Source organism: Novosphingobium barchaimii LL02, from assembly GCF_001046635.1.
In the GTDB taxonomy this organism is placed as follows: domain Bacteria; phylum Pseudomonadota; class Alphaproteobacteria; order Sphingomonadales; family Sphingomonadaceae; genus Novosphingobium; species Novosphingobium barchaimii.
The window spans coordinates 393,888-447,500 of sequence record NZ_KQ130456.1 but is presented as its reverse complement, the minus strand read 5'-3'; the positions used below and the strand labels follow the sequence as shown (position 1 = coordinate 447,500).

55 protein-coding genes, 1 tRNA gene and 1 riboswitch (1 of these 57 cut by a window edge) are annotated in these 53,613 nt (G+C 67.3%); of the genes, 34 read left to right on the top strand and 22 right to left on the bottom strand.

Translation table 11 applies throughout. The annotated features are described in order from the left end of the window. The 4 genes from V474_RS18925 to mdoH all read left to right on the top strand — a co-directional run. A protein-coding gene (locus tag V474_RS18925) for a TolC family protein (RefSeq protein WP_236711329.1) crosses the window boundary here: on the top strand, positions 1–1,040 show its 3' portion. The gene continues 25 nt to the left of window position 1, outside the view; 1,040 of the gene's 1,065 nt are visible here — the last part of the coding sequence; its start codon lies off the left edge, out of view; it ends in the stop codon at positions 1,038–1,040. Beyond that, positions 1,033–2,238 carry an efflux RND transporter periplasmic adaptor subunit gene (locus tag V474_RS18920; protein ID WP_059152926.1) on the top strand — a complete coding sequence of 402 codons (1,206 nt, stop codon included), beginning with the start codon at positions 1,033–1,035 and terminating at the stop codon, positions 2,236–2,238. The genes V474_RS18925 and V474_RS18920 overlap by 8 nt, the downstream gene beginning before the upstream one ends. Before the next feature lie 138 nt (positions 2,239–2,376). Continuing rightward, on the top strand, positions 2,377–3,891 hold the full coding sequence (locus V474_RS18915) for a glucan biosynthesis protein (protein ID WP_236711328.1): 1,515 nt from the start codon (positions 2,377–2,379) through the stop codon (positions 3,889–3,891). A gap of 26 nt (positions 3,892–3,917) precedes the next feature. Further along, positions 3,918–5,714 (top strand): glucans biosynthesis glucosyltransferase MdoH, encoded by a 1,797-nt coding sequence (gene mdoH, locus V474_RS18910; RefSeq protein WP_059152985.1) that lies wholly within the window; start codon positions 3,918–3,920, stop codon positions 5,712–5,714. Here mdoH and V474_RS18905 read toward each other — a convergent pair. Beyond that, positions 5,711–7,009: a cobyrinate a,c-diamide synthase gene (locus V474_RS18905; RefSeq protein ID WP_059152924.1), complete on the bottom strand. Its 1,299-nt coding sequence runs from the start codon at positions 7,007–7,009 to the stop codon at positions 5,711–5,713. The genes mdoH and V474_RS18905 overlap by 4 nt on opposite strands. A gap of 82 nt (positions 7,010–7,091) precedes the next feature. After that, positions 7,092–7,284: riboswitch (cobalamin riboswitch) on the top strand. Between the two features lie 109 nt (positions 7,285–7,393). Here V474_RS18905 and V474_RS18900 point away from each other — a divergent pair. Genes V474_RS18900 through cobU form a run of 9 tightly spaced genes read left to right on the top strand, consistent with a single transcriptional unit; the run spans position 7,394 to position 15,954 of the window. Continuing rightward, positions 7,394–9,334, top strand: a complete 1,941-nt coding sequence (locus tag V474_RS18900) for a TonB-dependent receptor plug domain-containing protein (protein WP_059152923.1) — start codon at positions 7,394–7,396, stop codon at positions 9,332–9,334. Positions 9,335–9,348: 14 nt separating this feature from the next. Continuing rightward, the gene (locus V474_RS18895) at positions 9,349–9,756 is read left to right on the top strand and encodes a DUF1636 domain-containing protein (protein ID WP_059152984.1); all 408 of its coding nucleotides are present in this window, start codon (positions 9,349–9,351) and stop codon (positions 9,754–9,756) included. Beyond that, the gene (gene cobT / locus V474_RS18890) at positions 9,753–10,769 is read left to right on the top strand and encodes a nicotinate-nucleotide--dimethylbenzimidazole phosphoribosyltransferase (RefSeq protein ID WP_059152922.1); all 1,017 of its coding nucleotides are present in this window, start codon (positions 9,753–9,755) and stop codon (positions 10,767–10,769) included. The genes V474_RS18895 and cobT overlap by 4 nt, the downstream gene beginning before the upstream one ends. A gap of 22 nt (positions 10,770–10,791) precedes the next feature. After that, positions 10,792–11,361, top strand: a complete 570-nt coding sequence (locus V474_RS18885) for a histidine phosphatase family protein (protein WP_059152921.1) — start codon at positions 10,792–10,794, stop codon at positions 11,359–11,361. Continuing rightward, complete coding sequence (locus V474_RS18880) at positions 11,358–12,068, top strand: adenosylcobinamide-GDP ribazoletransferase (RefSeq protein ID WP_059152920.1); 711 nt, start codon at positions 11,358–11,360, stop codon at positions 12,066–12,068. Before V474_RS18885 ends, V474_RS18880 begins: the two co-directional genes overlap by 4 nt. After that, entirely contained in the window at positions 12,065–13,048 is a 984-nt protein-coding gene (locus V474_RS18875) for a threonine-phosphate decarboxylase (protein ID WP_059152919.1), read from the top strand. The genes V474_RS18880 and V474_RS18875 overlap by 4 nt, the downstream gene beginning before the upstream one ends. Further along, positions 13,041–13,991 (top strand): adenosylcobinamide-phosphate synthase CbiB, encoded by a 951-nt coding sequence (gene cbiB / locus V474_RS18870; protein ID WP_059152983.1) that lies wholly within the window; start codon positions 13,041–13,043, stop codon positions 13,989–13,991. The genes V474_RS18875 and cbiB overlap by 8 nt, the downstream gene beginning before the upstream one ends. Further along, entirely contained in the window at positions 13,979–15,448 is a 1,470-nt protein-coding gene (locus tag V474_RS18865) for a cobyric acid synthase (protein WP_059152918.1), read from the top strand. The genes cbiB and V474_RS18865 overlap by 13 nt, the downstream gene beginning before the upstream one ends. Beyond that, positions 15,445–15,954 (top strand): bifunctional adenosylcobinamide kinase/adenosylcobinamide-phosphate guanylyltransferase, encoded by a 510-nt coding sequence (gene cobU / locus V474_RS18860; RefSeq protein WP_201786066.1) that lies wholly within the window; start codon positions 15,445–15,447, stop codon positions 15,952–15,954. Before V474_RS18865 ends, cobU begins: the two co-directional genes overlap by 4 nt. A 20-nt stretch (positions 15,955–15,974) precedes the next feature. On the opposite strand, the gene V474_RS18855 is transcribed toward cobU, so the two are convergent. Then, positions 15,975–16,051: transfer RNA gene (locus V474_RS18855), tRNA-Arg, on the bottom strand. 113 nt (positions 16,052–16,164) lie between these two features. Between V474_RS18855 and V474_RS18850 the strand changes: the two genes are divergently transcribed. The 12 genes from V474_RS18850 (at position 16,165) to V474_RS18795 (ending at position 28,685) form a co-directional block, all read left to right on the top strand. Further along, positions 16,165–16,662 (top strand): MmcB family DNA repair protein, encoded by a 498-nt coding sequence (locus V474_RS18850; RefSeq protein WP_059152917.1) that lies wholly within the window; start codon positions 16,165–16,167, stop codon positions 16,660–16,662. A 301-nt stretch (positions 16,663–16,963) separates the two neighbouring features. Continuing rightward, positions 16,964–18,367, top strand: a complete 1,404-nt coding sequence (locus V474_RS18845) for a DEAD/DEAH box helicase (RefSeq protein WP_059152916.1) — start codon at positions 16,964–16,966, stop codon at positions 18,365–18,367. A gap of 188 nt (positions 18,368–18,555) precedes the next feature. Beyond that, positions 18,556–19,284, top strand: a complete 729-nt coding sequence (locus V474_RS18840; RefSeq protein WP_059152915.1) for a sterol desaturase family protein — start codon at positions 18,556–18,558, stop codon at positions 19,282–19,284. Between the two features lie 8 nt (positions 19,285–19,292). Continuing rightward, on the top strand, positions 19,293–19,691 hold the full coding sequence (locus V474_RS18835) for a DUF2141 domain-containing protein (protein ID WP_059152981.1): 399 nt from the start codon (positions 19,293–19,295) through the stop codon (positions 19,689–19,691). A gap of 42 nt (positions 19,692–19,733) precedes the next feature. Then, the gene (locus V474_RS18830) at positions 19,734–21,050 is read left to right on the top strand and encodes an MFS transporter (protein WP_082699876.1); all 1,317 of its coding nucleotides are present in this window, start codon (positions 19,734–19,736) and stop codon (positions 21,048–21,050) included. A 92-nt stretch (positions 21,051–21,142) separates the two neighbouring features. Continuing rightward, positions 21,143–22,501 carry a PAS domain-containing protein gene (locus V474_RS18825; RefSeq protein WP_059152914.1) on the top strand — a complete coding sequence of 453 codons (1,359 nt, stop codon included), beginning with the start codon at positions 21,143–21,145 and terminating at the stop codon, positions 22,499–22,501. 122 nt (positions 22,502–22,623) lie between these two features. After that, complete coding sequence (locus V474_RS18820; RefSeq protein WP_059152913.1) at positions 22,624–23,985, top strand: M48 family metalloprotease; 1,362 nt, start codon at positions 22,624–22,626, stop codon at positions 23,983–23,985. A 70-nt stretch (positions 23,986–24,055) separates the two neighbouring features. After that, entirely contained in the window at positions 24,056–24,754 is a 699-nt protein-coding gene (locus V474_RS18815; protein WP_059152912.1) for a DsbA family protein, read from the top strand. A gap of 63 nt (positions 24,755–24,817) precedes the next feature. After that, positions 24,818–25,978 (top strand): sensor histidine kinase, encoded by a 1,161-nt coding sequence (locus tag V474_RS18810; RefSeq protein WP_059152911.1) that lies wholly within the window; start codon positions 24,818–24,820, stop codon positions 25,976–25,978. 63 nt (positions 25,979–26,041) lie between these two features. Further along, on the top strand, positions 26,042–26,839 hold the full coding sequence (locus V474_RS18805) for a LytR/AlgR family response regulator transcription factor (RefSeq protein WP_043974406.1): 798 nt from the start codon (positions 26,042–26,044) through the stop codon (positions 26,837–26,839). 284 nt (positions 26,840–27,123) lie between these two features. Next, the gene (gene nadC, locus V474_RS18800; RefSeq protein ID WP_059152910.1) at positions 27,124–27,984 is read left to right on the top strand and encodes a carboxylating nicotinate-nucleotide diphosphorylase; all 861 of its coding nucleotides are present in this window, start codon (positions 27,124–27,126) and stop codon (positions 27,982–27,984) included. A 38-nt stretch (positions 27,985–28,022) separates the two neighbouring features. Further along, complete coding sequence (locus tag V474_RS18795) at positions 28,023–28,685, top strand: ribonuclease T2 family protein (protein ID WP_059152979.1); 663 nt, start codon at positions 28,023–28,025, stop codon at positions 28,683–28,685. Here the strand turns inward: V474_RS18795 and V474_RS18790 are convergent. Continuing rightward, positions 28,682–29,137 carry a nucleoside deaminase gene (locus V474_RS18790; RefSeq protein ID WP_059152909.1) on the bottom strand — a complete coding sequence of 152 codons (456 nt, stop codon included), beginning with the start codon at positions 29,135–29,137 and terminating at the stop codon, positions 28,682–28,684. The two genes, V474_RS18795 and V474_RS18790, sit on opposite strands and share 4 nt — an antisense overlap. Positions 29,138–29,253: 116 nt before the next feature. On the opposite strand from V474_RS18790, the gene rpmB reads away from it, so the two are divergent. After that, positions 29,254–29,538, top strand: a complete 285-nt coding sequence (gene rpmB, locus V474_RS18785) for a 50S ribosomal protein L28 (protein WP_059152908.1) — start codon at positions 29,254–29,256, stop codon at positions 29,536–29,538. Between the two features lie 118 nt (positions 29,539–29,656). Here rpmB and V474_RS18780 read toward each other — a convergent pair whose 3' ends face one another. The 4 genes from V474_RS18780 to xseA are packed head-to-tail and all read right to left on the bottom strand — an operon-like array spanning position 29,657 to position 33,366. Continuing rightward, positions 29,657–30,670, bottom strand: a complete 1,014-nt coding sequence (locus V474_RS18780; protein ID WP_059152978.1) for an esterase-like activity of phytase family protein — start codon at positions 30,668–30,670, stop codon at positions 29,657–29,659. 47 nt (positions 30,671–30,717) lie between these two features. Further along, positions 30,718–31,614, bottom strand: a complete 897-nt coding sequence (locus V474_RS18775) for a M23 family metallopeptidase (protein ID WP_082699867.1) — start codon at positions 31,612–31,614, stop codon at positions 30,718–30,720. 7 nt (positions 31,615–31,621) lie between these two features. Further along, positions 31,622–31,825, bottom strand: a complete 204-nt coding sequence (locus V474_RS18770) for a DUF2093 domain-containing protein (protein ID WP_059152907.1) — start codon at positions 31,823–31,825, stop codon at positions 31,622–31,624. A 20-nt stretch (positions 31,826–31,845) separates the two neighbouring features. Further along, positions 31,846–33,366 (bottom strand): exodeoxyribonuclease VII large subunit, encoded by a 1,521-nt coding sequence (gene xseA / locus V474_RS18765; RefSeq protein WP_082699866.1) that lies wholly within the window; start codon positions 33,364–33,366, stop codon positions 31,846–31,848. A gap of 5 nt (positions 33,367–33,371) precedes the next feature. Between xseA and purD the strand changes: the two genes are divergently transcribed. Then, a complete protein-coding gene (purD, locus tag V474_RS18760) occupies positions 33,372–34,655 on the top strand; it encodes a phosphoribosylamine--glycine ligase (RefSeq protein ID WP_059152906.1) in 1,284 nt (427 codons plus the stop codon). Further along, positions 34,648–35,139 carry a hypothetical protein gene (locus V474_RS18755; protein ID WP_059152905.1) on the top strand — a complete coding sequence of 164 codons (492 nt, stop codon included), beginning with the start codon at positions 34,648–34,650 and terminating at the stop codon, positions 35,137–35,139. Before purD ends, V474_RS18755 begins: the two co-directional genes overlap by 8 nt. Positions 35,140–35,381: 242 nt before the next feature. On the opposite strand, the gene V474_RS18750 is transcribed toward V474_RS18755, so the two are convergent. Together V474_RS18750 and V474_RS18745 are read right to left on the bottom strand one after the other, a co-directional pair. Beyond that, a complete protein-coding gene (locus tag V474_RS18750; RefSeq protein WP_059152904.1) occupies positions 35,382–35,888 on the bottom strand; it encodes a 3'-5' exonuclease in 507 nt (168 codons plus the stop codon). Positions 35,889–35,909: 21 nt separating this feature from the next. Further along, positions 35,910–36,905, bottom strand: coding sequence for an adenosine kinase (locus tag V474_RS18745; protein WP_059152903.1), 996 nt, complete (start codon positions 36,903–36,905; stop codon positions 35,910–35,912). 138 nt (positions 36,906–37,043) lie between these two features. Here V474_RS18745 and V474_RS18740 point away from each other — a divergent pair, with 138 nt between their 5' ends. Next, positions 37,044–37,520, top strand: coding sequence for a hypothetical protein (locus V474_RS18740; protein WP_236711326.1), 477 nt, complete (start codon positions 37,044–37,046; stop codon positions 37,518–37,520). A gap of 247 nt (positions 37,521–37,767) precedes the next feature. Here the strand turns inward: V474_RS18740 and V474_RS18735 are convergent, their stop codons facing one another. Both V474_RS18735 and pdxH read right to left on the bottom strand, forming a co-directional pair. Further along, entirely contained in the window at positions 37,768–38,694 is a 927-nt protein-coding gene (locus V474_RS18735; RefSeq protein WP_059152902.1) for a cation diffusion facilitator family transporter, read from the bottom strand. Positions 38,695–38,701: 7 nt separating this feature from the next. Next, entirely contained in the window at positions 38,702–39,310 is a 609-nt protein-coding gene (gene pdxH / locus V474_RS18730) for a pyridoxamine 5'-phosphate oxidase (RefSeq protein WP_059152974.1), read from the bottom strand. Between the two features lie 242 nt (positions 39,311–39,552). Here pdxH and V474_RS18725 point away from each other — a divergent pair, with 242 nt between their 5' ends. From V474_RS18725 to fabI, 3 genes are read left to right on the top strand one after another with little or no spacing between them, the layout of a single operon-like run. Continuing rightward, positions 39,553–40,500, top strand: a complete 948-nt coding sequence (locus V474_RS18725; protein WP_059152901.1) for a DnaJ C-terminal domain-containing protein — start codon at positions 39,553–39,555, stop codon at positions 40,498–40,500. Beyond that, on the top strand, positions 40,490–41,533 hold the full coding sequence (locus V474_RS18720; protein WP_082699865.1) for a YihY/virulence factor BrkB family protein: 1,044 nt from the start codon (positions 40,490–40,492) through the stop codon (positions 41,531–41,533). Before V474_RS18725 ends, V474_RS18720 begins: the two co-directional genes overlap by 11 nt. Further along, positions 41,530–42,333, top strand: a complete 804-nt coding sequence (gene fabI / locus V474_RS18715) for an enoyl-ACP reductase FabI (RefSeq protein ID WP_059152900.1) — start codon at positions 41,530–41,532, stop codon at positions 42,331–42,333. Before V474_RS18720 ends, fabI begins: the two co-directional genes overlap by 4 nt. 83 nt (positions 42,334–42,416) lie before the next feature. Here the strand turns inward: fabI and V474_RS18710 are convergent, their stop codons facing one another. The 11 genes from V474_RS18710 to V474_RS18660 form a co-directional block, all read right to left on the bottom strand. After that, complete coding sequence (locus tag V474_RS18710; RefSeq protein WP_059152899.1) at positions 42,417–43,274, bottom strand: sulfite exporter TauE/SafE family protein; 858 nt, start codon at positions 43,272–43,274, stop codon at positions 42,417–42,419. 175 nt (positions 43,275–43,449) lie between these two features. Beyond that, positions 43,450–44,037 carry a hypothetical protein gene (locus V474_RS18705; protein WP_059152898.1) on the bottom strand — a complete coding sequence of 196 codons (588 nt, stop codon included), beginning with the start codon at positions 44,035–44,037 and terminating at the stop codon, positions 43,450–43,452. A 117-nt stretch (positions 44,038–44,154) separates the two neighbouring features. Continuing rightward, positions 44,155–44,676, bottom strand: a complete 522-nt coding sequence (locus V474_RS18700) for a demethoxyubiquinone hydroxylase family protein (RefSeq protein ID WP_059152897.1) — start codon at positions 44,674–44,676, stop codon at positions 44,155–44,157. After that, positions 44,673–45,173, bottom strand: a complete 501-nt coding sequence (locus V474_RS18695; RefSeq protein ID WP_059152896.1) for a disulfide bond formation protein B — start codon at positions 45,171–45,173, stop codon at positions 44,673–44,675. The genes V474_RS18700 and V474_RS18695 overlap by 4 nt, the downstream gene beginning before the upstream one ends. A 22-nt stretch (positions 45,174–45,195) precedes the next feature. Further along, complete coding sequence (locus tag V474_RS18690; protein WP_059152895.1) at positions 45,196–46,551, bottom strand: S41 family peptidase; 1,356 nt, start codon at positions 46,549–46,551, stop codon at positions 45,196–45,198. Positions 46,552–46,741: 190 nt separating this feature from the next. Beyond that, positions 46,742–47,971: a murein hydrolase activator EnvC family protein gene (locus tag V474_RS18685; protein WP_059152894.1), complete on the bottom strand. Its 1,230-nt coding sequence runs from the start codon at positions 47,969–47,971 to the stop codon at positions 46,742–46,744. Positions 47,972–48,048: 77 nt separating this feature from the next. Next, positions 48,049–48,333: a hypothetical protein gene (locus V474_RS18680; protein ID WP_148649456.1), complete on the bottom strand. Its 285-nt coding sequence runs from the start codon at positions 48,331–48,333 to the stop codon at positions 48,049–48,051. Positions 48,334–48,455: 122 nt separating this feature from the next. Then, positions 48,456–48,881, bottom strand: a complete 426-nt coding sequence (locus V474_RS18675; protein WP_043974597.1) for a 23S rRNA (pseudouridine(1915)-N(3))-methyltransferase RlmH — start codon at positions 48,879–48,881, stop codon at positions 48,456–48,458. A 141-nt stretch (positions 48,882–49,022) separates the two neighbouring features. Then, positions 49,023–49,427 (bottom strand): ribosome silencing factor, encoded by a 405-nt coding sequence (rsfS, locus tag V474_RS18670; protein WP_082699864.1) that lies wholly within the window; start codon positions 49,425–49,427, stop codon positions 49,023–49,025. A 114-nt stretch (positions 49,428–49,541) separates the two neighbouring features. After that, entirely contained in the window at positions 49,542–50,216 is a 675-nt protein-coding gene (locus V474_RS18665; protein ID WP_059152972.1) for a nicotinate-nucleotide adenylyltransferase, read from the bottom strand. Between the two features lie 23 nt (positions 50,217–50,239). Further along, the gene (locus V474_RS18660) at positions 50,240–51,529 is read right to left on the bottom strand and encodes a glutamate-5-semialdehyde dehydrogenase (RefSeq protein WP_059152892.1); all 1,290 of its coding nucleotides are present in this window, start codon (positions 51,527–51,529) and stop codon (positions 50,240–50,242) included. A gap of 425 nt (positions 51,530–51,954) precedes the next feature. On the opposite strand from V474_RS18660, the gene V474_RS18655 reads away from it, so the two are divergent. Beyond that, complete coding sequence (locus V474_RS18655; RefSeq protein WP_082699862.1) at positions 51,955–53,046, top strand: M23 family metallopeptidase; 1,092 nt, start codon at positions 51,955–51,957, stop codon at positions 53,044–53,046. 1 nt (position 53,047) lies between these two features. Next, a complete protein-coding gene (locus V474_RS18650) occupies positions 53,048–53,470 on the top strand; it encodes a bactofilin family protein (RefSeq protein ID WP_059152890.1) in 423 nt (140 codons plus the stop codon). Positions 53,471–53,613 lie beyond the last annotated feature (143 nt).

Genomic DNA, 53,613 nt, shown 5'->3' with positions numbered 1-53,613 from the left:
CCCGCACGGGCAGGGCAGCTATGCTGGCCCTTACTCTCGCAAGTGCGGGATGCACGGTCGCGGGTGGCAACGTCGCGAGTACGCCCTCGCCCGCAACGGCTTTGGCGGCGGACGAAGCATCTGCGCCCGCCGCGCCGGCATGGTGGAAAGAGGCTGGCGACCCGGTTCTCGTGGCATTGGTGCAGCAAGCGCTGGATTCCAGCCAGGAAGTGATCTGCACAATCTCGGCCCTGCGCCAGTACGATCAGCAGACCGCCGAAGATGCCAGGCGCCTTGGCGCCAGGCTGGGCCGATTGCTGGGCGACAGGAACGTCCGGCCCGATCCCCAGCTTCGGGATGACAGGGTGGAGCGGGTCGTCACCCGGCGCGTACGTCTCGCCCGGCAGGTCGCCGCGGCCTATGTAGAGGTACGCCGCCTGCAGCAGGACATTGCCCTGCGCGGCGCCTTGCGCGCCCAGTACAAGGATAACGCCGAAGTCGCCCAGTTCCGCCGCGAGGCCGGGCTGGCATCGGCCATCGACGGCGCCCTGGCCCGTTCTCAGGACGAGACCGCGCAGGGAGAACTGGGCTTTTCGCAGGGCAGGCTGGATAGCGCCATGGCTGAACTGGCCCGCCTGGTCGGCGACAAGCCTGATGTACTGGCCGAAAAGCTGGGTTCGCCCGGTGCCATCCCCGATCCGCCGGTGGACCCACTAGCCATCGCTCCGCCCGAGGACCCGCGCCGTGCCTCGCTGGCCGATGGCGTGCTGCGCGAGGCCCGTCTTACGCAGGCCCTGCAGGAGGCGCGCCGCACCGTCAGGGACGCACGCGGTGCCTATCGGCAGGGAGCCGGGCCGTTCTCTACGCTTTACGTCGCGGAAGCCGCTTCCACTGCGGTCGAACTTGCGCTTGTCGATGCGCGGGCCGGCCGGGTGACGGCCACGCTGGACTTGTGGTCAGGGCAGGACGATGCATGGGCACGCGGCGGGCTGACGCCCATAGTGGCGCCCTTCCCCGCGCCCACGGCCGAAACGATAACGGTGACTGCCGCCTGTGACTGACGCCGAGACCGAACACGAAACCCACTCCCCGCTCGACGCCTTGCTGGGCGCCGCGCCGCGCAGGGTCACGCGCCACTGGCTCAGCTTGCTGGTGCTGGCCCTGGCGGGCCTTGGCGCGCTGACGTTCTTCGTCCGCTTCGTCATGGGCGAGGATTCCCCTTATTACTCTGCGCCGGTGGAACGGGGGAACCTGATCCCGCTGGTGTCCGAGCGCGGGCAGGTTCGCGGATCGGGCGAAGTGACCGTCACTGCGGTTCTGCCGGGCCGCATCATCTGGGTTTCGGGCAAGAGCGACGGCGAAGTCGAAAAGGGTGAAGTGCTGGCAAAGCTCGACGCCGGAGCGATGGCCAGCGCCGTGGAGATCGACCGTTCGCGCGTGACCGCGGCGCAGGCCATGCTCGATGCCGCGCAGGTTTCCGCGCAGGATACCGGATCGCGCCTTGCCCGCTTCGAAAGCGTGTGGAAGCGTTCGGGCGGCCGCGCGCCTGCACTGAACGAGATCGAGCGCGCCCGCGCCGATGCACACCGGGCCGATCTGAGCGTCGCCGCAGCCCGTGCGGAGGCCCAGGCCGCAAAGCTCCAACTCAAGGAACATCAGCAGCTTGCAGCCGGGGCTGAAGTGCGCGCGCCGATTTCGGGGATTCTGGCCACACGTCATGTCCAGCCGGGCCAGACGGTGGGCGAACACCAGCCGCTGTTCACGATCGCTGCCGGCCTTGCCCCGCTGACCACCGAAGTGCCGCTCTCCAACCAGCAGGCCAACCCGATCAAGGCCGGTACACTGGCCCAGGTCCGCCTCGATGCGATGCCAGACACGCCGCAGTCGGCCACTCTCACCCTTCTGCGGGTCAGCCCGCCGCCGCAGACAGCGCCGCCGCACGCGGTCTTCACGATCGAGCGGCCCGACCCCAAGGTTCGCCCCGGCATGGCCGCAACGGTGGAAATCCAGCTGCCCGAGCGCCGCAATGTCCTGCTCGTGCCCGACGCCGCGCTCGTTTTCGAGCCGATAGTGGGCCAGAAGCGCAGGCGCGCGCGGATCTACGTTCTTGAACGCGGCGATCCCCGGCGGGTCTATGTCACGGTCGGCGGTAGCGACGGCAAGCGCACTGAAGTCTTCGCGAACGACCTCGAGCCGGGCGACCGCGCGATCATCGGTTGGCGGGACGCGGCGAACGGTGCGGAGCGGACAGGCCGCTGAAAGGTCGCTCGTGCCATAACCGGCGCGGTACGATGGCGAGCCGTGCAACAATCGGGCCGCTCGTGCGTATCGGCATCAAGGCAGTTAGCGGCAACAAAGGTATCCATTCTGATAAACGACGCGCAGATGTCGCGCCGCATGGCTGTCAGGCTTTTCGCGGCGCTTGCAGCAACAGGCGCCGCCGCCGGCGCTCTGCCCGCCGGCGTGAACGCCGCGGTGGGCGGTGCAGCGGCGGGCGGGCGCATGGGTCCGCCTGCTGCGTTTTCGTGGGACAGCCTTGTCGCACAGGCCCGCGCCCTTGCCCGCAAGCCTTACGCCGAAACCCCGGATTCGCCCCGCGCCGCCGCCGATTACGATGCAGCGGTAAAGCTGACCTACGGTGACGCCAAGACCGTTGCAGGCAATGTTCGCCTGTTTCCGGCCGTGCGCGGCACCGCGCCCAAGCCGGTACGCATCGGCTTGCTCGAAAACGGCCAGGCGCGCGAGATCATCGATACCGCCGGGCTGTTCGTCACCAGCGAGAACACCGACCCGGTAGGCTTCCGGGTGATGGACGCCACCGGCCGCAGCGACTGGCTGGCCTGGCAGGGCGCCAGCTACTTCCGGTCCTCGGGATCGCGCGACCAGTACGGACTTTCCGCCCGCGCCATCGCCATCGACACCGGGCTGCCCACCGGCGAGGAATTCCCCGCCTTCACCCATTTCTGGATCGAGCAGACCGGCCCGGACAGCGTGCGCGTCTATGCCCTGCTCGATGGTCCCAGCCTTGCGGGCGCCTATTCGTTCGACTGCCGCAACGGCAAGGACAGCGCTGTGCAGGATGTCACCGCCGCGCTGTTCCTGCGCAAGGCGGTCAAGCAACTGGGCCTTGCCGCCGCGTCCAGCATGTTCTGGTACGACCAGTCGAACCGCACCGCCCGCCCGGACTGGCGCCCCGAAATCCACGATTCGGACGGCCTTGCGATCTGGGACGGCAATGGCGAGCGTGTGTGGCGTCCGCTGGACAACCCCTCGGTCGCCAACCTGCATTCGATGCAGGCAAAATCGCCCAAGGGCTTTGGCCTGCTCCAGCGCGATCAGGCTTTCGACCATTACCAGGACGACGGCGTCTTCTACGACCGCCGGCCCTCGCTCTGGGTGGAACCCAAGGGCGATTGGGGCGCGGGCGCGGTGTGCCTTTACGAAATGCCCACCAGCAGCGAGACGATGGACAACATCGCCATGTTCTGGCGCAGCGACAAGCCAGCAAGGGCGGGTGAACGGCGCGACTTCGCCTATCGCCTGACGTGGTCTTCCAACGACCCGACCGCTGACCGCGCCTCGCGCTGCGTCGACATGTTCGAAGGACCGGGCGGCATTCCCGGCGCTCCGCCAATGGCCGGCGTGCGCAAGTTCGTCTTCGATTTCGCAGGCCCTTCGCTTGCCGGGCTGACGCGCGAAAGCGGCGTTACAGCCGAAACCGACCTGCCCAAGGGAGCAATCGTCTCCGCCGTCGCTTATCCCGTGGCCCGCTCCGACGCGCTTTGGCGCGTCATGATCGACGTGAGGACCAAAGACGTGACCCAGCCCACTTTCCGCCTTTACCTCAAACGCGGCGATACCGCGCTTAGCGAAACCGTGATAAAGTCGCTGGAAACCGGAGCCGTATCGTGAGCGTAACCGTTCTGCCCGCGCCGCCCATGCTGCCTGCCGAAGCGCCGCTGGTGATGCCGGTGCAGAATCTTTACGGCAATCCTCCCGGCGCGATCGAAGTGCTGACCAGTCCCCATGGAATGCTGGTCAAGCGCATGTTGCTGATCGCGCTGACCGCCGTGATCGGGCTGGCCGCGTCAAGCACGGTGCGCATGGAACTGTCGCGCGATGGGCTCGACTGGGTCGAAATGCTGCTGCTGGTGTTCTTCGTGCCGCTGTTCTGCTGGATCGCCTTCGGCTTCGTCACGTCGACCATCGGCTTTCTCAAGCTCATCACCGGCGAGCATCCGGGCTTCACCGCATTGCCCAGCCCGGCATCCAGCCTGCGCCACCGCACCGCCGTGCTGATGCCGGTCTATAACGAGAGCGTCGAGGAAGTCTTCGCCCGCGCCCGCGCCATGGCCAATTCCATCGCCGCCTCGGGCGGCGCACCCTGGATCGACTTCTTCATCCTCAGCGATTCCAACCCTTTCCACGGCAAGCGCGAGGAGGCCGCCTGGCGCGAACTCGCCGCCGAAGCGCCGATCAAGGTCTATTACCGCCGACGCGAGCAGAACACCGCGCGCAAGCCCGGCAATATCGCGGAGTGGGTCCGCCGCTTCGGCGCGTCCTATGAATGCATGCTGATCCTCGACGCGGATTCGATGATGAGCGGCGACACCATCGTCGGCATGGCCTCGATCATGGAGGAACGCCCCTCGATCGGCCTGCTGCAGACGGTGCCGATGATCACCAATGCGCGCACCCTGTTCCAGCGCTGGATGCAGTTCGCCAGCGAGGCCTACGGGCCGATCGCCAGCGCCGGACTGCTGTGGTGGTCGGGCGCCGAATCCAACTTCTGGGGCCACAACGCGATCGTGCGCACCCGCGCCTTCGCCGATTCCTGCGGTCTGCCGGAACTGCCGGGCAAGGCCCCGTTCGGCGGCCACATCCTGAGCCACGACATGCTGGAATCGGCGCTGCTGCGCCGGCGCGGATGGGCCGTGCACATGGTGATGATCGGCGGCAGCTACGAGGAATTCCCGCCCACCATCGTCGACATGGCGATCCGTGACCGGCGCTGGATGCAGGGCAACCTGCAGCACCTGCAATTGCTGGGCGCCTCCGGCCTGCACTGGACCAGCCGCCTGCACCTGCTGATCGGTGCTTCGGCTTATCTCACTTCGCCGGGGTGGTTGCTGCTGATCCTGGCGATGATCGGCCAAGTCGCCAGCCGCGACACCGGCGGTTTCGTCACCCTTGCTCCGCCCAGCGTGCTGGCGCTGACGGTGGTGCTGCTGTTCGGCCCCAAGCTGATGGGCACGATCTGGATGCTGGCCAACAAGGAGCGTCGCCGCAGCTTCGGCGGTGCAGGCGCGGTCCTGCGCACCGTACCGCTGGAGATCGTGTTGGGCATGCTGCTCGCCCCGATCACCATGGTCACCCAGACCAAGGCGCTGCTGGGCCTGCTGCTGGGCATCTCGGCAGGCTGGAACACCCAGGCCCGCGACGCCCGCCGCATCACCGTGCGCGAAATCCTGCCCGATCTTCGCGAACACCTGCTGCTGGGTGCGGCGCTGGCCGCCACGGCATGGCTTGATCCGGTGACCGCGCTGTGGCTCTCGCCGATCATCGTGGGCCTCATCGCCTCGCCCTGGCTGATCAGCGTGACATCGAGCGAAGCACTCGGCAGCCGCGCGAACGCTGCCAGGTTCTTCCGCGTTCCCGAACCCGGCATCGCCGAAATCCCCAGCGCGCCGAAGTCCGACGTATCCCTCACCGCCGGTCAGGTGGTGGAGGCCTAAGCTGCGAACAGCCTCTGCGCCGCATCGGGCGCGGAGGGGAAGTACATGTGCATGTAGCTCGCGGTGAGCGGGCCTGCCCGGTACAGCGCCTCCCCCTGCCGTCCATCGGGAGTACGGGCGCGGGCGACCGGGTTCAGCGCCGTTTCCAGCCGCGAATAATGGAAGGTGTGGCCGCGCAGGGTGCCGCCTTCAAGGTCCACCTCCTGCATCCCCAACGCGGTGAAGCGCGGCTGCATCGCCGCCTCGCCCGGCAGCAGGCCCAGCAGTCCACCGCGCCGCCCCTGCCCGTCGACCAGCGCCGTGCAGGTATAAAGCATCCCCCCGCACTCAGCCAGAATGGGCTTGCCCGCGCCGTGATGCGCCCGGACCGCCGCCAGCATCGCATGATTTGCAGCCAGCGTTTCCAGATGCAGCTCGGGATAGCCCCCCGGCAGCCACAGCGCATCACACGCGGGCAACGCGCCGTCCCGCAAGGGTGAGAAGAAAGAAAGCAGCGCGCCGGACCGCTCCAGCCACTGCAGATTGGCCCGGTAGATGAAGGCAAACGCCTCGTCCCGCGCGATGGCGATACGCTTTCCCGCAAGCCCCGCCCCAGGCGGCGGCGCGCCGGAGGGAGCGGCGAATTCGACCGGCGGCGGCAAGTGCAGCGCGGCTTCGGGCAGCAGCGCGGCGGCGCGGTCCAGCCGGGCGTCCAGGTCCGCCACCTCACCTGCCTGCACCAGCCCGAGATGGCGTTCCGGCAGCGACACCGTGCCCTCTCGCGGCAGTGCGCCCAGCCATTTCACTGCTTCCGGCACACTGGCTTCCAGCAACTGCGCATGGCGCGCGCTGCCGACCCGGTTGGCGATCACCGCGTGCAGATCCAGCCCGGGACGATACGTGGCCAGCCCATGGACCAGCGCCCCGAACGTCTGCGCCATCGACGATCCGTCCACCACCGCAAGCACCGGCAGGCCAAAGCGCTGGGCCAGATCGGCGGCGCTGGGATCGCCGTCAAACAGCCCCATCACGCCCTCCACCAGGATCAGGTCCGCCTCCTGCGCCGCGTCATGCAGCAGCGCGCGGCACTGCGCCTCGCCGCACATGAACAGGTCAAGCTGGTGGACCGGCGCTCCGCTGGCGACTTCGTGGACCATCGGATCTAGAAAATCCGGCCCGCACTTGAACACCCGCACCCGCCGCCCGGCCGCGCGGTGGCGGCGGGCCAGCGCCGCCGTCACCAGCGTCTTGCCCTGCCCGGAAGCGGGCGCGGCGATCAGTAGTGCCGGGCACCGTGCGGGGCTGTCGTGTGTCATGCCTTCGCACCTATGGCGCCGGGCCAGCCCGCGCAAGCATGGGCCACCTCCGGGCCCACTTGCGCGCCGGACCGGGCCGGGATAATCCGGCCCCGCGTCAGGTTCCCCGCAAGGGGATCAAAAGGGAACCCGGGTGAAACCCCCGGGGCTGCCCCTGCAACTGTAAGCGGCGAGCCATCCGGCCATTACGCCATTGGGACCGCAAGGTCCTGAGAAGGCGGCCGGATCGGCGCCGACCCGCGAGCCAGGAGACCTGCCTGTCGCCGTCGTTCTTCGACCGGACAGGGTGTGCCGGCCGAACGAGGGGGCAATTCCTCGCGAAACGACAGCTTGAGACCTCGCAGCCTTCGGGCCGCCGGGGTCGATGTCGTCTGCGTGAAGGAAATGCGTTTGAATTCAAGTTTCGCCGCCACTGCAACGGGCCTCGTGCTGGCACTGGCCGCCTCTCCCGCCCTTGCCGACTCCGCCGAAGACGCCGGGACGGACGAGGGCATCGTCGTCACCGCCCTGCGCACTCCTGTTGCCGCGAGCCGCGTTTCGGCAACCGTCACCGTGCTGGACGAGCCGGCCATCATCGCCCAGCAGCCCGTCGCCCTGACCGACGCGCTGGTGCGCACGCCGGGCATCAGCCTGTCGCGCAACGGCGGCTACGGCACCACCACATCCTTGCGCATCCGCGGCGCCGATGCGGGGCAGAGCGTCATGGTGATCGACGGGATGCGCTTGTCCGACCCATCGTCCACCGCGGGCGGCTACGGCTTTTCCAACCTCCTGCTCGACGACATCGACCGTATCGAGATTCTGCGCGGGCCGCAGTCCATCCTGTGGGGCAGCGATGCCATCGGCGGCGTGGTCAACGTGCGCACCCGCCGCCCCGCCGCGCCGCTGGAAGGAAGCGCCGCGGTGGAGGCCGGCACCCATGACACCGTCTCCGCCCGCGCCGGCATCGGCGGCACATCGCAGGCGGTGGACTGGCGCCTGTCCGCCTCGCGCTTCACCACGGACGGCATCTCGGCCCGCTCCAGCGGCAGCGAGGATGACGGCTATACCCGCACCGGCGCCAGCGGCACGGTGACGGTGCGCCTGACGCCGGGCGTCAGCCTCGACCTGCGCGGCTACTGGTCGAAATCGAACAACGACTTCGACGGCACCTCGGGCGATACCCTCGCCTACGGCCTGACCGAGGAATGGTCGGGCTATGCCGGGCTGAACTTCGCGCTGCTCGGCGGCAGGCTGGTGAACCGGATCGCCGTGCTCCAGTCCGAAACAGACCGCGAGAACTACGATCCCGCGCGTTCCATCCGCCCGCTCACCTTCGACGCGCACGGCCGCGTGCGCCGTTTCGAGTATCAGGGCACCTACACAGTCTCGGACGCGCTCCAGGCCGTCTTCGGCGCCGAGCGCGAGGAGCAGCGGATGACCACCGCTTCGCCCGCGAACAGCGCCGCCCCCTATGTTTTGACGCCCACCAGCGCGGGCACCAACAGCCTCTACGGCGAATTGCGCCTCAGCCCCGTCACCGGCCTCACCCTGAACGGCGGCGCGCGCTATTCCGACCAGTCGCGCTTCGGCGGCAACACGGTGCTGAGCGCGGGCGCGGTCTATACCCCCAACGAAGGCGCCACCGTGCTGCGTGCCAGCTACTCCGAAGGCTACAAGGCGCCCTCGCTCTACCAGATGTTCAGTATCTACGGCGCCGCCGACCTTGCGCCTGAAAAGGCGAAAGGCTGGGAAGTGGGCGCCGAGCAGAATTTCGGAGAAGCCCTGCGCCTCTCCGCCACCTGGTTCCAGCGCGACACCGACAACCTGATCGACTTCGCCTATTGCCCGGTCGGCGCCGCCCAGCCCGCCATCTGCTATATCCCCGGCACGACGACGACACGCTTCGGCTATTACGCCAACGTCAAGGCTGCCAGGGCGCGCGGCCTCGAACTGTCGGCGCAGGGCAGGCTCGGCGTGCTGTTCGCCAGTGGCAACTATAGCTGGATCGAGGCGGAGGACCGTACCGACGGCAGCAGCACCTACGGCCGCCAGCTCCAGCGCGTGCCCCGCCACCTCGCCAATGCCGAGGCCGGTATCGACCTGGCGCAGGGCCTGCGTGCCAGCGTGGCCGCGCGCTATTCGGGCGAGAGCTTCAACGCCGCCACCGGCACCGCAAGGCTGGACGACTACTGGCTGATCGACCTGCGCGCCCAATGGGAAATCCGGCAGGGCCTGATCGTGCAGGGCCGCGTGGAAAATCTGACCGACAAGGATTACGAGACGGTCGCCGGCTACGCCGCGCTGGGGCGCACCGTCACCTTCGGCATAAGGAGCCGCTTCTGATGCCCGACCCCGTCATGCTCAAACCCGTAGCCCCCGGCCCTTCGGTCGTCGTGTGCAATACCTGCCGTCTCGGCTCCGACGAGCGCGAGGACGGCGAAGGACGGCGCGGCGGCGCGCTGCTGGAACAGGCGCTGCGCGATGTGCAGGCGGCAGACCCGAAACTGCAGGGCGTGGCGGTGCAAGGGATGCCCTGCCTGTTCGCCTGCACCCGCCACTGCACCGTCCACATCCGCGCGCCCGGCAAGGTGGGCTACGTGCTGGGCGATTTCGCCCCGGATGAAGACGCCGCCCGCGCCATTCTGGAATATGCGGCCGCACACGCCGCCAGCGAGGAAGGCCGCGTGCCGTTCCGCGAATGGCCGCAGGGTGTGAAAGGCCATTTCATCACCCGCACCCCGCCCGAAGGGTTCGTCTGCACATGATCCGCTTCGCTGATCCCGCCGCCTTCGCCGCCGCGCTGGCCGCTTTGCCCAAGGCCGACGGCGCCAGCCGCGATGCAGCGCTCGATCGGCAGGCCCTCCTCACCAAACCGGCGGGTGCGCTGGGGCGGCTTGAGGATATCGCCGTGTTCATGGCCGGCTGGCAGCGGTGCGAACGCCCCCGCGTGGACGCAGTGCAAGCGGTCGTCTTCGCCGGCAACCACGGCGTCGCGGCGCAGGGCGTCAGCGCCTATCCGCCCGAAGTGACGGTGCAGATGGTCGCCAACTTCAAGGCCGGCGGCGCCGCGATCAACGCCCTGACGAAAGCCTGCGGCGCCGACCTTTCGGTCGTCGCGCTTGATCTGGACCGCCCCACCGGCGACATCACGCGCGCGCCCGCCATGAGCGCGGAGGAATGCCTGGACGCTTTGAATCAGGGCGCAGCCTCGTTGCGCGAAGGCACCCAGCTGCTGCTGGTGGGCGAGATGGGCATCGGCAACACCACCCCCGCTGCGGCCCTGTGCGCGCAGGCACTGGGCGGCGAGGCGCGGGACTGGATCGGGCGCGGCACCGGGCTGGACGATGCCGGCCTCGCCCGCAAGGCCGCCGCCGTGGAGGCCGCGCTGGCGCTCCACGGACCGGACTGCACCACGGCCTTCGAAACCCTGCGCCGCCTTGGCGGGCGCGAGATCGCGGCGATGGCAGGGGCCATCCTTGCCGCGCGGCTGCGGCGGGTTCCGGTGCTGCTGGACGGCTTCATCGCCTCCGCCGCGATCGCCCCGCTGGCGCGCGATAACGCCGATCTGACGCAGCACTGCCTTGCCGCGCATTGCTCCGCCGAAGCGGGGCACACCCGGCTACTGGCAGCGCTGAAGCTCGAACCCCTGCTGAACCTCGGCCTGCGGCTGGGCGAAGGCACCGGCGCCGCGCTGGCCGTACCGATCGTGCGCGCGGCTCTGGCGGCACATGGCGAGATGGCGACGTTCCAGGAAGCCGCCGTGGCGGGCGGGCAGTGAGCGCGCGCACCGTCGTCCCATCATGACCGAAATTCTCGTCCACCTCATGCGCCACGGCATTCCGGTCCAGCCGAACCTGCTGCTCGGCCAGCGCGACGATCCCCCGCTCCCCAGCGGAACCGCCAAGTGCGTGGCGGCGGCAGAGGGGCTGGCGTTCGAGCGGGTGATCTCCTCCGACCTTTCGCGCGCCCACATCCCGGCCGCCCGGATCGCCGCTGCGCGCGGCGCTTCCCATACCGTGGATGCCCGCTGGCGCGAACTCGACTTCGGCGCATGGACCGGCCTCGCCCCCGCGCAGGTGGACCCCGCCGCACACGCCCGCTTCTGGGACGACCCTGAGGCGAACGCCCCGCCCCAAGGCGAGCGCTGGTCCCAGCTTAGCGCCCGCGTCGGCGCGGCGCTGGCCGAGATCCATGCCTCCACCCTCGTCCTCACCCATGGCGGGGCGATGCGCGCGGCGCTGGCGGCATTGTTCCACATGGAACATCGCCACGTCTGGTCCTTCGACCTGCCCTATTCCTGCGTCCTTACTTTGCGCGTGTGGCCGGGCGAGGCTGTTCCCACCGCGCAGATCGTGGGCCTGACCACATGAAGGGCCTGATCCTCGCCCTGCAGTTCCTGACCCGGCTGCCGCTGCCGCAAGTGCAGGCGGACAAACAGGACTTCGCCCGCGCCATGCGCTGGTTCCCGGTCGCCGGACTGGCCGTGGGCGCCGCCGTGGCCGGTCCGTGGTGGCTGCTCCAGACGCGTGACCCGTGGCTGGCCGCACTGGCCGGCCTCACCGGCTGGATCGCGATCACCGGCGCCCTGCACCTCGACGGGCTGGGCGACGTGGCCGACGGCGCCGGCGCTGCGCACGGCGGGCGGACGCGGCTGTCCGCCGTCATGGCCGATCCGCATGTCGGCAGCTTCGCCGTGGTGGTGATCGTATTGCAACTGATGGCCAAGCTGGTCTTGCTACGCGCCTTGCCCGCATCGCAGGTCTCGGCGCTGATCGCCGTCCCGGTACTGGCGCGCATCGCCCCCATTGCCTGGACCTTGTTCCTGCCGCCCCTTCACGAAGGCCTGGGCACTGCCTTTCGCAGCGGCGTGGGGCGCCTGCACCTGCTGTTCTGGAGCCTTGCCGCACTTGCCGCCGCCCTGCTGCTCGCCCCGGCGCTGCTGGTCCTGTTCGCCGCCGCCGCGCTGTGGGGCTGGTGGCTGCGCGCGCGCCTTGGCGGCATTTCGGGCGACGGTCACGGCGCCGGGATCGAATTGCTGGAAACCGCGATGCTTGCCGCACTGGTGCTGATGCCATGACCCAGCCATTCCTCCACCACGGCGGCCGCCTCAGCGAAGCCGCGCGCACATTCGGCGGTGCGCCTGCCAACTGGCTGGACCTCTCGACCGGTCTCAACCCCTCTCCCTGGCCCGCAGACAAAGCCCCCGCCTGCGACTGGAATGCCCTACCGGACCCCGAAGCCCTCGCCGCCCTGGAACACGAGGCCGCCCGCCATTTCGGGGCCGATCCGGCGCGGGTCTGCGCTGTACCGGGAAGCGAGACGGCGCTGCGCCTGCTGGCCCTGCTGCTGGACCTGCCCGGACGCGCCCTGACTCCCGCTTACCGCACTCATGCCGAAGCGTTCACGCCTTCGCGCCCCATCGCCTTCGCCGAAGCGCCGCTGCGCCCCGAAGTCGTCGTCCTCGCCAATCCCAACAATCCCGACGGCCTGCTGCGCGGACCCGCCGCGATCCGCAGCTGGCACGAATCCATCGCCGCCACCGGAGGCTGGCTGATCGTCGACGAGGCCTTTGCCGATTGCCAGCCCGAAATCAGCGTGGCGCCGGACGTCCAGCCGGGGACAAGGCTCATCGTCCTGCGCTCTTTCGGCAAGTTCTTCGGGCTTGCCGCGCTGCGCCTCGGCTTCGTGATCGCCCCGCCCTCGCTCGCCGCGCGGCTGCGTAGCGTGCTGGGCAGCTGGCCGCTCCACGCCGCCGCGCTGACCATCGGCCGCGCCGCCTACGCCGACCGCGAATGGACCGCGCGCACCCGCGCCGAACTGCCCCGCCGCGCCGCCGCGCTCGATGCAGTACTGCAACGCCACGGCTTCAGCCCGCAAGGCGCCTGCCCTCTGTTCCGCTACCTGACCGGGTGCGACGGCCAATCCCTTTTCAGCCGTCTTGCGCAGGCGCAAATCCTGACCCGTCCCTTTGCGACCCGCCCCGATACGCTGCGCCTTGGCGTGCCCGCCGATGTGCGCGCGCTGGCCCGGCTGGACCGGGCGCTGGCCCATGGCTGAACCCATCGCCGCCGCCGCGCTGGCGATCGAGGCGGGGCTGGGCTGGCCGAACCGGCTCCACGCCCTGACCGGCCACCCGGTGGGCCTGTTCGCAAAGATCATCCAAAGCTGCGACCGGGCCTTCAACCGCCCGCACTGGACGGACCCGCGCCGCCGCATCGCCGGACTTGCCGCCACACTGCTTCTAATCGCGCTGACCTTCGCAGCAGCCGCCCTTGCCGAAGCGGCGGTGCGCAGCATCACCGGCGCATGGGCCTGGCCGATCCTCGCCCTGCTCGCCTGGCCGGCGGTGGCCGCGCGCAGTCTCGACGATCACGTTCGGCCCATCCTTACCGCCCTCCAAGCGGGTGACCTGCCAGCCGCCCGCCGCGCCGTGGGCATGATCGTCGGGCGCGATACCACGCAGCTGGACGAACCCGGCGTCACCCGCGCCGCCATCGAGAGCCTTGCTGAAAGTTTCTGCGACGGTGTCGTATCTCCCCTGTTCTGGCTCCTCGTTCTGGGCCTGCCTGGTGCATGGGCGCTCAAAGCGATCAACACCGCCGACAGCATGATCGGCCACCGCGAAGAACCGTACCGCGCCTATGGCTGGGCCGCCGCACGGATCGACGACGCGGCGATGCTGATCCCCGCGCGCCTTTCCGGCCTGCTGCTGTGCCTGGCCGGAGGCGGCTGGCGGACGATGGCCAGCGACCATGCCCGCCACGCCTCGCCCAATGCCGGCTGGCCGGAAAGCGCGATGGCCGGTGCGCTGTGTGTCCGGCTGGCCGGGCCGATCGCCTACGACGGCGTGCTTGCCGACAAGCCGTGGATCGGGAAGGACGGGCGCGAGGCCGTCCCGCAGGACCTGGCCCGCGCTCTTGCCATCTACCGGCGCGCCTGCGTCATACTGGGAGCATTCGCCTTGATCGTGACGGCAGGAGCATCGCTATGGCAGGCCTGATGTTGCAGGGGACCGGCTCGGACGTCGGCAAGTCGGTGCTGGTCGCGGGGCTGTGCCGCGCGGCCGCCAACCGGGGCCTCAAGGTGCTGCCGTTCAAGCCGCAGAACATGTCGAACAACGCCGCCGTCACCCCCGATGGCGGCGAGATCGGCCGCGCGCAGGCGCTGCAGGCGCTCGCCGCCCGCGCCCCGCTGCATGTCGACATGAACCCGGTGCTGCTGAAACCGCAGGCGGACCGCACTTCGCAGCTTATCGTGCTGGGGCAGGTGCGCGGCACGCTGGGCGCGGCCAATTTCCGCGAGGCGCGCCGTCCGCTGCTGCCCGAAGTGCTGGCCAGCTACCGCCGGCTGGAGGCCCGCTGCGACCTCGTGCTCGTCGAAGGCGCAGGCTCGCCCGCGGAGATCAACCTGCGCGCCGGCGACATCGCCAACATGGGCTTCGCGCGCGAAGCGAATGTGCCGGTGGTTCTTGCGGGCGATATCGACCGGGGCGGGGTGATCGCCGCCATAGTGGGCACCCGCGCCGTGATCGACGCCGGGGACGCCGCGATGATCCGCGGCTTCCTCATCAACAAGTTCCGGGGCGATCCGGCCCTGTTCGCAGACGGCTACACCGCGATCGAGCGTATGTCCGGCTGGCGCGGCTTCGGAGTGCTGCCCTGGGTGCCCGCCGTCGCCCAGTTGCCCAGTGAGGACGCGGTGGTGCTGGAACGCGGCCTTGGCGCGAAGGACGGAAAGCTGCTCGTCGCTTGCCCGATCCTGCCGCGCATCGCCAATTTCGACGATCTGGACCCGCTGCGGCAGGAAAGCGGCGTGGAGGTGGCGATGATCCCGCCCGGCAGCCCGATCCCGCAAAGCGCCGCGCTGATCGTGCTTCCCGGCTCCAAGGCGACCATCGCCGACCTTGCCTTCCTGCGTGCGCAGGGCTGGGACATCGACGTGCTGGCTCACCATCGGCGCGGCGGCGCGGTGCTGGGGATCTGCGGCGGCTACCAGATGCTGGGCCGATCCGTGGCCGACCCGCAGGGCATCGAGGGACCGCCGGGCGAAGTCGCGGGCCTTGGCCTGCTGGATGTCGCCACCGTGCTGGGAAACCGCAAGGCACTGGCGCAGGTCGAAGGCACCGCGCTGGGCGCGCGCTTCAAGGGCTATGAAATGCACATGGGCGTGACCGACGGCCCTGACGCGCTGCGCGCTTTCGCCAGCCTCGATGGCGGCGGGTCGAGCGCCCGCAGCGACGGCGCGATCAGCCGAGACGGGCGGGTTTTGGGCACCTACTGCCACGGCCTGCTGGCCCGCCCGGACCTGCGCGCCGCCCTGCTCGGGCGGATCGGCGCGCAGTCGGACGGCTTCGACAACGACGCCCGCGTCGATGCCGCGCTCGATGCGCTGGCAGCGGCCATGGAGGAACATCTGGATATCGACGACCTTCTCGCACTGGCGGGCGTGCGGACATGAGCGGCGCCCTGTTCGTGCTGGGCGGCGCGCGCTCCGGCAAGAGCCGCTATGCGCAAGCCCGCGTCGAATCGCATCCGGGCACCCTCGCCTATATCGCCACCGCGCAGGCCTTCGACGCCGAGATGGAACACCGCATCGCCCGCCACCAGGACGACCGCGACGCCCGCTGGACCACGCTGGAAGAACCGCTGGCCCTTGCCGGCGCCATCGACCGCGCCGCCGAAACGGCCGGTGCCGTGCTGGTGGATTGTCTGACCTTGTGGCTTTCCAACCTGATGCTGGCGGATATGCCGCTGGACGAACCCGTCGCCGCGCTGGGCGATGCACTGCGCCGCTGCCAATGCCCGCTGGTGCTGGTATCGAACGAGGTGGGCCTCAGCATCGTGCCCGAAAACGCCCTCGCCCGCCGGTTCCGCGACGAAGCGGGACGTCTGAACCAGACGATCGCTGCCCTGGCGCACGAGGTTCAGTTCATCGCCGCTGGTCTGCCGTTAAGGCTGAAATGACGGCGGATTTTTGGGAGAAATGGTGCACCCGACTGGATTCGAACCAGTGGCCTACGCCTTCGGAGGGCGTCACTCTATCCAGCTGAGCTACGGGTGCAACGAAAGGCCGGTTAGCAGAGGGTAACGGGCGTTTCCAGCGACAAATTCGCAATGTCGCCCGGTGGTCGCGCAGAGCGCTTGAAAGTTCCCGGTATGTTCCTATGATGCGGCATGGCCGAAGCCGATTCTCTCTCACTGCCCCATGCGGCCTCTCCCATCGCGGCCGAAGTCGCGCGCGGGATTTCCCGCCTGTTTGCCCGCAACGACATCTGGTGCCTGCCCGAAATGCCGCTGCGCTGCGGGCGCCGCGCCGATCTCATGGGGATCGATGCGAAGGGCCACGTCATCATCGTCGAGATCAAGGTGTCGCGCGCTGATCTGCTGGGCGACGGCAAGTGGACCGACTATCTCGATTATTGCGACCGTTTCTACTGGGGGCTGTCCCCGGCGCTGGACCGGGCTCCGCTGGAAACCGGGGTGTTCCTGCCCGAACGATGCGGGGTGATCGTTGCTGATGGTTACGATGCGGAAATCCTGCGCCCGGCTCCGCTGCATCAGCTTGCCGCCGCCCGCCGCAAGGTGGAGACGGAGCGCCTTGCCCGCGCCGCCCTGCGCCGGATGGTGACGCTGGCCGACCCGCACACGCTGAAGTGGGGATCCGAGGAGTAGGCCTGCGGCGGACCAAGCGTAATTTTCTTGCGCTTCGCTGCAACGCACACTATGTAGCGCCTCAGCAATCGGCGCGCGGGAGATTCCCGCCGCAATCCGTGAGCAGCGTGAGGTCCTAGCGCAAGGCGCAACGACCGGCCCGGACGAACGATTGCCACCAATTAGCTTCCTTCCTCACGCAGGGTCGCACGTAACGACACCTTGCCGTGCGCGCGCCCTCTTCCGTAAGCCCAGGCCTTTTCAAGGCACATCGGTCTTTCGTGAAAACAGCGCGCCCCCGTGCTGTTTTGAAAGTGACTTGATGTCCTATTTCTCCGAACTTGGTCTTGCCGAGCCGATCCTCCGCGCGCTCGCAGTCAAGGGCTATACCGATCCCTCGCCGATCCAGCGCAAGGCCATTCCTTCGCTTCTCGAAGGCCGCGACCTGCTGGGCATCGCGCAGACCGGAACCGGCAAGACCGCCGCGTTCTCGCTGCCTTCGCTGCACCGCCTGGCAAATAACCCCAAGCCGCGCCAGAACGCCGGCTGCCGCATGCTGGTGCTGTCTCCGACGCGCGAACTGGCAGCGCAGATCGCCGACAACATGAAGGGCTACGCCAAGTTCCTGGATCTTTCGATCCAGTGCATCTTCGGCGGCGTTCCCGTGGGCAAGCAGGCCCGCGCTCTTGAGCGTGGCTGCGACATCCTCGTCGCCACCCCGGGCCGCCTGCTCGACCTCATCGACCAGCGCGCGCTGACGCTCAAGCACGTCGAAATCTTCGTCCTCGACGAAGCCGACCAGATGATGGACCTTGGTTTCATCGTCCCGCTCAAGCGCGTCGCCAACATGCTGCCCGCCGGCCGCCAGAGCCTGTTCTTCTCGGCCACCATGCCGCAGGCGATCGCGGACCTGGGCCGCCAGTTCATCAACAACCCGGTCAAGGTCGAAGTCGCTCCGCAGTCGACCACGGCAGAGCGCGTCGAACAGTACGCGGTCATGATCAACCAGGCCGAAAAGCAGGCGCTGCTGACCCTGTCGCTGCGTGCCGGCCTTGCCGATGACGCCGCCGAGAACGCCACCCACGGCGCCATCGACCGCGCCCTGGTCTTCAGCCGCACCAAGCACGGCGCCGACCGCATCGTGCGCCACCTCGTCGCCGCCGGCATCCCCGCCGCCGCGATCCATGGCAACAAGAGCCAGGCCCAGCGCACCGCCGCGCTCGGCGGCTTCCGCCAGGGCGCCATCCGCGTTCTGGTCGCCACCGACATCGCCGCACGCGGCATCGACGTCTCGGGCGTCAGCCACGTCTACAACTACGAAATCCCGAACGTGGCCGAACAGTACGTCCACCGCATCGGCCGTACCGCGCGTGCCGGCGCCACGGGCGTTGCGATCAGCTACGTCGCCGCCGACGAGAAGCCCTACATCCGCGACATCGAGCGCCTGACCCGCGTCAAGCTGGACCTGCTGCCGCTGCCGGAAGACTTCCAGAACCAGGCCGCACGCCTGCCTGCTCCGGCCCGCGTGGCTCCGGCCGCACCTCAGGGCGGCGGACGCGGTCAGGGCGGCGGACGCGGCGGCCAGGGCGGCAAGGGCGGTGGCAACCGCGATCGCCAGCCGCGCCGCGAAGGCGAAGAGGCTGGTGAGCGCAAGCGCACCTTCCGTCCGCGCGGTCCCAAGGGTCTGGGCGCACACAAGGGTGCCGTTCGCCGCACTGCCGGCTGACGCTTGAAGGTATAAGGGGAACAATCTGGGGCCAGCGGCCCCAGACCCCGATACCGTCAGACTTTCACGCCGATTGGCGCGGTGACGCCGCTGCAAGCACGGCGTCCACAGTCGAGGGTCCGGGGGCAATGCCCCCGGATTTTCCCTTTTCACTTCCCCTCCCCTCCCTAACAGCCTAGTCCGCGCCCATGGCGCCAGACGCTTCCCTCACAGCGGTGCTGATTTCCGCCCTTGCCATGACGGCGATCGTGGGACTGCGCTATATCCTGACCTCGGGCCTTTTCGCGTGGATCACCGCGCGCGTGCGCCCTGGCCACTATAGCGGGCTGGGCCTCCAGATCCGCAGCGAGATCAAGTGGTCCCTCCTTTCCGCCGCCATCTATGGCATCCCTTCAGGCGTCGTCGCCTGGGGCTGGCAGCAGCATGGCTGGACGCGGATCTACACCGACGTTCATGCCTTTTCGCTGTGGTGGCTGCCCGGTTCGGTGCTGGCCTTCCTGCTGCTGCATGACACCTGGTTCTACTGGACCCACCGCTGGATGCACCGCCCCCGTGTGTTTCGGCTTGCCCATGCCGTCCACCACGCCAGCCGCCCGCCAACCGCATGGGCAGCGATGAGCTTCCATCCGCTGGAGGCCCTGACCGGCGCCGTCGTCGTGCCCGCTCTGGTGTTTTTCGTGCCGATCCATGTCGGCGCGCTGGGCGCGGTCCTCACGATCATGACGGTGATGGGCATCACCAATCACATGGGCTGGGAGATGTTTCCCAGGGCCCTGGTGCAATCGCGCCTCGGCGGCTGGCTGATAACCGCCAGCCATCACCACCGGCACCACGAAAGCTATCAATGCAATTACGGCCTTTATTTCCGTCACTGGGATCATCTGTGCGGCACCGACAGGGGGCTTTCCTCGCCCTGATCGCGGGCATGATGCTGACAGCGGCCGCGCCCGGACAGGCGACGGTTTCCGTGACGGTTACCGGCCTGCGCTCCGCCAAGGGCAAGGTGCTGGCCTGCCTCACCACGCGGGAAGATGCCTTTCCCGACTGCGAGAAGGACCCCCTCGCCCGCAAGCTGACGGTGCCCGCCGCCACCGAGGTCCACCTCGATTTCGGACCGGTTCCGGCCGGGCGCTACGCCGTTTCGCTGATCCATGACGAGAACGCCAACGGCAAGCTGGACACCCGTCTGATGATCCCGCGCGAGGGGTACGGCTTCTCCAACGATGCGCCCGTCCGCATGGGTCCGCCCAGGTTCGAGCGCGCCGCCTTCACGGTGGAGGGCGAGCCTGTTCACCTGGCGATACGGATGCGATATCTTCTCTAGCCGGTCTTGCCGCATGCCTTTTCGCGCCTTACCCACGGCGATGTGGCACGGGAAGAAGATGCGATAGAGCACGCCGTCGAAAAGACGGTAGAAGCAGCAACGGCCGGACTGGTTCCGCCGCCGCGCGCCGGTACGTTTTCCCCGTTTCGCTACCCCGTGTTCCGCGCGATCTGGATCGCCAACCTGTTTTCCAACCTTGGCGGAACGCTGCAGGGCGTGGGCGCGGCGTGGCTGATGACCGAGTTGACCCCCTCGCACCAGCTGGTCGCGCTGGTGCAGGCATCGGCGACCGTGCCGATCATGCTGTTCGGTGTCTTCGCGGGCGCGATTGCCGACAATTACGACCGCCGACTGGTGATGCTGACCGCGCAGGTGGGCATGCTGGTGGTGTCCGCCGCGCTGGCCGGCCTCGCCTATGCCCACATGCTGACGCCCGCCCTGCTGCTCGCCTTCACGCTGAGCGTGGGCATCGGCACCGCGCTGAATTCTCCGGCATGGCAGGCTTCGGTACGCCAGCAGGTGGAACCGCACGAGATTCCGCAGGCGATCGCGCTCAATTCGATCTCGTTCAACATCGCCCGCTCGATCGGCCCGGCGCTGGGCGGGGTGCTGATTTCGATCTGGGACGTATCGTTCGCCTTTGCCATCAACGCCGTCAGCTATGTCGGTCTGATCGGCGTGCTGTTGTGGTGGAAGCCCGCGCCGCGCCCGGCCGAGCCGGGACAGGCCCCGAAACGCGCCATCCTCCCCGCCGTCGCGGTGGGCATCCGCTTTTGCGCGGGCAACGGCCCCCTGCGCCGCCTGCTGATTCGCGGATTTGCGCTGGGTTTCAGCCTGGCCGCCTACCAGTCGCTGCTGCCGGCCGTCATCAGCGGAACCATCCGCGGGACCGAACTGGACTTCGGGTTGATGCTGGGCCTGTTCGGCATCGGCTCTATCATGGCAGCGCCATTCACGGGGTCTTTGCGCAAGAAGCTGGGCCTCGAAGGCATTCTGGCGCTGGGCACGGGCATGTCCGTCTTCGCGCTCTCTCTGGTCGCAGAGGCGCACGACATCCTTTATGCCCTGCCCGCCGCCTTCGTGGCCGGAATGGCCTGGGTGCTGATCCTGACCACGCTCAACGTCGCCGTGCAGATGCGCTCTCCCGATGCGATCCTGGGCCGGTGCCTGTCGATCTACCAGGCGGCGACTTTCGGCGGCATGGCGATCGGAGCGTGGGTATGGGGCGCGGTGGCGGACTGGCAAAGCCTGTCGTTCGCCCTGCATGCCGCCTCGGTGTTCCTTGCTGTATCGTTCTTCGGCCTGCGCCTTGTCGCCCCCCTGCCCCGGCCCGGTGAAGGCGTGGTCAAGCAGACCTGAAAATCACGGCATTCCCGGCGGCGCAACTTAAAGGTTAATTCACCATGTTGCGCCAGAACGAGGCTCCAGAAGAGACGAGTCGGGATTGCGACATGGATACAGTGCACGGCCAGTTTCCCGGCCAGGACGAACCGGATGCCGGCTCCGCCATCGCGGAAAACACCGATTCGGGCGCGCGGGCGCCGATTGTCGCCAATGACGAGCGGCGCATGCAGGTGCGCGCCTACAATTTCTGGGCCGGCCTGCTGGGCACCCGGACCTTCCCCGACATCGCCGACCTGAAGCCGGAAAGCCTGCCCGATTTCGGCCCGCGCAGCGTCCTGCTCGATTTCACCGCCAGCAGCGACTTCGAAAATCCGGCAATCGCCTATCTGGGAGCGCTGCTGGCAGACGAATGCGGCGCAGACGGCCCGATCCGCACTCTGGCGCAGGTTCCCAGCCGCTCGCTGCTATCGCGCATCACCGACCACTACATGCAGATCATCGCCAACGAGGCCCCGATCGGCTTCGAGGCGGAATTCGTGAACCACGCGGATGTCACGATCCTTTATCGCGGCATCCTGCTGCCCTTTTCGCAAGGCGGCAGCAAGATCGACTTCATCTACGGCGTCATCAACTGGAAAGAACGCGCCGCGCAGCTCGACGTCGATCCCCCGGTGCGCGCCCAGCCGCGCGATCCGCGCCCGGCCATGCTGCGCGGGTTCGAGCCGCTGCCCGAATGGGCGGACGGTCCCGCCGAACTTGACCCTATCGAAATCCGCTATCCGGCGATCGAAGACTATTCGCCGATGGAACTGCCCCGTCCCGGCTTCGCCATGGAGGACGAGCCTTCCGCATTTGCCGAGCAGGACATGGGGCTTGCCGACTGGCTGGCGTCCGCTCGCGAACTGGCGCTCCTTGCCCGGGGCAGCGAGGAACGCTCGCACCGGGCACTCTACGACGCGATCGGGCGCGCTTACGATTTCGCACTGGCGGCCATCGACGCACCGGAAGAATTCGCCGGACTGGTCGGTGATGCAGGGCTCAAGGCGCAAGAGCGCGCGCCGCTGATCCCGCTGGTCAAGCTGGTCTTCGGCGCCGACTACGACAAGACCCGCCTCACCGAATTCGCCGCCGTCATCGCTCATGGCCGCCGCATCGGGCTGGGCCGCGGCACCTTTGCCGATCACCTCGGCGCCGTGCCCGGCGGCCTCAAGGCACTGGTGCGCGAAGAACGCCGCCTGCGCCGCGAGGAAGACGGCGACAGCAAGCCCCCCGCCAATGCCCGCGAACGCCTGGTAAAAGGCCTGCGCGCGCTGAAGGCGCAGCCATTGGACGCCATAGCCCGCCAGGGAGAGGAATTTACCGTGCTCGTCGCGCGCCGGCTTGAAAGCGGCGAAGTGGTGCTGGTGGGCGAAGTCAGCGGCGATGAAGCCCTGCTCCAGCGCGCGGCGCGGCACCTGCTGGGCTGATCGCGGTCAGGGGCGAAGGGGGCCTTGCAACGCTTCCCTCGCGCCCCCACCCTCTTTAGACAAGGACGATCCCGCCGGCGTCTTCATCGCCGGTTAAGCCCGTCCGGTCCCCAAGAGGAACGATGCCGAAGCTGCGAATTCCCGCATTGATCCTCGCGATTCCCGCGCTTCTGGGGCTGTCCGCCATCCCCGCAAGCGCGCAGTCGATCCTGCGCGACGCCGAGACCGAGGCCCTGCTGCACGACATGGCCGCGCCGCTGGTGAAGGCATCGGGGCTGGGCGTGAACAATGTCGACATCGTGCTGGTCAACGACGGGTCGGTGAACGCCTTCGTCGCGGGCGGGCAGGCGGTCTACGTCAATTCCGGCCTCATCGACGAGGCCGACACCGCCGCCGAAGTGCAGGGCGTGATCGCGCACGAACTGGGCCACGTCACCGGCGGCCATGCCGTGCTGAACATGGGCGGCAAAAGCGCGACCAACATCTCGCTGCTGTCTCTGCTGCTGGGCGCGGCGGCTGCCGCCGCGGGCGGCGGCGAGGCGGCGATGGGCGTCATCATGGCGGGGCAGTCGGCGGCCATGGGCAAGTATCTGGCCTATAACCGATCGCAGGAAGCATCCGCCGATGCCGCCGGCGCGCAGTACCTGTCCACGGCGGGGATCAGCGGGCGCGGCTCGGTGGAATTCTTCAAGAAGCTGCAGAACATGGAGTTCCGCTACGGCTACCGGCCCAAGGACGGCGACGAATTCTATTCCAGCCACCCCCTTACCGGCGACCGCATCGCCACGCTTCAGGACACTTACGAGAAGGACCCGGCCTGGAACAAGCCGGACGACGCGGCGATCCAGAAACGCTTCGTGCGCGTGAAGGCCAAGCTGCTGGGCTATCTCGCCACCCCGCGCGAGGTCATGCGCAAGTTCCCGATGACCGACAATTCGGTGCCCGCCCGCTATGCCCGCGCTTATGCGTTTCACCGCGAATCGCAGTTTGCCGAGGCCCGCGCCGAAACCGAAGCCCTGATCGCCGCCGATCCGAATGACCCCTATTTCCTCGAACTGGACGGCCAGATCCTGCTGGAAGCGGGCAAACCCGCCGAGGCGATGGTGCCGCTGCGCAAGGCGACCGAGCTTTCGGGCAACGCCCCGCTGATCGCCACCCTGTTCGGCCACGCCCTGATCGCCACCGAAGACCCCGCCAACTTCAAGGAAGCGCAGGAAGTCCTCAAGACCGCCGTCGCCCGCGACCGCGAGAACCCCTTCGCCTGGTATCAGCTGGGCGTCATCTATGCCGCCAACGGCGACATGCCCCGCGCCTACCTCGCCAGCGCCGAACAGCAGGTGATGTCGGGCAACATGGAAGAAGCGCTGCGCAGCGCGCAGGCGGCGGAAGGCGGGCTGAAATCCGGCACCCCCGACTGGCTGCGCGCGCAGGATATCGAAATGCAGGCCCGCGCCGAACTGGAACGCGGCAAGAAGCGCCGCTAGGAGCCTGCTTTGAAAGCAGCCTTCAAGCCCGCCTCAGGCGCACACAGCACATGAAATCGACAGGACAATAATGGGCAACACCGCCAAGTTCGCAATGATCGCCGCAGCCCTCGTAGTGGTAGGCGCGGGAGGCTGGTACGGCGGGCGCATCGCGGTCGAACACGTCGTCCACGATTACATCCTCGATCACCCCGAAATCCTGCCGCAGGCGATGGACAACCTGCAAAAGCGCCAGGCCTCGCAGGCGCTTGCCGGTGTGCGCCAGAACGTGGAAACGCCCTTCCCCGGCGCCGTGATGGGCAATCCGAACGGCAAGGTCACGCTCGTCGAATTCACCGACTTTGCCTGCGGGTACTGCCGCCAGAGCCTGGGCGACGTCACCCAGCTGATCGCAAAGAACCCGGACCTGCGCATCGTCGTGCGCGAACTGCCGATCATCAGCCCGCACAGCCCGGCCGCCGCCAAGATGGCGCTGGCCGCGGCCGAGCAGGGCAAGTACCCCCAGTTCCACGATGCCATGTTCGCCGCCGGCCAGGTCGACGAACCCACCATCGCCGCCGTCGCCCAGAAAATCGGCCTCGACATGGACCGCGCCCGCCACATCGCCGCCAGCCCCACGGTGGAGGCCGAACTGGCCCGCAACCTCGAAGTCGCCCAGCGTCTGGGCTTTTCCGGCACCCCCAGCTGGATCGCGGGCGACAAGCTGATCGCCGGCGCCGTGGGCATCGACCAGCTCTCCGACGCGGTGACGGCCGCGCGCGGAAGTTGATAACGCATGGTGACGGTCCCTCGCCGATTTCAGCTTTCGCGTAAGTTCGGCTAGGCTGGCCCCATGAGCGTCCTGCCCATCCAGCCGATCCCCTTTTTCGCCAACAAGGACAGGGCCTTCTGGCGCCTCCAGTTCGTGGGATGGGGCGGCGCCTTCGTATTGCGCACGATGTCGGCGGTCGCCAACGACCTGCCGCTTGCCTCGCTGGTGCTGGTCCTGATCGCGACGATCACCGGCTTCTCGATCTCGCTCGTGCTTTCGGTGATATTCCGCAGCCTCATCACCCGGCGCGCGCTGGTCACATGGGGGCTGACCGCGCTGGTCCTGCCCTTCGCGGTGGGCCTGCACGCCTTCATCGACGCCTGGGTGGTGTCGCTCTGGCGGGTGGAGGGCGACGCCAGCTTCACCCTGCTGTTCCTGGGCGTGTTCTACCTCGACGCCACGCTGCTGGGCGCCTGGACCGCGCTTTATTACATGGTCAACTTCTACCTTCAGGTGGAAGAACAGAACGACCAGCTGATCCGGCTGGAAAATCAGGCCACCAGCGCCCAGCTCGCCATGCTGCGCTACCAGCTCAACCCGCACTTCCTGTTCAACACCCTGAACTCGATTTCCACGCTGGTGCTGCTCAAACAGACCGAGCCGGCCAACGCGATGCTCAGCCGGCTGTCCTCGTTCCTGCGCTACACCTTGGTCAACAAGCCTTCCGCGCGCGTCACCGTGGCGCAGGAAGTGGAAACGCTGCAACTCTACCTCGATATCGAGCGGATGCGATTCGAGGAACGCCTGCGCACCACCTTTGACATCGACGCCTCCACCGAAACCGCGCTGCTGCCCTCGCTGCTGCTCCAGCCGCTGGTGGAAAATGCCATCAAATACGCGGTCAGCCAGCAGGAGATGGGGGCCGAGATCACCATCGCCACGCAACTCGTCGGTCCGATGCTTCGCATCACCGTCTCCGACACCGGACCGGGCTTGCAAAGCCCCACGACGGACAACAGGTTGTCGGGCATGACCTACGATGGAGGGGAGCCGGTTTCGACTGGCGTCGGCTTGGCGAATATTCGTGACCGCCTGTCGCAGGCCTATGGCGAAAACCACCGCTTCGAGACGATCGAACCGCTGGAAGGCGGCTTCGCGGTCGTCATCGAGCTGCCGGTAGACCGCCGCGAACCCACGCAGGACATCAGCGAACCCGGCCGCCTTTATCAGGCGGCCCGATGATTAATTTCTGGCGATGAAACAATTTTGGCCCGCGCGCGTTTGCCGGTCCGGAGAAAACAACTGATGACCATTCGCACGATCCTTGTCGACGACGAGAAACTCGCCATCCAGGGGCTGCAATTGCGCCTCGAAAAATACCCCGATGTGGAAATCATCGACACATGCGCCAACGGGCGCGAGGCGATCCGCAAGATCAAGACGGAAAAACCCGACCTCGTCTTCCTCGACATCCAGATGCCAGGCTTCGACGGCTTCTCGGTGGTTAAGGGCGTGATGGAAATCGAACCGCCGCTGTTCGTCTTCGTCACCGCCTATCAGGAACACGCCGTCCGCGCCTTCGAGGCCAACGCGGTGAACTACCTGATGAAGCCTGTCGACGAGAGCAAGCTGGACGACACCCTGGCCCGCGTGCGCCAGCGCCTGTCGGAAAAGCGCTCGTCCGAAGAAGCCGAAAAGCTCAAGACCGTCCTCGCCGAAGTGGCCCCCGATGCGGTCGACCATATGCCCGAGGAAACCGATCCGGGCGCGGATCGCTACGAAAAGCTCATCAACATCAAGGATCGCGGCCAGATCTTCCGCATCGATGTCGATTCGATCGAACACATCGAAGCCGCCGGCGATTACATGTGCATCCGCACCGCCGACAACTCGCTGATCCTGCGCGAGACGATGAAAGACCTCGAACGCCGCCTCGACCCGCGCGTGTTCCAGCGCGTGCACCGCTCGACGATCGTTAACCTCAACCAGGTGCGTCAGGTGAAGCCGCATACGAACGGGGAATGCTTCCTGGTGCTGGATTCGGGCGCTCAGGTGAAGGTCTCGCGTTCGTACCGGGATGTGATCGCGCGGTTCGTTCATTGAGGTTTTGAGGGAAAGACGCAGGGGCCATCGCCCCTGCACCCCATTACCGTCGTCGCTGCGCGGGCAGAGGCGCAGTGCAAAGCCCGCCCCTCCGCGCCGCAGGCCATGTATAGATGTAGCGCTAAACGCGGCTCCGATATGGGAAGGCGGCTCCGCCGCCCCTCTCAAAGACCACAGATGCCGCGCCGCGCACGACGTCGACATTCCCGGGGTCTGGGGCGATGGCCCCAGAACTACCCCTTCTTCACTCGACAACGCCTGACGAACGCGCAAAAGACGCGAGCATGACTTCGTTCTCGATCTACGGTCTCGACCTAGCCGCCTTCGTCGACGCAACTCTTGCCGAGGACCTCGGCGTCGGCCTTCCCGGCGGCGGCGTGGATGTCACCTCGCAAAGCGTGATCGAGGCTGACGCGCGGTTTTCCGGGGTGATGGATTCGCGCGATGCGATCACCGTCGCCGGCCTTCCCATCGCGGCGGCGTTCTTCAAAAAGCTCGACCCGGCAATGGAGATCGAAATTCTCGTCGCGGAGGGCACTCAGGTTCCGGCCGGGTCGGAACTGATGCGTCTTACAGGCAACGCCCGTGCCATGCTTACGGCCGAGCGCAGCGCTCTCAACACCGTGCAGCATCTTTCCGGCATCGCCACGATGACGAGTGAATACGTAGACGCGATGGCTGGCCATGGAACGCTGCTGGACACGCGCAAGACCATTCCCGGCCTGCGCCATCTGGAAAAGTATGCGACCCGCCAGGGCGGCGCCCGCAACCACCGCATGGGCTTGTGGGATGCCGCGATGATCAAGGACAATCATGTGCTGGTCGCGGGCGGAGTCGGCCCCGCGGTGGCGCGGGCCAAGGCGGCGGGTGTTTCGCAGATCATCTGCGAGGTCGACCGTCTGGACCAGATCGAGCCTGCCATCGCGGCGGGCGCGCATCACCTGCTGCTCGACAACATGGGCCCGGATATGCTTCGCGAAGCGGTGGCGCTAGTCGCCGGGCGGGTCCCCACGGAGGCTTCCGGCGGTGTGAACCTTGCCACCATCGGCGCCATCGCCGCCACCGGCGTCACCTTCGTCTCCGTCGGCCGCCTGACCCAGAGCGCACCGGCTGCCGACATCGGCCTGGACTTCACGCCGCTGTGAGGGCGGCGGGGGCGCTTGCGGCGGCCTTGCTTGCCGCGATGCCCTCTGCCGTGCGGGCGCAGGCCTACCAATGCTCCGTCCCGCCGACGATCGCGCCGGTTCGGCCGATCAGTCCTGACGGCCCGGTGCGGCGCACGCCGATCAACGCCTATACCCTCGCGGCAAGCTGGTCGCCCGACCACTGCAAGACCAGCGGCGATACCCGGTCGATGCAGTGCGCGAAGGCGAACGGGCGATTCGGCTTCATTCTGCATGGCTTGTGGCCCGAATCGGCGCGCGGACCTTCACCGCAGTGGTGCGGGGCCCAGGCCGCGCCCTCTCCGCAGGTGCTGCGCGAACATCTGTGCATGACCCCCTCCCCCGGCCTGCTGGCGCACGAATGGGCCAAGCACGGCAGCTGCATGACCAAAACGCCGGAGAAGTATTTCCGCGTCAGTGCGATCCTGTGGCGCTCGCTGCGCTGGCCGGACGTGGACCGCCTCTCCCGCAAGAAGGGCCTGACCGCCGGTGACCTGCGCGAGGAATTTGTCGCGGCGAATCGGGGCTGGAGCCGCGAATCGGTCGGCATAGAGATGAGCCGCACCGGGTGGCTGCGCGAAATCCAGCTTTGCTACGGCAAGGATTTCCGCCCCGGACGCTGCGCGCCCCGCCAGTTCGGCCCGGCCGATTCGGCACCGCTGAAGATCTGGCGCGGGCTTTAACGCCTCTCGCGGAAGAACCCTCGCAGCATTTCCGCCGATTCGGCTTCCCCGATGCCCGTGTAGACCTCGGGCCGGTGCAGGCACTGCGGGTGCTCGAACACCCGCGCACCGTGCTCCACCGCCCCGCCCTTGGGGTCTGCAGCGCCGTAGTAGAGCTTGGCGATGCGGGCATGGGCGATGGCCCCGGCGCACATCGCGCAGGGCTCCAGCGTGACCCACAGTTCGCACCCTTCGAGGCGTTCGTTGCCGAGAATGCGGGCGGCGGCGCGAATCGCTTCGATTTCCGCGTGACTGGTGGGGTCATGTTTTTCGCGCGGGCCATTGCGGCCCAGCGCGATCACCGCGCCGTCTTTCACCACGACCGCACCGATGGGCACTTCGCCTGAAATCGCGGCTTCGCGGGCTTGCGAAAGGGCCAGCGCCATGTATTCGGGAAGAGGCCATCGTGTCATCGTTTCGCGCTAGCCTGCCAAAAACCTGTGCGCAACTTGACCTTGCGTGAGGGAATCGCTAATGGCGCGCCTTCCCGTGATCCACGGCAACAGATCTTTTTCGAGCGAGAGTAGTTATGTCCCGCATCTGCGAACTGACTGGCAAGGGCCGCCAGGTCGGCTGCAACGTCAGCCACGCCAACAACAAGACCAAGCGCGTCTTCCTTCCCAACCTGCAGAACGTGACCCTGCTGTCGGACGGCCTGGAGCGCAGCTTCAAGTTCCGCGTCTCGACGCACGGCCTGCGTTCGGTCGAGCACAACGGCGGCCTGGACAACTGGCTGCTGAAGACCTCGGACATCAAGCTGTCGCCGAACGCCGTCAAGGTGAAGCGCGAGCTGAAGAAGAAGCAGGCAGCCTGATTGCGTAGCTCTCCTTAGGGAGAGCGCGTCGGGATACTGGCTTGAAAAAAGCGTGCGAAGCGATGCTTCGCGCGCTTTTTCGCGTCCGCTATCGCCATCGATGCCCCCTATTGCGCGCCTATTCGGGCCAGGGCAGCTTCGCCGGATCGACCGACAGCTTCCACAGCAAGGTCCGCTGCAACACGCGCATCTTGTTGTCATCAGACATCACCCACACGGTGATGCGGCCATCCGCCCGCGGCACCGCCGCGATCGCCTCGAAATTGTCGACCGGCAGAATCGAGGCCAGCGATGCCAGCGTTGCCGAGCGAAGCACCGTGCCGGGCCGAATCTTCGCGGTGTCGACGATGACGATCCGCCCAGCAAAACGCAGCGGCATCGGCCAGAGCAGCCGCCGCATGAGAATTAACGCACGTCCATCGGGCAGCATGGCCATGTCGACGACCGAGAAGTTGTCGGGCCCATCGAAGCTGAATTTGCGCGCGTTAGGGTGCTCGATCGGATCACCGGAGAATAGCACACCGTCATGCATCCGCGATTCGGACCATGACGGCGTCACTTCGCGAATCGCCACGAAACGCCCATCCGGCAGCCGCGTCATCGCTTCAGCCCCGGTATTGTAACCCCAACCCGCCATCGCCTTGGGCGCGATCCGGCCCGTTTCTCCCAGTCTGGGGGAAAGGCGCACGATCTCGTTGGCGCCTTCCACCCCCAGCCAGTAACGACCTGTTCGCGGGTCGCGGGTCGCAGACTCGACGTCCTGTCCGGCCTTTCCACCTTCCCCCTCGGGCGATGGCCATAACCACCTTGCGATTGGTTTTTTCGCTTCCGCCCCCGGCGGTGTAAACGACAAGACCGCCCCGGCGTCGCTGAAAGCAAGCAAACGCCCACCCGGCCGAGCGATCAGGGCGGAATAGCCAAAGACCTTCGGGTTGGTGGACTTGAACTGCCATGCACCTTCCATCCGGAAAGGGCCGAGATAGTGGCCAAGCACGTCCGCAGGCGGAAGATCCTGCGGCGTAATCGCCAATGTGAGATCGGTTTCGGCTGTTTGCGGCGAAACCGCCGAGCGGCCCCAGGTAAACCAGAGCAGCATGGGAACAATGGTCAGGAGAGCAATGCTGCGGCGCACCACGCGGTCCATAGGGGGAAACGCCGGGATGGCAACCCGGCGCGCGGTCAGTTCATCGGGCCAAGGAACAGCAGCGGATCCAGGCGCGCGTCATTCCACTTGATCGACCAGTGAAGATGCGGCCCGGTTGCGCGCCCGGTCATGCCGATACGGGCGATCACCTGACCCTGTTTCACATGATCGCCCTCTTTCACAAGAATCTGCGAGCAATGCAGGAACGCGCTGTTCAGGCCCATGCCGTGGTCCAGCATCAGGAGGTTCCCCTCCAGCGTGAAGGGCTTTTCCGCCGCCAGAATCACCACGCCGTCCGCCGGGGCCACAAAGGGCGTGCCGCTGGTGCCGGTGCTGATATCGAGGCCCGAGTGATAGGCTCCCGGCTCACCGCGATAAACGCGCTGCGAGCCGAAGCGGCCTGAGATGCGGCCCTTGGCAGGCCAGATGAAGCGCTGGCGCCAGCCTTGCGCATTGGTGACGCGCGTGCGCGCCGCATTGATCCGGGCAAGCTCGGGGCGGCGCAGCGCCATGAACGCTTCGCTCGGCCCGCCGGGGCTGCGGGCGATGTTGACGTTCTCGATGTTCCAGGCACGCGGGGATACGGCAAGGCGCTGTTCGCCGATGCTGCCATTGGCCAGAACCGTGCGCAGCAGCGCCTGCGGGCCGGCATCGCGGTCGAACGCGGCGAACCATCCGCCATCCGGCGCGACCTTTATCGGCGTTCCGTCGAGAGAGAGCGAGCGCATCCCCGCTGGCAGAGTGCCGCGAATCCAGCCCCCTTGCGTCAATTCGCCGGTGAAGGGCAATGTGACCGGCCGGGGCGCCGCAGCCGGGGCCACCGGGGCTACCCCGGAACGAGTCGCAGCGGCACGGATAACCGCCGGCACCGCCAGCGCCGCGCCCAGCACGGCGACGAGCGAAATCGCGAAGCCGCGCCTGTAACGGGTCATGCGCGGGTCAGGCTTGTCCGAGGAGGCGCTTGGTGGCGATTTCGGCCGAGGCGTAAGGCTCCTGACGCTCGACGCTCCAGTAGCGCAGGAATTCGAGCGCGATCTTCTCGCCGGTAACGGCGCAATTCACGTAGTGGCCGGAACTGAGCACGCGAAACCCGTTGGGTCCGTAAGCCAGCTTGGCGGGGCGATCTGCGGAAGACATCAGCATGGAGCCGTCTTAGCAGAGCATCACGATCCGAACAAATCGTCCTGTCGCGGCGTGACGGGGGCCGGTCGCGGCGCCGCCTTGCGCGGCGGTGGAGACGGGGCGGGCGGGGTTGGCGGCGCCGTCGGAGCCGCACCCTCTCCCGCCACGACCGCCAGTTCGCCGTCGCGGAACTCGATCACCAGATTGCCCTCGCGCTGGGCTGCCTCACGGCTTGTCAGGGCGGTGCCTGCGGCGCTTTTCACCATCGCATAGCCGCGCTGGAGCGGCAGGCGCGGATCGAGCTGCGGCAGCACGCGGTCCGAAGGCGCAAAACCTTGCCGGGCATGGGCCAGCCGCTGCGTCAGCAGGCGCGGTGTCAGGCCCGCCCGGTCCAGATCCTTGGCGCAGGACTGCACGCGGTGGCGCAGCAGCGGGAGGGACAGCTTGCCGGCAACGCGGTGCAGCGCCTCGCGCTTGGCCGCCGCTTCATCGCGCAGACCGCGGCGCAGGCGTTCGGACAGTTCGTCCAGCTTCTGCGCCTTGGCCGCCAGAATCGCGTCGGGCTTGGGCAGGCGCTGGACCCGCGCTTCCAGCCGTTCGCGCCCCAGCGTGACCGGCCGCAGCGCGGAGCGGCGCATACGCAGTGCCATTTCGTCGATCTGATTGGCGATTTCGCTGCGCACCGGCACCGCCATTTCCGCAGCCGCGGTGGGCGTGGGCGCGCGGCGGTCTGCCGCGTAATCGCAAAGGGTGGTGTCGGTTTCGTGTCCGACCGCCGAGATCACCGGAATCGTCGATTCGGCGACGGCGCGCACGACGATCTCCTCGTTGAAGCTCCACAAGTCCTCGATCGAGCCGCCGCCGCGCGCCACGATCACCAGATCGGGACGCGGCACCGGCCCGCCGGGCTGGATATCCGAGAACCCGCGCACGGCATTGGCGATCTGCTTCGCCGCGCCTTCGCCCTGCACCAGCACCGGCCAGACCAGCACCTGGCTGGGGAACCGGTCGGCAAGGCGGTGGAGGATGTCGCGAATCACCGCGCCGGTGGGCGATGTCACCACGCCGATCACTTGCGGCAGGAACGGCAATGCGCGCTTGCGCTCGGGCGCGAACAGGCCCTCGGCGGCGAGGCGCAGCCGCAGCTTTTCCAGCAGCGCCAGAAGCGCGCCTTCGCCCGCGATCTCCATCGATTCGATGACGATCTGGTACTTCGAGCGGCCGGGATAGGTGGTCAGCTTGCCGGTGGCGATAACCTCGATGCCGTCCTCGGGGCGGAAGGCAAGGCGCTGGGCGCCGCCTTTCCACATGACCCCGTCGATCAGCGCCTTGTCGTCCTTGAGCGCGCAGTAGAGGTGGCCCGAAGCCGCGCGCTTCACGCCCGAAAGCTCGCCGCGCAGGCGCACGAAACCGAAGCGGTCCTCCACCGTGCGCTTGAGCAGATTCGAAATCTCGCTGATCGAAAGCGGCGCGGCGTTGTCGCCTGCGCTCTCCTTCGCTACCAGCCCCCCATTACGACCATCGGCGTTATCATCGTCGTAGAAGAACTGATCGGAAGGCACGGGAAATGAACATCCTGCTATTGGGCTCGGGCGGCCGCGAACATGCGCTGGCGTGGAAGCTGGCGCAATCCCCGCGCTGCGATACCCTGTGGGCCGCGCCCGGCAACCCCGGCATTTCCGAGCTGGCAACGTGCATTTCCCTCGACGTGACCGACCACGCCGCCGTGCTGGCCTTCTGCGAGGCGAACGTGATCGGCCTTGTCGTCGTCGGCCCCGAAGCGCCGCTGGTGGACGGCCTTGCCGATGCCCTGCGCGGTGAAGGCTTCGCCGTGTTCGGCCCCAGCAAGGCGGCGGCCCAGCTTGAAGGGTCCAAGGGTTTCACCAAGGACCTTTGCGCCCGCGCAAACATCCCCACCGGCGGCTATGAGCGCGTCTCCAATCAGGCGGACGCCATGGCCGCGCTGGCGAAATTCGGCGCGCCGGTGGTCATCAAGGCCGATGGCCTGGCCGCCGGCAAGGGCGTGACCGTGGCGATGACCATGGCCGAAGCCGAAGCGGCGGTGCTGGACATCTTCGCGGGCCGCTTCGGGGCAGCCGGCGCGGAAGCGGTGATCGAGGAATTCCTCGAAGGTGAGGAAGCCAGCTTCTTCGCGCTGACGGACGGCTCCACCATCGTCCCCTTCGGATCGGCGCAGGACCACAAGCGCGTGGGCGACGGCGATACCGGCCCCAACACCGGCGGCATGGGCGCCTACAGCCCGGCCAAGGTGCTTACCCCGGAGCTTGAAGGGCTGGCGATGACCCGCATCATCGCGCCCACCGTGCGCACCCTGGCGAACGAGGGCATGCCCTATTCCGGCGTGCTGTTCCTGGGCCTGATGCTGACCGCCAAGGGCCCGGAACTGATCGAATACAACTGCCGCTTCGGCGACCCGGAGTGTCAGGTGATGCTGATGCGGCTCGAATCGGACCTTGTCGAACTGCTGCACGCCTGCGCGGAGAACCGCCTTGCCGCGATCGAACCGCCGCGCTTCTCCACCGATGCCGCGCTGACCGTGGTGATGGCCGCGAACGGTTATCCCGGCACGCCTGAAAAGGGCGGCGCGATTGGCGGCATCGAAGCGGCCGAGGCGAACGGGGCCAAGGTGTTCCACGCCGGCACCGCGATCGATGGCGGCAAGCTGGTGGCCAGCGGCGGGCGCGTGCTGAGCGTGACCGCGCGGGCGAAGACCGTTACCGAAGCGCAAGGCAAGGCCTACGCCGCCGTCGATGCACTCGATTTCCCCGGAGGCTTCTGCCGCCGCGACATCGGCTGGCGCGAAGTGGCGCGCGAAGGCGCCGATGCTTAAGCACGCCGACCCGATCCTGAAGATTGCCCTCGCCGTGGCTGCGCTGCTCGCCGGCAGCGGCGTGGGGTACTACTACGGCATCTACCTGCCCGCGCAGGACGTGCGCCGCCAGACTCAGGAGATGACGCAGCGCCAGTCGCACGAACAGGAGCAGTCCCGCGCGCTGGCCGAACGCGCCCGGCGCGAGGCGGCGGCGCAGGCCGATTACGGGACTTGCGTGAACTTCGCGGAAAGCGCGTACAAGCAGCGCTGGACCCAGACCTGCCAGACGATGCACGACGCCGACCAGTCCGCTTTCGAGGACTGCGCCGACAATCTGTTCAGCACCCGCAGCGGCTGCCTTGCCAAGCACCCCGTCCGCCCGGCGCAGGACTGCGCCCTGCCCTCGCAGACCGCGCAGGCGCTGACCGAGGCGCGTGAGCAGCGCAAAGGCCAGTGCGTAGCGCAGCTGGAAACGGCGCAGCGCGGCAGCGGTCAGCCCTGATTTGGCGCCAATCTGCATTGACGTTCTTTCCACCGTCATCCTGAACTTGTTTCAGGATCCATCTATCCCACCGAGCGGCAGGGTGAACGGCGAGATGGACCCTGAACCAAGTTCAGGGTGACGGAATGGATGCTGGACGGCCGGCTTGTTCGACAAGGTTGGACGTTGATCGGGACCGAAGGTCAGCAGCCCAACCTGGACCGCATAAACCGCACGCGCCTTTTCCCCCCAAGGGGAGGAATTTACGAAACCTCGCCGTCGACCAGCAGCTTCACCGCCAGGGCAAGGCGCTTGGCGTCTTCGCGGGCGAGGTGTTCCTTGGGTAGGCGGCGCTTGGCCTCCTCCAGAGCGGCGACCACCTGCGGGCGGGTGAACCCGTGCTCGCGCAGGAATTCGCCGAGATAGTGCACCGGAAACGGCAGTTTGGCGTGGACGGCCTGACACAGCACTTCCAGCCAGTACTGGTCGAGGTCCGCATCGGCGTAGACCGGGCAGTCCTCGATGAACGCGGCCATTTCGGAGAGGACCTGCGCGGGCGGCAGGCCCTCGGCTTCCAGCATTTCCCGGCTGATGCCGTGCAGCGCCTCGGCCTCGTCCGACCAGTCCCAGTAGCGCCACTGCTCGGCCGGGCGGATCAGCCAGGCCCGGCTTGAGCCGTCGGTTCGCGCCACGGCGACCTCGATGGGATAGGACTGCCCATATTCGGGCAGGCAGCTCGCTTCGAAGTCGATCAGCGTCGGACAGCTCAAGCCGTGGTCCCTTTTCTCAATTCAACCCATCCGCTGGGCGACGAAGTCCGCAAGATCGCATTCAGGACGGGCGCCGTAGTGCGAGATGATCTCGCTGGCGCAGATCGCGCCCATGCGCAGGGAGTCCTGCAGGCTTTTACCGCGCACATGGCCATAGAGGAAGCCGGCGGCGAACAGGTCGCCCGCGCCGGTGGTGTCCACCACCCTGGCGATCGGCTCCGCCGCCACTTCGGCGCGCTCGCCGCCGGCCAGCGCCACGGCGCCGTCGGCGCCCTTGGTGACGACAAGGACCGGAACCTTGGCCGATAGCATCGCGAGCCCTTCCTCGAACCCGGCCTCACCCGTCAGCGTGGCCATTTCCGGCTCGTTGCAGAACATGAGGTCGATCAGGCCGTCTTCGATCAGCGACAGGAAATCGAGGCGGTGCATGTCGATGATGAACGATTCGGACGGGCTGAAGGCGATCTTGCGACCCGCAGCGCGCGCCGCCGCGATTGCCTTGCGCATCGCCACGCGCGGCTGCGCGGGGTCCCACAGATAGCCTTCCAGATAGAGCACGGCGGCATCGGCGATCGCGGCATCGTCCACCATGTCTTCCGACAAAAGGTGCGAGGCGCCGAGGAAGGTGTTCATCGTGCGCTGGCCGTCCGGCGTCACGAAGATCAGGCAGCGCGCGGTGGGGGTCTCGCCGGCGCGGGCGGGCACGGTGAATTCGATTCCCGCCGCCTGGATGTCATGGGTGAAGACTTCGCCCAGCTGATCCTGCGCCACCTGGCCGATGAAGCCGCACTTCGCGCCCAGCGCGGCAAGGCCGGCCAGAGTGTTGGCGGCCGAACCGCCCGAGACTTCGCGGGCCGGACCCATCGCGGTGTAGAGGCTGCGCGCCTGGTCCGCATCGATCAGCTGCATGCCGCCGTGCGTCAGGCCGAGTTCGTCGATCAGCGTGTCGGGGCAGTTGGCGATAACGTCGATGATGGCATTGCCGATGGCGATGACGTCCAGCTTGGGTTGCGTCATGGGAAGAGCGGATCCTTAAGTCATGTCGGGAAAAGCGGTATTTCCCGCGAGTAGCGCGCGCCCTGCCGCTCGGCAAGCGCCGGTCTGGCGAAGGGGCGTTGACAGCGCCGGGCCGCCGCGCAATGCCTCGGCCCGATCATGACGAAGACCATCTGCGCCAGCAGCCTCCTTCCCCGCCGCCCCTCGGGCGCCCTGCGTGCAGCCCTTTCGGCCGCGTCGCTGGCGCTGCTGCTGTCCGCCTGCGCCAGTACGGGCGGCGGCATCACCGGCTCGGCCCCGCCGCGTGTGCCCAAGCGCACTTCGGGCGTTCCCGCCGTGCGCCAGCCCACCCGCACCGCGCCGCGCGATGCAACCGTGCAGATGATTGCCGGGCTCGAAGGGGTTATCGGCGCCAACCAGGGCCAGCTCACCCGCCTGTTCGGCCAGCCCCGCCTCGACGTCTGGGAAGGCGATGCGCGCAAGCTGCAGTTTTCCGGGACCGCCTGCGTGCTGGACGTGTTCCTCTATCCCAGCACCTCCTCGAAGGAGCCGCACGCGACGTATGTGGAGGCGCGGCGATCGTCGGATGGGCAGGACGTTGACCGTGTCGCCTGCGTCGGGGCGCTGAAGAAGTAGGTTTTCCGGTTCCTCGTACTCGCTCGGAGATGGCGAGGCCGCTTATGCCGCACGAGTACCGTCATCCTGAACTTGTTTCAGGATCAATCCATCCCATCGACCCTCGGTGTGGATCGCAGGATGGACCCTGAAACAAGTTCAGGGTGACAGTGTGGAATGTTGGACGGCCAGATTATTCGACGAAGCTGCATGTCCGTGACGGCTTGATCGCAAAACCTAATTGCGCGTCCCCGGGACCGCACTGAATTCAGTCCGCTACCCGGATCGGCGGCAGGATATCCTTGCCGGCATCGCCTTTTTCATCGACCAGCCCTTCCGGGTCGGGATGGATCAGGATTTCGGTATCGGGAAACTCCTGGCGCAGGCGTTCTTCCAGTTCGTCCATCACCCAGTGCGCCTCGCGCACGGTCATGCTCGCCTCGACCCAGACGTGGAACTGCACGAAATCGCGGTTGCCCGAAGTGCGCGTGCGCATGTCGTGTACGCCGGTGATATCGGGATTGCGCGCCAGCACTTCGAGGAAGCGCTGCTTCTTTTCCTCGGGCCATTCCTTGTCCATCAGCTGATCCAGCACCTGCTCGGAAGCGCGCCACGCGCCCCATGCCAGCCAGCCGGCGATGGCCAGTCCGAACAACGGATCGGCCTGGCGAAAGCCCGCGTACTGATCCAGCGCCAGCGCCGCGATCACCGCCATGTTGAGCAGAAGGTCCGACTGGTAATGCACGCTGTCCGTGCTGATCGCCAGACTGCCGGTACGCCGGATCACCCGGCGCTGCCACGCCAGCAGCGCCAGCGTGACCACGATCGCGGCGATGGAAACGCCGATACCCTCGCCCGCCGCCTCGACCCGGTTCCCGGCCGCGAACTGCTCCACCGCGCGCGCGGCAATGCCCAGCGCCGAGATCGAGATCAGCACGATCTGGAACAGCGCGGCGATCGCCTCGGCCTTGCCGTGGCCGAACCGGTGCTGGTCGTCCGCCGGCTGCGCCGCGATCCACACGCCCGCCAGCGTCGCCACGCTGGCGACGAGGTCCAGCACGGTATCGGCGAGGCTGCCGAGCATCGCCGTCGATCCGGTGGACCAGGCGGCATAGCCCTTGATCGCCAGCAATGCGCTGGCCACCGCTATGCTGGCATACGCGGCGCTGCGGTTGAGCTTGCCCGGATCGCTCACGACATGCTCATGGATAAAGCAGCGTGCTGGCCCAGCCGTTCGCGCTGTGCTCGAACCGGCGGCGTTCGTGCAGGCGGTAGGGACGGTCCTGCCAGAATTCGATCCCCAGCGGGCGAACCCGCCAGCCGCCCCAGTGTGCGGGCCGCTCCACCTCGCCGCCCTCGAAGCGGGCGCGGGCTTCTTCGTAGCGGGCCAGGAACGTCTCGCGCGAATCGAGCGGGGCGGACTGGTCCGACGCCACCGCGCCAAGCTGCGAATCGCGGGCGCGCGAATGGAAATAGGCCTCCGCCTCGGCATCGCTCACCGGAGAGAGCACGCCTTCGATGCGGATCTGGCGCCGCAGGCTTTTCCAGTGGAACAGCAGCGAGACTTGCGGATTCGCCGCGATTTCCCCGCCCTTGCGGCTGCGGCCATTGGTATAGAACACGAAGCCGTCCGGCCCATATCCCTTGAGCAGCACCATACGCACCGAGGGGAACCCGTCCGGCGTCGCGGTGGCCAGCGCCATGGCGTTGGAATCGTTGGGCTCGGTGCCCCGCGCCTCGTCGTACCACTGCGTGAACAGGGCCAGAGGATCACCGTGCGGGATGACTTCGTGGGCCTGTTCGGGATCGATCGCTGAATCTGACACTGTCTGCACTGCCTTAAAGTGGAATATCGGCCCAACTGGAATTTCGTACCCGCCCGCCCCCGCACGCGAACGGCGGCAAGGGCCTTGATCGCGGGCAATTCGTCAACGCATGGCGCAACATAAAGGCCGCAAACCGGTTTCCCCCACTCGTAGGAAAGCATAAGGCTGCCCGCAAGCCATCGTCGCGCTTGTCCAAAGCCTGAACGCAACCTAGCTAGACAGGCATTATGGCAGCAGATCCCTATACCACCCTTGGCGTAACCCGCGGCGCGAGCGAGAAGGACATCAAGTCCGCCTACCGCAAGCTCGCGAAGGAATTCCACCCCGACGCCAACAAGGACAACCCCAAGGCGTCCGAACGCTTCAGCGAGATCACGCAGGCCTACGACCTGCTTTCGGACAAGGCCAAGCGCGCCCAGTTCGACCGGGGCGAGATTGACGCCGACGGCAATCCGTCCAGCCCCTTTGGCGGCGGCTTCGGCGGCGGGCATCCTGGCGGCCAGCGCGGTTTCGGCGGCGGCTTCGGCAATGACGAGGGGATCGACCTCGAAGACATCTTCGGCGGCATCTTCGGCGGCGGCGGACGCGGCGGGCCGGGTGCAGGCATGGGCGGAATGGGCGGCGGGCGCGGCCGGGCCGCGCCGCGCGGCGCTAATGTGAATTACCGCCTTGCCGTGCCGCTTCCCGATGCGGCCGAGCTGAAATCGCAGCGCATCACCTTGTCCGACGGCAAGACGATCGACCTCAAGCTGCCTGCGGGAGTCGAGGACGGCACCCAGATGCGCCTCGGCGGCAAGGGCGAGGTCGGCCCCGGCGGCGCCGGCGACGCCACCGTCACCATCCAGATCCAGCCCCACGCCTTCTTCAGGCAGGACGGCGACGATTTGCGCGTGGACCTGCCGATCACCCTGGACGAAGCGCTGGCCGGGGCGAAGGTGAAGGCCCCCACCGCAGCCGGCGCCGTCATGCTCTCCGTTCCCGCGGGCGCAAGCTCGGGCAAGGTGCTGCGTCTCAAGGGCCGCGGCATGACCCGCAAGGACGCCAGCCGCGGCGACCTGCTCATCGCCCTCCAGATCGTCCTGCCCGAAGCAGACGCCGAAGCCAGCGCAGAGCTAGCCCGCCGCCTCGAAGGCTGGAGCGATCCCCGCGACGTGCGCGCGAAACTTGGCGTCTGACGCGCCCGGCGCGGCGGATGGCGCGGGCGGTCATCACCGCTCCGAGCCGCACCGCTCCGAGCCACACCGCTCCGAGCCACACCGGCACGAACCGCTGCGCCGCAAGCTGAAGCGAAAGGCCGGACCGGGCACGCGGTTTTTCCGCGTCCTCATGCGCGTCATAAACGGCACCTGGGACGACGGCTTCATCCATGCGGGCAACCTGGCCTACATGACGTTGCTGGCGCTGTTCCCGTTCTTCATCGCCCTGGCCGCGATCTTTTCGGCGCTGGGCGAACAGGACCAGCTGGGCGCCTCGATCGACGCGGTGCTGCGCGCCCTGCCCCCGCGCGTCTCCGAAGTGCTTGGGCCGGTAGGTCACGATGTCGCCGCCGCGCGCCACGGCCATCTGCTGTGGATCGGCGGCATTTTCGGGCTGTGGACCACCACCAGTCTGGTCGAGACGATCCGCGATATCCTGCACCGCGCCTACAACACCTCCAAGCGCCCGCGCTTCTGGCGCGCGCGGCTGATCTCCACCGCGCTGATCTTTGGATCGGTGCTGCTGCTGCTGATATCGCTGTCTTCGCAAGTGCTGATCTCGGCCAGCGAGACGATCATTTCGGTACTTTTCCCCAGGCTCGACGACCTTTCCGGGCAGATCGCGATTTCCAGCGCCATCAGCGCGGGCGCCCTGTTCGGGTCGATCTACCTGTTGTTCTACCTGCTCACGCCGTCCGCCTATCAGAAGCAAAAGTGCCCGAAATGGCCGGGTGCGGTGCTGGTCACGGCATGGTGGCTGCTCGTCGCATATACCCTGCCGAAAGTCCTCCAGACGTTTTTCTCATACGATCTTACGTATGGAAGTCTCGCCGGAGTGATGATCGCGCTTTTCTTTTTCTGGCTTGTGGGCCTAGGGATGGTGGTAGGTGCCGAACTCAATGCGGCGCTCGCGGGGGCTCCCGAAGTGCCTGACACACCCGCAAGCCCCGCCACGGCCAGAGGTATCCCCTCCGGGCCGAACGACAAGGAAAGTACAGGAAGAAACGAATGACCGGTCTGATGCACGGTAAGCGCGGCCTCATAATGGGCCTTGCAAATGACAAGTCGCTGGCCTGGGGAATCGCCAAGAAGCTGCACGAACAAGGCGCCGAACTCGCCTTTTCCTACCAGGGCGAAGCCTTGGCCAAGCGGGTGAGGCCGCTGGCCGAGAGCCTGGGCAGCGATTTCCTCATCGATTGCGACGTGTCCAACATGGAAGCGCTCGACACTGCCTTCGCGCAGATCGAGGAACGGTGGGGGAAGATCGACTTCCTCGTCCACGCCATCGGCTTCTCCGACAAGAACGAACTGCGCGGGAAATACGTCGACACCAGCCTCGACAACTTCCTGATGACCATGAACATCTCGGCCTACAGCCTGGTCGCGGTGACGAAGCGGGCGCTGCCGATGATGTCGGCGGGCGGTTCGATCGTGACCTTGACGTATTACGGCGCCGAGAAGGTGGTTCCGCACTACAACGTCATGGGCGTGGCCAAGGCCGCGCTTGAGGCCTCGGTGAAGTATCTTGCCAACGACCTGGGGCCGCAGGGCATCCGCGTAAACGGCATCTCCGCCGGACCGATCAAGACGCTGGCGGCCAGCGGCATCGGCGATTTCCGCTATATCCTCAAGTGGAACGAGCTGAACGCGCCCCTTCGCCGCAACGTGACGATCGAGGACGTGGGCGGCGCGGGTCTGTACCTGCTGTCCGACCTGTCTTCGGGCGTGACCGGCGAAACCCATCATGTGGACTGCGGCTATCACGTCGTCGGCATGAAGCAGGAAGACGCACCGGATATCGCCCTCACCTGAGGCGTGATACTCGGACGAGCCAAGGAAAAGGGGCCGGAGGTTATCCTCCGGCCCCTTTTCCTTGCCGCAAGGTACCCCGCCCCTCAGGGCTGAGGCGCAGCCGCCCTGGCCGGTGCGATGACCTCGACCTTGACCTTCTCCGGTGTGTAGGCCTTGACGAACAGCTGCCACGACGAGATCGCCAGAACCGCGGCCAGCAGCGGTTGCAACACCTTGTCCGGCGCGTTGGTCGACAGATAGCTGCCGATGATGACGCCCGGGATCGAGCCGATCAGCAGGTTGGTCAGCAGCCCGCCGTCGACGCCCCCCATGATCCAGTGGCCGGTGCCGGCGATCAGCGCCAGCGGCACGGCATGGGCGATGTCGGACCCGACGATCCGCGACATCGGCAGGCGGGGATAGAGCATCAGCAGCACCGTCACGCCGATCGCGCCCGCGCCCACCGAGGACACCGAAACCGCCGCGCCGATCAGCGCGCCCAGCGCCACCGTACCGCCCAGCACCCGCCCGGGGGAGCGCACCGCGTCGAAATCGTGGGCATGGCGAAACAGCCACTTGCGGCCGATCACCGCCAGCGACGTCAGCGCCAGCAGCGTGGCCAGCGAGATCAGGATGACGTGCTCGGTGGACTTGCCCACTTTGCCGAAACTCGCCAGCACGGCCAGCGTCACCAGCGAAGCGGGGATGCTGCCCATGGCAAGGCGCTTCACGATCTTCCATTCCACCGTCTCACGCGACCCGTGGACGGCGGAACCGGCGATCTTGGTGATGGCGGCGAACAGCAGGTCGGTGCCGACGGCGGTCTTGGCGCTGACTCCGAACAGCAGCACCAGCAGCGGCGTCATCAGCGAACCGCCGCCGACGCCGGTCAGGCCCACAAGGACGCCGACCAGCAGGCCGGCCACGGCATGGAAGATATCAATCGACCCCGTTACGCCCATAGCGCGTACCCGCTCCCTTCAACTGGCGACCCTGCGCGGGAAAGCCTGAGCCGAAGCCCGCGCGGTGCCTCTGTGCCGGATTGTGCACGCAAGACAAGCGCATTCACGTTTCAGGGCGTGAAGCGGGACTTGATATACGAAAGAGCCGGGGCGGGACAAACCGGCCCCGCGCCGCTTACTTCGGCTTGGGCGGGGTAGTCGCCTGGCCCAGAGCGGCGTCTTCGGCCGCTTCCTGACGCTGGCGCTGGTCGAAGTAGGCTTTTTCCGCCTCCTCGACGCGGGCCTGCTGGGCGGCGGCATCTTCGTCGATGGTGGAGAGGCGCTTCTGGCGCTCTGCCGCGATCAGTTCGCCGAAGCGCACTTCCGAGCCGTTCTTGCGTTCCGCCGAAGCGCGGTCGATCAGCTGCTGGGTGCAGCCGAGCGAACCGCCTGCGCCAACGGGCGAGCAGCTCAGCGTCCCGAAGGCGCCAACCGTTTCATAGGCCTGCACCTTGTTGGCCCAGGCTTCCGATTTGGGCGAATCGATGCCCCGCAGCGGCTCGGGGATACGGAATCTCTCCCCTTCGCCCTTGCGCACGCAGATCACCAGTTCGCTGTCGCTGGACGGCGGGCAGGCATCCTGCCCGTAGATGATGAGCTGATTCACCTTCTCGTCGCTGTTGCCCGCGCCGGCATCCACCGGGACGCTCTGCTGCGCGAAGGCAGGCGCAGCCGTCAGCGCCAGGGCGGCGCCGCATACGGCAGAGATCAGGAGGCGGGTCATCGCGAAGGCTCCAACAGGTCGGTAACGGCAGGGTACATAACCGACATAGGTACGTACCGGGTTGAACGATAGCTTAAGCTGCGGGCTTATCCCTGTATCAGGTCAACCCGCGAACCGTCAGATCCGTTCCGAAAGCTTTATCGCGGCGCGGCAGCCCATGCGGATGGCGTGGAACAGCAGTGGATAGGCCGGTGCCTTTTCCGCCCCGGCGGCCAGCGCGGCATCGCGGTGCTGGCGTTCCTCGTCGCGGAATTTCAGGATCGCTTCGCCCAGTTCCGGGTCTTCCTCGCCCAGTTCATCCAACTGCTCGGTATAGTGCCGGTCGATCTCGGTCTCGATCGCGGCGGTGCAGGCCATCGCCGCTTCCGGCCCGATCAACGCCGTCGCCGCGCCGAGCGCGAATCCGGCGACGGACCACACCGGCTGCAGCAGCGTCGGGCGCACGCCGCGCTGCGCGATCATGGCATCGAAGCGGGCCTGATGCTCCAACTCCTGCGCGGCCATGCCGGCTATCTCGGTGGAGTGGGGCCCGCGCGTTCCCATCACCGCAAGCTGGCCTGCATAAATGCGCGTCGCGCCGAATTCACCCGCCTGGTCTACCCGCAGCATCCGTTCGCTGCGCCTGGAAACAGCAGTCATCGCCTGATCCTTCCACCTGCATTACCGCTTGCTGCCACCAGAGCGAACACGGCCAGCGCCCCGATCGTCGAGATCAGGAAATTCCAGCCCGCCAGCGAGATGCCCAGCAAGGACCACGGCGCCACGTCGCAGCGGATCACCGGCGCATCCATGATCGCGGCAAGCGGATCGCCGCCCGCCGCAAAGGGACTTGCCGTGCAGGCGGTGACGCCCTGCCACCAGCCATATTCGACTCCGGCATGAAACCCGCCGATCAGCCCGGAAACAAGCACGGCCAGCGCCGCAACCGCCACCAGCGGACGCACCGGCCGCCAGAAAAAGGCCAGGGCGCCAAGCAGGATCGCGAACATGTGCGGATAGCGCTGCCACCAGCACATCTCGCACGGCGCCAGCCCGAAGACGTACTGGCTGACCAGCGCCCCGCCGAGCAGCACCGTGGGAATACCGAAAGCCAGCCAGCGCGCGGCGCGCAGACGGGGGGCAACAGGAACGGACATCAAAACGTGCTCCTGATGCCGGTCAGCGCTTGGCGGTAGCGGCGGCGAGCGCGGGCTTGCCGGCGGTACGTTCCAGCGTGCTGATCGCATAGTGCAACTGGAAGTCCTTGATGCCCTGCTTCTCCAGCTCGGCGGCCGTCACCTTGAAGCGCGGATCGTCCATCTTGTCGGTTTCGAGGTCCTTGTCCTTGAGCGAGGCCTCGTTGATGAGGTGGCCGCGAAGGTCGGATTCGCGCACCGCCCGCTCGGCGCGGGCCCGCGCATCGGGATCGGACAACTGCGGCACCTTGATGTCGGGGGTGATCCCGCCCTCCTGCACCGAATGGCCCGAAGGCGTGTAGTAGCGGGCCGTGGTCAGCTTCACCGCGCTTTTCGCGTCGAGCGGCAGGAAGGTCTGGACCGAGCCCTTGCCGAAGGTACGTTCGCCCATGATGACCGCGCGGTGCTGGTCCTGCAGCGCGCCCGCGACGATCTCCGAAGCCGAGGCGGAGCCGGCATCGACCAGCACGACGATCGGCAGGTTCTTGGCCGCATCGCCCTTGAACATCGATTCGGCGCGGTAGAACTGGTTCTCGCTGGCGTTGCGGCCGCGCTGCGAAACGATGTCGCCCTTTTCCAGGAACAGGTCGGAAAGCGCCACCGCCTCGTCCAGCGAACCGCCGGGGTTGGAGCGCAGGTCAAGCACCAGGCCCGACAGCTTGCCGCCCTTGAGCGCCGCCTTCTTCTTGAGATCGGCCAGCGCGATGTTCACGTCGTTGCCGACATCGCGCGAGAACTCGTTCACCGAGATCACGCCGACATTGTCCTTCAGCTCGGACGTCACCGGCTCCAGTTCCACCACGCCGCGCGTCACGGTGACGTCGAACGGCGCATCGCGGCCCTTGCGGAAGATGGTCAGGCGGATCGAGGTGCCGGCGGCGCCGCGCATCTTGGACACCGCCTCGTCCAGGTCGCGCTCGTAATAGAGCACGCCGTCGAGGTGGGTGATGTAGTCGCCCGCCTTGAGGCCCGCCTTTTCGGCCGGGCTGCCCTTGAACGGCGAGATGATCTTCACCGCGCCCTCATCCTCGATCACCGAGAGGCCCAGGCCCGTGTACTTGCCGTCGATCATCGTCTCGAGCCGCTGCAGCGAGGGGCCATCGAGATAGTTCGAATGCGGGTCGAGGCTGGCCAGCATACCGTCGATGGCGCCCTTGAGCAGCTTGTCGTCGTCCACCTGATCTACGTAGTTGTCCTTGACGATCTCGTAGATGGTGAAGAGCTTGTCGAATTCATGGCTCGCGCGGGTGTCCACCGCGGCCAGCCCGGAGGTCGCGATCGGCAGCACCGCAACGGCGGACACCAGCGCCGTGGCGCGAAGGAACGGGGCGATCTTCATCGGGCGATGTGCCTCTTTTCAACGTCATCCGGCCTATATGCCGGACGGGGGGTTCTTGACCGTGATCCTACCGAGCCTTGGCGGCAAACGCCAGCGGATCGGCGGGGTTTCCGGCTGATATGGGTATTGCCGCGCCGATCCCCATCCCCCGCCGGAACGGAAAGGCGGAAAAAAACGCCGCGCCGGGCCGTCATAGTGAGCGGATATATTGCAGGGGATTAACAGGAACCCCGTGTTGCCGCAGTTCGACCATGATGCGCGGATTGCGCGGGCCGGACATCCCTATGGGAGAGCCTGCCACCACCGTGTCGCCCACCGCCACGTTCAGCCGCGCAAGACCCGTGACGAGCGACGTCCAGCCGCTGGCATGTTCGATGATGACGATCCGGTCGTAGCCGCGATAAGGTCCCGCAAAGGCCACCCGGCCCGGCGCCGGGGCAACCGCCTGTGCCTGTTCGCGCGGCGCCAGCAACAGCCCGCCCGAGCGCGCCTGACCAGGAGCCTCCTCGCCGAACCCCGTGACCAGCCGCCCGATGACGGGCAGCATGTAGCTGGACAGCCCGGCGGGCGGCGGCACGAACTGCGAGGCTTCGGCAACGCGCGAGTCCTCCGGTCGCGGCGGGCGTACGATCGGCCCCGGCAGCGCTGCGAGCTGTTCGCGCAAAGTACCCTGACGATCCACTTCCTTGACCAGATCGCCCAGATCGCGGGCCTTCTCGGCGAGCGCCACGGCACGGTCGCCCTCACGCGCGGCGATGCCGCTGGCCTCCCGCCCGGCGAGGCGCTGCCGCGATTCGATCACGGCGAGCCTGCGCCGGCGTTCGCGCATCTGCCCCTGCGCCTGGGCAAGACCGGCGGCGGCGGCGCGGGCCTGCCCTTCCAGTGCGCGGCCTCGCTCTATCGCACCGCGCAGAGAGGCCGTGCGCCGCTCCACCTCGGGCAGCATGGTGTCGAGCATGGCGCGCATGTAGACGGCATCGCGCACCGAACCGGGGCGCAGCAGCGCCAACAGCAGCGGTCGACGCGAAAGCCGCTGGAGCGAACCGGTTAGCCGGGCGAGCGGGCCCTGACGCTGGGCCAACTGCGCGCGAAGATCCGCCCGCTGCGAGGCGATCAGGCGCATATGCGCGCGCTGCCCGGCAATGGCCGCTTCCGTTTCCTGAATGCGCGCGGCGATCGCGGCGGCTTCGCGCGCGGTACGGTCGGCTTGCTGGGTGACCTGGCGAGCGCGCGCCTCCAGCTTTTCGGCCCGGCCCCGCGCCGCCGCACCGTCCCGGCGGGCGGCCAGCATGTCCGCCTGCGCGCGCCGGGCATCCACCGCAGGGTCGAGCACCGAAAGCTGCTGCGTCATCGCCTGCGTGGCGAATACCGCAACACCAACGGCGGAAACGATCAGGAGGTAACGAGCGACAGGCTTCACGCAGGCTTAACTAGGGCACCGCGAGTCAGCCGGGAAGAGGGAAGAACATGGCGCAGGCCATTACCTCCCCGCCGTGCCTACGACCCGGTGTCGCCGCGCGCTTCGCTGGGGTTGAAACCCATTTCCGACAGAAGATCCATCAGCCGCTGGCCATCCGCACGCACGCGGCCAAGCCATTCCTTGTGGTCCATATGGCCAAGCACGGAGCGCTGGAACATACCGGCGGTACGCGCCGTATCACGCAGGAGGTGCGGCGGAACGGCATCGTCGCTCACTTGTCGGCGGATCGGCGCACGCTCTGCTTCCGCGCGCGAAATGGAGGTGACGCCTGCGAGGCGGCGATTGGTCATTTCGGTTTGCACTTAACAGGCTCCCGGAGCAGGCGGCGCTCTCCAAAAGGCACGGCCGAATTCGTTCTTCCTGCTTAACGCACTGACGACAAATAGGTTTCCCGGTTCATCGCAGATTCAGCCACGAATCCGCGTCAGCCCGAACGGTGATAGGGATGCCCGGCCAGAATTGCCGTGGCCCGCCACAACTGTTCGGCCAGCATCGCCCGGGCCATCATGTGCGGCCAGGTCATCCGTCCGAAGCAAAGCAGGTGATCGGCCCGCCCCCGCGCTTCGTCGCCGTGGCCATCGGCGGCGCCGATCAGAAAGCGGCATTCGCGCACGCCTTCATCGCGCCAGCGGCCGAGCAGCGCGGCGAATTCCTCCGAACTCATCGTCTTGCCGCGTTCGTCCAGCAGCACATCGCGGCTGGGAGTCTGGGTGGGAGGAGGAATCCTGCCGCCGACATCGGGCAGTTCGCTGTGGCGGAACGGCCAGGCAATGCGCTTCGCATAGCGGTCGAGCAGGTCGGCCTCGGGCGAGCGGGCGATCTTGCCGCGGGCGATGATGTGAAGCAGCATGATCCATGTACGCACAGGACAGCGTGGCCCTGCGCGCAGAGTCCTTTCGAAAGGGTGCCCGGTCGTTCAGGTCGTCACTTGCGACGACCGGGGCTCATCCTCCAGCAGGCTCCCCTGAAAGGGAGCCTTGCAGCGCAGCGGTCAGGCTGCGCCGGTCGGTCCGTCGAAGCCCCACATGCGTTCCAGGTTGTAGAACGTGCGCACTTCGGGGCGGAACAGGTGAACCACCACGCCGCCGGCATCGACCAGAACCCAGTCGGCTGCGGGCAGGCCTTCGATGCGCGGGCCGCCGAAGCCGCCCTGCTTGAGGCGTTCGCCAAGTTTCTGCGCCATGGCCGCGACCTGACGGGTGGAACGACCGGAACCGATCACCATGAAGTCCGCGATGCTGGACTTGCCATCGAGGTCGATGGTCACGAGATCCTGCACCTGATCGTCATCCAGCGACTGGAGGATCAGGTTCAGCAGCGGATCTTCATGCTGAACCGTGGGGCTCAGCGGGGGCGTTGCGCCGGTTGCGGCCGGCTGTATCTGTGCCTGTGGCATCTTAGTGTAGGTCTGCTCCTTTCAGGGATCGACCGTACGCGGTGGAAGCCACCGCGGCGCGAGCGATCGTTTTCTTGATGTGCCGGTTGTGCAGGAGAAGGGCCGAAAAGCCTCTCACGCTGCCGATCCGTTGATGGGCGTTCCACATAGGGGCCTGTGCGTGACCGCATCTCGCGAAAATCCACCTGAGGACTTCCGTGCCCACTCCGGATCCGCCTGGCGTATAGCCGTGGCCGACCGCGTATCGGGGTCGAATCGCAACGTCACTAGCGCAGGTGCGCTCCACCTTTCCGGGCCGCGAAGACTGGTCATGGACGTCCGGTAACGCCGCAGCCAGGCCATCGCGGGGCTCGCGAGGGCAGCGCCATCATACCCCGGACGGGCGATTACCGCAATCGGCATGAGTCGGGCGATCGTTCGCCAGTCTTTCCAGCGGTGCAACTGGGCGAGATTGTCCGCCCCCATCAGCCAAACGAAGCGCCGTTTCGGGTAACGCCGCAGCAGCGCTTTCAGCGTATCGACCGTGTACCGGGTGCCCAGTTCACGCTCTATCGCGGTGGGGCGAATCCGCGCGCGGCGGGCCTGTTTGCGGGCCGATTCGACTCGCGCGGGCAGCGGCGCCATGCCGGCGGCCGGTTTGAGCGGATTGCCCGGCGACACCAGCCACCATGCCTCATCCAGCCCCAGCGCGTCGATGCAGAACAAGGTGATCCGCCGGTGCCCGCCGTGCGCCGGGTTGAAACTGCCGCCCAGCAGGCCGGTGAGCGGGCCGCAGCGGGTCTTCTGCACCGCTCGAATCAGGGCCGCTTGAATCAGGGCCGGGCCTGCCCGGAGCCGCGCACCTGCCACTTGTAGGTCGTCAGCCCTTCCAGCGCGACCGGGCCGCGTGCGTGGAGCCGCCCGGTGGCGATGCCGATCTCGGCGCCAAGGCCGAATTCGCCGCCATCGGCGAACTGGCTGGAGGCGTTGACCATGACGATGGCGCTGTCGACCTCGTCGAGGAATCGCTCGGCCGCTTCGGCGTCATCGGTGACGATCGCATCGGTGTGGTGCGAGGAATGGGCGGCGATATGCTCGATGGCGCAGTCCAGCCCGTCGACCACGGCGACCGAAAGCACGGCGTCGAGATATTCGGTGTCCCAGTCCTCACCGCTCGCGGGCAGCACGCGGGAATCGAGCGCCTGCGCGCGCGCATCGCCGCGCACTTCGCAGCCCGCCTCGATCAACCCGCCCACCACCGAAGCGCTCTCGGGAAACTGGGTGTCGAGCAGCAGCGTCTCCATCGCGCCGCAGATGCCGGTGCGGCGCAGCTTGGCGTTGACGGTCAGCTTTCGCGCCATGTCCGCATCGGCTGCGGCGTGAACATACGTGTGGCAGATGCCATCGAGGTGGGCCAGCACGGGCACCCGCGCATCGGCCTGAACCCGCGCGACAAGGCTTTTGCCCCCGCGCGGCACGATCATGTCGATCAGCCCGGCGGCGGTCAGCATCGCGCCCACGACGGCGCGGTCCTGCGTCGGCACCAGCTGGATCGCGGCGGCGGGAATGCCGACGCTTTCGAGGCCCGCAGCCAGCGCGGCGCGGATCGCGCGGTTGGAATGGAGCGCCTCGGTGCCCCCGCGCAGCATCACCGCATTGCCCGAACGCAGGCATAGCGCGGCGGCATCGGCGGTCACGTTGGGGCGGCTTTCGTAGATGATCCCGATCAGGCCGATCGGCACCCGCACGCGCGACAGTTTCAGGCCGTTGGGACGTTCATCGGCGGAAATCACCTCGCCCACCGGATCGGGCAGCGCGGCAACCTGTTCCACAGCGTCGGCAATGCCCGCCAGCCGTCCGGCATCCAGCCGCAGACGGTCGAGGAGCGCGGCGGACAGGCCCTTCGCCTCGCCCGCTGCGATATCCTGCGCATTGGCGGCGAGAATCTCGGATTCCGCCGCGCGCAGGGCCTTCGCGGCGGCGCGCAGGGCGCCTGCCTTGTCCGCATCGCTGATCCGCGCCAGCACGCGCTGCGCTGCGCGGCCATCGCGGGCCAGCTGTTCGACCAGCGCTTCGGGAGAAACTGCGGCAGGGTCGGCGGACAGGGAAGTCTGAAGGTTCATGACCGGATCGCTAGCACCGCGCGGTCCCCCTGTCACCGACCGAGAAAGGGCGAAACGCGCGCATTTTCCTACATCGCCGAGCGCTGCTACATTCGCGCAGGGTCTTTCACATCGTTGTCGCCGCCGCCCCTAAACCGCCCTGGTACAGGCGTTTCAAGCGTGCACTTTATCAACTAACCCGCCCCATTTCCCCCACCAGGAAATGACGATGGACATTGTATCCCTCAACTCGCCGCAGGACTCGTCCGCCTCGGCTCGATTCGACAAAGTGCCGGGACCAGTCGATTCGCCTTGGTAATAACCCGCTGCTAGTTGGCCCGCCGGGACTGAGACACTAGATTTCCAGCGGGGTCGTTTTGCTATCCACTTCAGCCGGGGCGTTTTTACAGCGCCTCAGGACTGCGTTTCCCGATCGTGAGTTCATCATGCGATCGCAGGGACAGGTCCGTTTCATCCGCATTTCTTCGCGGAGTCAGAAGATCGCCGCGGGCGTTGCGACAGGCGTCCTTGGCGCGTGGTGCGTCTCGGTAGGCGCACTGGCTTTGTCGCAGGTCTCCGCCGGGACCGCGCAGGCCGCGCTCGCCGGGCGCGAGGCCAAGGTCGCCCGGGCCGAACACAGCGTCGAGCAGTACCGCGAGAATATCGACACGGTCGCCTCCAACCTCGCTCGCCGCCAGAAGTTCATCGAGCAGATGGTCGATGCCCACATCAGCGAACTGCCCGAAGGTGACGAGGCCGCCCAGCCGCAAAGCACCGACGAAACCGGCCTCGAAGCGAAGAAGATCAGCGCGGCGTTGCCCCAAGCGGGCACCCTCGCCGGCATCGAAGCCAGGCAGCTTGCTCTGGTCGAGCGCCTGACCCGCTATGCCAACGACCGCTCCCGGACGGCCACCGACGCCATCCGCAAGCTCGGCCTCAACCCGCGTGCGATGATCGCATCGGGCCGCACCGCAGAGGGCGGTCCGCTGTTGAAGCTGGCCACCGCCAGCAACGGCAGCATCGACCCCCGCTTCCGCCGCATGGGCCAGAGCCTGGCCCGCATGGACGCACTGGAAAGCGGCCTTGCCTCGATCCCGCAGGTCAGCCCGGCCCATGTCGCCTATGTCTCGTCCAGCTACGGTTACCGGTCCGACCCGTTCACCGGCGGCGCCGCGTTCCATGCCGGGCTCGATTTTCCTGGGCCCATGGGTTCGCCGATCTACGCCGCCGCCAAGGGCCGCGTCACCTTCGTCGGCCAGAAGTCCGGCTACGGCAATTGCGTGGAAGTGACTCACGGCAACGGCCTGATGACCCGCTACGGCCACCTTTCGGGCTTCCGCGCCCACGTTGGCCAGGAAGTCGATGCCGGTGCGCTGATCGCCGCGATGGGCAGCACCGGCCGCTCTACCGGCTCGCACCTCCACTTCGAAGTGCGGGTCAACGACCGCCCGGTCAATCCGCGCCCCTTCCTCGAAGCGGCCCGAACCGCACAGAGCAACCTCCAGAACAACAATCAGCCACAGAAGGAGAGACGCTGACATGGCAAAGGCCTTCATTAGCTCCCGCGTAACCGGCACCAGCACGAGTTTCTCGATGCTGGGCTCGGACACCACCATCACCGGCAATATCCAGGCCAGCGCCGACCTGCACGTCGACGGCAGCGTCGAGGGCGACATCACCTGCAATTCGCTCGTCCAGGGTGAAGGCAGCGAGATCACCGGCGCCGTGCGTGCCGAATCGGTGCGAATCGCCGGACTCGTGCGCGGCTCCGTCGCCGCCCGCGAAGTGGTGATCCTCAAGACCGCCCGGATCGAAGGCGACGTCGCCTATGACGCGCTGACCATCGAACAGGGAGCCCGCCTCGAAGGGCGCCTCAGCCCCAGCGGCGGCCAGATTCCCCCCGCCATGGCGCGCCTGCCGGCCGCCGAAGTGGAACTGGTGCTGCCCGCCGCAGCGGAATGATACCCGGCGGGCGGTTCAGCCGCCCGCCACTTCGAACTGCAGCGCCTTGCGTTCCGCTCGCCGACGCGGGGATTGGGCTCTGCGAACCGCGCCCAGCCCTTCGCCAGATAACTATCCGGCAGCCCGATCATGGTTCGAAAAAA

What these genes read in the sequence shown, in the direction of transcription:
- V474_RS18755 (WP_059152905.1), top strand. Translation starts at nt 34,648, where the DNA reads ATGCTTAAGCACGCCGACCCGATCCTGAAGATTGCCCTCGCCGTGGCT.
- rsfS (WP_082699864.1), bottom strand. Translation starts at nt 49,427, where the DNA reads ATGCCACAGGCACAGATACAGCCGGCCGCAACCGGCGCAACGCCCCCG.
- V474_RS18895 (WP_059152984.1), top strand. Translation starts at nt 9,349, where the DNA reads ATGCTCAAACCCGTAGCCCCCGGCCCTTCGGTCGTCGTGTGCAATACC.
- V474_RS18770 (WP_059152907.1), bottom strand. Translation starts at nt 31,825, where the DNA reads ATGCTGATGTCTTCCGCAGATCGCCCCGCCAAGCTGGCTTACGGACCC.
- V474_RS18880 (WP_059152920.1), top strand. Translation starts at nt 11,358, where the DNA reads ATGAAGGGCCTGATCCTCGCCCTGCAGTTCCTGACCCGGCTGCCGCTG.
- purD (WP_059152906.1), top strand. Translation starts at nt 33,372, where the DNA reads ATGAACATCCTGCTATTGGGCTCGGGCGGCCGCGAACATGCGCTGGCG.
- V474_RS18900 (WP_059152923.1), top strand. Translation starts at nt 7,394, where the DNA reads ATGCGTTTGAATTCAAGTTTCGCCGCCACTGCAACGGGCCTCGTGCTG.
- V474_RS18875 (WP_059152919.1), top strand. Translation starts at nt 12,065, where the DNA reads ATGACCCAGCCATTCCTCCACCACGGCGGCCGCCTCAGCGAAGCCGCG.
- V474_RS18795 (WP_059152979.1), top strand. Translation starts at nt 28,023, where the DNA reads ATGCCCTCTGCCGTGCGGGCGCAGGCCTACCAATGCTCCGTCCCGCCG.
- cbiB (WP_059152983.1), top strand. Translation starts at nt 13,041, where the DNA reads ATGGCTGAACCCATCGCCGCCGCCGCGCTGGCGATCGAGGCGGGGCTG.
- V474_RS18705 (WP_059152898.1), bottom strand. Translation starts at nt 44,037, where the DNA reads ATGACCCGCCTCCTGATCTCTGCCGTATGCGGCGCCGCCCTGGCGCTG.
- rpmB (WP_059152908.1), top strand. Translation starts at nt 29,254, where the DNA reads ATGTCCCGCATCTGCGAACTGACTGGCAAGGGCCGCCAGGTCGGCTGC.
- mdoH (WP_059152985.1), top strand. Translation starts at nt 3,918, where the DNA reads ATGCTGCCTGCCGAAGCGCCGCTGGTGATGCCGGTGCAGAATCTTTAC.
- nadC (WP_059152910.1), top strand. Translation starts at nt 27,124, where the DNA reads ATGACTTCGTTCTCGATCTACGGTCTCGACCTAGCCGCCTTCGTCGAC.
- V474_RS18710 (WP_059152899.1), bottom strand. Translation starts at nt 43,274, where the DNA reads ATGGGCGTAACGGGGTCGATTGATATCTTCCATGCCGTGGCCGGCCTG.
- V474_RS18850 (WP_059152917.1), top strand. Translation starts at nt 16,165, where the DNA reads ATGGCCGAAGCCGATTCTCTCTCACTGCCCCATGCGGCCTCTCCCATC.
- V474_RS18745 (WP_059152903.1), bottom strand. Translation starts at nt 36,905, where the DNA reads ATGACGCAACCCAAGCTGGACGTCATCGCCATCGGCAATGCCATCATC.
- V474_RS18660 (WP_059152892.1), bottom strand. Translation starts at nt 51,529, where the DNA reads ATGAACCTTCAGACTTCCCTGTCCGCCGACCCTGCCGCAGTTTCTCCC.
- V474_RS18885 (WP_059152921.1), top strand. Translation starts at nt 10,792, where the DNA reads ATGACCGAAATTCTCGTCCACCTCATGCGCCACGGCATTCCGGTCCAG.
- V474_RS18815 (WP_059152912.1), top strand. Translation starts at nt 24,056, where the DNA reads ATGGGCAACACCGCCAAGTTCGCAATGATCGCCGCAGCCCTCGTAGTG.
- V474_RS18740 (WP_236711326.1), top strand. Translation starts at nt 37,044, where the DNA reads ATGACGAAGACCATCTGCGCCAGCAGCCTCCTTCCCCGCCGCCCCTCG.
- V474_RS18845 (WP_059152916.1), top strand. Translation starts at nt 16,964, where the DNA reads ATGTCCTATTTCTCCGAACTTGGTCTTGCCGAGCCGATCCTCCGCGCG.
- V474_RS18790 (WP_059152909.1), bottom strand. Translation starts at nt 29,137, where the DNA reads ATGACACGATGGCCTCTTCCCGAATACATGGCGCTGGCCCTTTCGCAA.
- V474_RS18650 (WP_059152890.1), top strand. Translation starts at nt 53,048, where the DNA reads ATGGCAAAGGCCTTCATTAGCTCCCGCGTAACCGGCACCAGCACGAGT.
- V474_RS18820 (WP_059152913.1), top strand. Translation starts at nt 22,624, where the DNA reads ATGCCGAAGCTGCGAATTCCCGCATTGATCCTCGCGATTCCCGCGCTT.
- V474_RS18695 (WP_059152896.1), bottom strand. Translation starts at nt 45,173, where the DNA reads ATGTCCGTTCCTGTTGCCCCCCGTCTGCGCGCCGCGCGCTGGCTGGCT.
- V474_RS18825 (WP_059152914.1), top strand. Translation starts at nt 21,143, where the DNA reads ATGGATACAGTGCACGGCCAGTTTCCCGGCCAGGACGAACCGGATGCC.
- V474_RS18865 (WP_059152918.1), top strand. Translation starts at nt 13,979, where the DNA reads ATGGCAGGCCTGATGTTGCAGGGGACCGGCTCGGACGTCGGCAAGTCG.
- V474_RS18700 (WP_059152897.1), bottom strand. Translation starts at nt 44,676, where the DNA reads ATGACTGCTGTTTCCAGGCGCAGCGAACGGATGCTGCGGGTAGACCAG.
- cobT (WP_059152922.1), top strand. Translation starts at nt 9,753, where the DNA reads ATGATCCGCTTCGCTGATCCCGCCGCCTTCGCCGCCGCGCTGGCCGCT.
- V474_RS18805 (WP_043974406.1), top strand. Translation starts at nt 26,042, where the DNA reads ATGACCATTCGCACGATCCTTGTCGACGACGAGAAACTCGCCATCCAG.
- V474_RS18840 (WP_059152915.1), top strand. Translation starts at nt 18,556, where the DNA reads ATGGCGCCAGACGCTTCCCTCACAGCGGTGCTGATTTCCGCCCTTGCC.
- V474_RS18690 (WP_059152895.1), bottom strand. Translation starts at nt 46,551, where the DNA reads ATGAAGATCGCCCCGTTCCTTCGCGCCACGGCGCTGGTGTCCGCCGTT.
- V474_RS18810 (WP_059152911.1), top strand. Translation starts at nt 24,818, where the DNA reads ATGAGCGTCCTGCCCATCCAGCCGATCCCCTTTTTCGCCAACAAGGAC.
- V474_RS18725 (WP_059152901.1), top strand. Translation starts at nt 39,553, where the DNA reads ATGGCAGCAGATCCCTATACCACCCTTGGCGTAACCCGCGGCGCGAGC.
- V474_RS18835 (WP_059152981.1), top strand. Translation starts at nt 19,293, where the DNA reads ATGATGCTGACAGCGGCCGCGCCCGGACAGGCGACGGTTTCCGTGACG.
- cobU (WP_201786066.1), top strand. Translation starts at nt 15,445, where the DNA reads ATGAGCGGCGCCCTGTTCGTGCTGGGCGGCGCGCGCTCCGGCAAGAGC.
- V474_RS18655 (WP_082699862.1), top strand. Translation starts at nt 51,955, where the DNA reads ATGCGATCGCAGGGACAGGTCCGTTTCATCCGCATTTCTTCGCGGAGT.
- V474_RS18775 (WP_082699867.1), bottom strand. Translation starts at nt 31,614, where the DNA reads ATGACCCGTTACAGGCGCGGCTTCGCGATTTCGCTCGTCGCCGTGCTG.
- V474_RS18675 (WP_043974597.1), bottom strand. Translation starts at nt 48,881, where the DNA reads ATGCTGCTTCACATCATCGCCCGCGGCAAGATCGCCCGCTCGCCCGAG.
- V474_RS18905 (WP_059152924.1), bottom strand. Translation starts at nt 7,009, where the DNA reads ATGACACACGACAGCCCCGCACGGTGCCCGGCACTACTGATCGCCGCG.
- fabI (WP_059152900.1), top strand. Translation starts at nt 41,530, where the DNA reads ATGACCGGTCTGATGCACGGTAAGCGCGGCCTCATAATGGGCCTTGCA.
- V474_RS18915 (WP_236711328.1), top strand. Translation starts at nt 2,377, where the DNA reads ATGGCTGTCAGGCTTTTCGCGGCGCTTGCAGCAACAGGCGCCGCCGCC.